Consider the following 45379-nt stretch of genomic DNA (forward strand, 5'->3'; position numbering starts at 1 on the left):
TGGCGCCAGCGGCCGCTCAGCTAAGGTTTGGGGACAGCGGACCGGCCGCCGTTCCCCGCAGAATTTACTGCTGACCCAGATGGCGCCCCAGTGCCTCCACCAGCGTGGCGCAATCCGCATCGGTACCGATGGTGATACGCAGGAACTGCTTGATGCGCTCGGTCTTGAAGTGACGCACGATGATGCCGTCGCTGCGCAGCGCCGCCGCCAGGGCGGCCGCATCGTGTTGCGGATGACGCGCGAAGACGAAGTTGGCCGCCGACGGCAGGACCTGGAAGCCCAGGCCTTCCAGTTGCGCCACCAGGGCGGTGCGGCTGGCGATGACCATGCCGCAGGTCTTCTGGAAGTAGTCCTCGTCCTCGATGGCGGCGGTGGCGCCGGCAATCGCCGGGCGATCCAGCGGATAGGAGTTGAAGCTGTTCTTGACCCGCTCCAGCGCATCGATCAGGTCGGCGTGGCCGATGGCAAAACCGACCCGCATGCCGGCCAGCGCGCGCGACTTGGAGAAGGTCTGCACCACCAGCAGGTTAGGATAACGCTGCACCAGCGGGATGGCGCTCTGGCCGCCGAAATCGATGTAGGCTTCATCGACCACCACCACCCGCTCCGGATTGCCCTGCAGGATGCGCTCGACCTGGTCCAGTCCCAGCAGACAGCCGGTGGGCGCGTTCGGGTTGGGGAAGATGATGCCGCCGATGGCCTCGCCCTGGCCGATGTAGTCGTCGGCGCGCAGCGTGAAATCCTCGGCCAGCGGCACGGCGCGATACTCGACCTGGTACAGGCCGGCATAGGTCGGATAGAAGCTGTAGGTGATGTCCGGGAACAGGATGGGCTTGCCATGCTGCAGCAGGGCCTGGAAGGCATGCGCCAGCACTTCGTCGGAGCCATTGCCCACGAACACCTCGCGCGCGCTGATGCCGTCGGCGGCATGGCGGCGGGCGATGGCCAGCTTGAGCGGCTCGGCATCCGGATTGGGATACAGGCGCAGGCTGTCGCTGACTTCACGGGCGATGGCCTGCAGCGCCAGCGGCGACGGGCCATACGGGCTCTCGTTGGTATTGAGCTTGACCAGGCGCGCGATCTTGGGTTGTTCGCCGGGGGTGTAGGGCGTCAGGCGGCTGACGATGGGGCTCCAGAACTTGCTCATGAGAAATCGGCCCGCAGCGGGCCACACAGAATTGAGGGAAAGCGCAGATGGTAGCAAACTTGCCGCCGGGCGGCGGACTGCACCTCGGAAATCTCAGAAATAGGGCCGGTAGCGCGGCTTGCGCGCCTCATCCTGGCGCGACGGTGCGACCTGCACGGGCGTGCTGCTGAGCAGCGAGATGGCGCGGCGGGCGATCTCCGGCGGTAGCCCGATGGCTTCCTGGCAAGCCCGCTGCAGCGCCGCCAGCGAGGCAAATCCGGCCGCCGCAGGCGCTGCGCCGGCATCTTCCATGCGCGCCAGCCCGGCCAGGACCCAGGCCACGCGCTGCTCGCGCACCAGGCTGCGCAGCGATTCCCCTTCGGCAAAGAGCAGCGCGCGCAGACGCGCCGGGCTCATCTGCCAGTCACGGGCAATGCCCTCGGCGCGCCAGTCGGCCGCAGGTTGCGCGAAGATCGCGGCGGCCAGGCGACGTGCATGGGGCTTGCTGGCATCGGCCGCGCTTTCCATGTCCGCCGGAGATTGCGTCTCCAGCGCCAGCGACCACACGGCCGGACGCATTCCCTGCGCCGCCATGCGCGGATGGGCCAGGCAGGAGAAGCGCACGAAGGACGGGACGGTGAAGCTCTCGCCCTCCCTCAGTTCGATGGTGACATTGCCGCTCCTGAGCGTGGCTGCGCCCTTCCACACCCGCACCCGCGCCGGCGCGGCGAAACGCAGTTCGCGCAATTGCAGGTGATGGTGGGTGACGATGGCCATGGCAATTCAGTTGCGGGAAGGTCGACCGATGGTATGCCAGGCCTGACCGCCAGACTGTCGTTGCGGTGACAGGCTGCGCCGCCTCATAGCGAAGCCATGCCGAAAGCGCGCAGACCATCGAGGTCGACCACGCGGATGCTCTGGTAGGAAATCTCCACCAGCCCCAGTTCGGCCAGGTGGCGCATGGCCTGGTTCACGCGCTGGCGTGACAGACCGGTCAGGAGGCCGATCTCTTCTTGCGACAGTTCCAGCACCTTGGAAGTACGCGGGTACAACATGGGATGGAAGAGTTGCGCAATCGCCTGCGCCACCCGGGCATCCACATCCAGCAGACGTTCGTTCTGCACTGTGGCGATGAACTGGCCCATGCGCTCGTTCAACTGGCCGATGACGAAGGCATTGAAGGGCAGGCTCTCGGCCATCAGGCGATGGAAGGTATCGGCCGGTACCAGCAGGATCTGCGAGGCGCGGATGGCGATGACATCATAGCGGCGCGGCTCGCGCTTGATCACGCTGCCCTCGCCGCACCACCCGCCCTCGGGCACGCCCGACAGCGTGCTGCTGCGGCCGTCGATGTTGTAGACCGCCAGCTTGATGAGGCCCTCATGCACGCCGATCCAGTAATCGGACCGCTCGCCCCGCCGGGCCACGAAGGCATCGGCGGCAAAGCGTGACAATTGCGTGGTCGCGGCCGCCAGCGCACGATGTTCGGCCGACAGGGCGGCGAACCAGTCGTATTGCTGCAGAAGCTGCGCCATCTTGCTGCTCATGAGGGGGCTTGGGGAAGGAGGAAAACGCCGGACATTGTCGCATGTCAGCCTTGTCGTCGTGATGACAAAGCGCAAGCCGGCTTCAGTGCTACCCTAGAGAACTGATCTGCGGCTGATAAAAAATGCACAAGGCCGCCGCCCCACCATCCCCGCCGCTAGGAGACAGACATGGCAGATTTCGACACCGGCCTCGGCCGCAACACCGCCAATTACGCGGCCCTCACCCCCATCGATTTCATCGCGCGTGCCGCCGCCGTCTATGGCAAGGGCACCGCCATCATCCACGGCGCACTGCGCCAGGACTGGGACCAGACCTACCGCCGCACGCGCCGACTGGCCAGCGCCCTGCAAGGCCTGGGCGTGGGCAAGAACGACACCGTGGCAGCCATGCTGCCCAATACCCCGGCGATGGTGGAGGCGCACTTCGGCGTACCGATGGCCGGCGCCGTCCTCAACGCGCTCAACATCCGGCTCGACGCCGAATCCATCGTCTTCATGCTGCGCCATGGTGAAGCCCGGGTGCTGCTGATCGACAGCGAATTCGCCGCACTGGCACAGCAGTTGCGCACGCAATTGCCGGCCCTGAAGATCGTCGAAGTCTTTGATGAACTGGGCCCGCCACCGGTAGCCGGCGAACGCTTCGGCCACCTCGAATACGAAGCCCTGCTGGCCAGCGGTGACGAACAGTTCGACTGGCAGATGCCGGCCGACGAATGGGATGCGATCGCCCTGAACTACACCTCCGGCACCACTGGCGACCCCAAGGGGGTGGTCTACCACCATCGTGGCGCGGCCTTGAATGCGGTGTCCAACATCCTCGAATGGGACCTGCCCAAGCACCCGGTCTATCTGTGGACGCTGCCGATGTTCCATTGCAATGGCTGGTGCTTCCCGTGGACGGTGGCCGCGCGCGCCGGTGTGAACGTCTGCCTGCGCAAGTTCGAGCCCAAGCTGGTGTTCGACCTGATCGCCGAGCACGGCATCACCCACTACTGCGCCGCGCCCATCGTCCATGCGGCGCTGGCCAATGCGCCCGAGGGCTGGCGCGTCGGCATCCGCGGTCCGGTCAAGGCGATGGTGGCAGGTGCACCGCCGCCAGCGGCCGTGCTGGCCAAGATGGAGGCCATGCAGTTCGAACTGACCCACGTCTATGGCCTGACCGAGGTCTACGGGCCGGCGGCGGTCTGCGCCGAGCAGGATGACTGGAGCGGCCTGTCGGTGGACCAGCGGGCGGTGTTGAAGTCGCGCCAGGGCGTGCGCTACCACCTGCAGAGTGGCGTGACGGTGCTCTCGCCGGACACCATGGAAGCGGTCGCCGCCGATGGCGAAGAGATCGGCGAGATCATGTTCCGCGGCAACATCTGCATGAAGGGCTATCTGAAGAATGACAAGGCCACGCAGGAAGCCTTCGCCGGCGGCTGGTTCCACACCGGCGACCTGGGCGTGATGAATGCCGACGGTTACATCAAGATCAAGGACCGCAGCAAGGACATCATCATCTCCGGGGGCGAGAACATCTCCAGCGTGGAAGTGGAAGACGTGCTCTACCGTCACCCGGCCGTACTGGCGGCTGCCGTGGTGGCACAGCCGGACGAGAAATGGGGCGAGACCCCCTGCGCCTTTGTCGAACTGAAGGAAGGTGCCGACATCGGCGCGGCCGAACTGGCCGAGTTCTGCCGTGGCCACCTGGCCGGCTTCAAGGTACCCAAGGCGATCTACTTCGGACCGTTGCCCAAGACCTCCACCGGCAAGATCCAGAAGTTCGAACTGCGCAAGCGGATGAAGTCGGACAGCGCCATCAACGTCTGAGGCGCCTCGGCACTTTCACCAACGCTTGGCATCAGGCCTTGCGCACGGCGATGTGGTACAGGCCCCACGGGCATTGGCCGAAGCGCTCCGGCAAGGGGCGCGCGGCCATCTCCGGGAAGCTGTCGGCCTCATAGACGGCCCACAGCGGACCGAGCCCGCCCAGCGGAATCGGCTTGCCATCCAGGTGGGTGGCGACGATGAAGCGGTACTTGGCAATATCGGCTGCGGACACCAGCACCGCATAGCCATCCACCGCGCGCAGGGCGCAGTTCTGCAGCGCGGCGGGGGCGCCACAGACGCGCAGCACCTCCGACAACAGGGGACCGCGCAGGCTATGGCGACGGCGGTCGTATTCCAGCGTGGGGTGGATTTCCACCGAAGGCAGGGCCGACAGGGCGGCAAAGTCGAAGGTATAGGCCTTGTCGAAACTCAGTTTCTGCTTGGCCATCATCTGGTCCAGCGCCGGATCAAGGGCGCCGCGATTGCTGTTGCCGATGTCGCCGGTGACGGTCAGCAACACCGGTCCGGACCCACCGGCCTTCTTGTCCGCAGCCAGCGCCGGCAGGACGGCCGGTGCGGCCAACAGGGTGGCGCCCAGGCGCATGAACTGGCGTTTTTGCATGATGGTCCCTTCCTTGGAGGATGAATGTGGCCGATTGTAGGCACATAACGGCCCATGAACAACGGCCCGCTTCCATACGGGAGCGGGCCGCGTCGTTTCAGGCGAATATCAGGCGAATACAGGGCTCAGTCACGCGGCGGGCGACCGCGCCAGTAACCGGCCAGCAGCGAACCCGACAGGTTGTGCCACACCGAGAACAGCGCGCCCGGCAAGGCCGCCACCGGGGTGAAGTAAAGCTTGCCCAGCGCAGCCGCCAGACCGGAATTCTGCATCCCCACCTCGATGGCCAAGGTGCGGCATACCGCTTCGTCGAAGCCGAGCAGGCGGCCACCCCAGTAGCCACCCAGCAAACCCAGGCCGTTGTGCAGGATCACGCCCACCAGTACCACCAGGCCCACCGAGGCGATGCTGGCCTGGCTGCCGGCGACCACCGCCGAGATGATCAGCAGGATCGCCACCATCGACACCAGCGAGAGGTAGGGTTCGATGCGGCGGATCAGGTTGCCGGCAAACAGGTTCAGCACCAGGCCCACGGCGATGGGCACCACCACGATCTGCACGATGGACATGAGCATGGCATGCGCGTCGAAGTGGATGGAAGCGTCCACATACAGCTCCGTCAGCAGCGGCGTGGCAAATACCGACACCAGCGCCGACAGCGTGGAAATGGTGACCGACAGCGCCACGTCGCCGCGCGAGAGATAGATCATCACGTTGGAGGCGGTACCGGAGGCAACGCTGCCCACCAGCACCATGCCGGCGGTCAGGTCAGGCGGCATGCGCAGCACCTTGGCGATGACCCAGGCGGCCAGCGGCATGACCAGATAGTGCAAGATGATGCCGGCAGCCACCGGCGCGGGGCGCTTGATGATGCGCTTGAAGTCATCCACCGTCAGCGTCACGCCCATGGTCAGCATGATCAGGGTGAGGAGCTGGGTGATGTACTTGCCCAGGGGCGTGAAGGTCGGTGGCGAAAAATAGGCGGCGGCGGAAAGCAGCAGCGCCCACACGGGGAAGAGGCGGGTAATCGTGGCGAGCATGTCAGGGCGGATGAATGATGGATACAGTCCTGGGACCCGATGGCAAACGTAGCCCGGGGAGCCAGGTGGCGCGAATTTTTTTATCGGGTGCGCGGATGACGCGAACGAGGAAGGAGAGATCATCGCGCCCGGGATAGGACGGCGGCCTCTTCTCGACCGGGCGCCTGGTGGGCGCGAGGGCGTGATTCTACCCGCGCAGGGCGTTTTCTGCCCGCTCCCGGGCCATGGGAACCGCTCCTATGGGGATGGATCACACTTGAAGGTCAACATCACCTTGGGCGGCATCACCCCGATCACGCCATCGGAGCGCTCACTGCCGGTCACGCGTGTGCGGCGCCCGCGCTGGCGACACCAGTCGTCGGCCTGCTGCAGGCCCTGGAGCGCCACGCCCTCGTTGCCGTGCCAGCGCGAACTGGCCACCAGCAGATAGGTGTCCTTGTCGATCTGCGTGACCGGTTGCGAACTGGCGCAAGCACCCAGCAGCAGACAAATGGCCAGCACCTGGCGCGTCTTCATCGACGTTCCCCCCGAGGATTCCTGTGATGCAGGGATGGTAGCCATCGGCACGGGCCCCGTCATGCATCCCTACAACTCTTTACACGCCATCCCCGCCGAAAAAAAACGCCGCTGACGTCAGCGACGTCCAGCGGCGTTTCCCGGGTACGGATCGATCAGGCGATCAGCGAGCGATCAACGAGCGATCAGCGCGTGACCGGCTTGTAGCGGATGCGCTTGGGCTTGGCGGCTTCTTCGCCCAGGCGCTTCTTCTTGTCGGCTTCGTATTCCTGATAGTTGCCGTCGAAGAAGGTGACCTGCGAATCACCCTCGAAGGCGATGATGTGGGTCGCGATACGGTCCAGGAACCAGCGATCGTGGGAGATCACCAGCACGGTGCCGGCGAATTCCAGCAGCGCATCTTCCAGGGCACGCAGGGTTTCCACGTCGAGGTCGTTGGACGGTTCATCCAGCAGCAGGACGTTGCCGCCCTGCAGCAGGGTCTTGGCCAGGTGCAGGCGGCCGCGCTCGCCACCGGAGAGGTTGCCGACCACCTTCTGCTGGTCGCCGCCCTTGAAGTTGAAGCGCCCCAGGTAGGCGCGCGACGGCATTTCGAAACGGCCCACGGTGAGGATGTCGGCACCGCCGGAAACGTCCTCGAAGACCGTCTTCTTGTTGCCCAGGTCTTCACGCGACTGGTCCACCAGCGACACCTTGACGGTGGGGCCCAGCACCAGTTCGCCGCTGTCCGGGGTCTCGCGACCGGCCAGCATGCGGAACAGGGTCGACTTACCGGCACCGTTGGGGCCGATGATACCGACGATGGCACCGGCCGGAATCTTGAAGTTCAGGTTGTCGATCAGCAGGCGGTCGCCATAGCCCTTGCTGACGTTCTTGAATTCGATGACTTCATTGCCCAGGCGCTCGGCCACGGGAATGAAGATTTCCTGGGTCTCGTTGCGCTTCTGGTATTCGTATTCGGACAGTTCATTGAAGCGGGCCAGGCGCGCCTTGCTCTTGGCCTGGCGGCCCTTGGGGTTCTGCCGTACCCATTCCAGTTCCTTGGCGATGGTCTTCTGACGCGCCGATTCGCTGGCTTCTTCCTGCTTCAGGCGGGCTTCCTTCTGTTCCAGCCAGGAGCTGTAGTTGCCCTTCCAGGGGATGCCGTGGCCACGGTCCAGTTCCAGGATCCATTCGGCGGCGTTGTCGAGGAAGTAGCGATCGTGGGTGATGGCCACCACGGTGCCGGGGAAGCGCTGCAGGAACTGCTCCAGCCAGTCCACCGATTCGGCGTCCAGGTGGTTGGTCGGCTCGTCCAGCAGCAGCATGTCGGGCTTGGAGAGCAGCAGCTTGCACAGTGCCACGCGGCGCTTTTCACCACCGGAGAGCACGCCGATCTTGGCGTCCCAGGGCGGCAGGCGCAGCGCGTCGGCGGCCATTTCGAGCTGCTGGTTGAGGCTGTTGCCGTCTGCGGCGGCGATGATCGCCTCCAGACGGGCCTGCTCGGTGGCCAGGGCGTCGAAGTCGGCGTCTTCCTCGGCATAGGCGGCGTAGACGGCGTCCAGCTTGGCCTGGGCTTCGAAGACTTCACCCAGGGCGCTTTCGACTTCCTGGCGCACGGTCTTCTCGGCATCGAGTTGCGGTTCCTGCGGCAGGTAGCCGATGTTCAGGTTGGGCATCGGGATGGCTTCACCCTCGATTTCCTTGTCGATGCCGGCCATGATCTTGAGCAGGGTGGACTTGCCCGAGCCGTTCAGGCCGAGCACGCCGATCTTGGCGCCGGGGAAGAAGGACAGCGAAATGTCCTTGAGGATCTGCCGCTTCGGCGGCACGATCTTGCCGACGCGGTTCATGGTAAAGACGTATTGGGCCATGGTATGAGTTGCCAGTAAGAGGGAAACGATGAGCCGGTGCTCAGGCGCTGCCGGCGCCGGGCTCGGTCGAGCTTTGTGCGCGGGAGCGCATGTAGCGCCACAAGCCTTCGGCGGAGTATACCGCGAGCGCCGCCCAGATCACGCAAAAGCCGATGGCGCGGGCGCCGGTGAAGGGTTCGCCGTAGATCAGCACCCCGCCCAGCAACTGGATGGTGGGCGAGATGTACTGCATCAGGCCCAGCATGGATAGCGGGATGCGGCGCGCGCCATGGGCAAACAGCAGCAGCGGTACCACCGTGATGGGGCCGGACAGCATCAGCAGGACCTGGGCGCTGGTAGAGGCATGGGTAAAGGCATTGCTGCCGCGCACGGCATCGATGCCCAGCAACAGCAGCACCAGCGGCAGCATCAGCAGGGTTTCCAGCGACAGGCCTTCCAGCGGGCCCAGGTGGGCGGTCTTGCGCAGCAGGCCATAGAAGGCGAAGGACAGCGCGATCAGCAGCGAAATCCAGGGCAGCTTGCCGTTGGCGAAGGTCAGCCACAGCACCGCACCCAGCGCCAGCAGGACCGAGAGCCATTGCAGCGGACGCATGCGTTCCTTGAGGATCAGGTAGCCCATGAAGACGCTCATCAGGGGGCTCATGAAGTAACCCAGGCTGGTATCGACGATGCGCCCGGCATTCACCGCCCAGACATACAGGGTCCAGTTGCCGCTCAGCAGCAGTGCCGACAGCAGGCAACCGGCCACCACCCTGGGCTGACGCGCCACCTCCCCCAGCCAGCGCCACTGTCGCCGCCAGGCCAGCACACCCGCCAGGAACACGCAGGACCAGAACAGGCGCTGCACCACGATATCGAAGGAAGCAACCTCCTTCAACAACTTGAAGTAAAGCGGGAACAGGCCCCACAGGACGGAGGCAGCGACTGCGTGCAGCATGACGGTGACAGGAAAAAAGGAAGGCAGCCGCGACCAGCGCACATGACTACCAGGCGCAAGACTGATCGGGGCTGTGACAATCCGTCATTATTGCAGGATTCGCCGGGGGCGGCTTGCCCAGGCCCAACATCAGCCGCATCAGCCGCATCAGCCCAACCGCACTTCCACGCGCGTGTCCATGGCCATGACCTGGCAATCCTCGCTGGCCGCCGCGCGCTCGATCACCAGCACGTCGGCTGCGCCCACCGTGATCAGGGGGTGATGCCAGACGCCGCGCCGCAGCGTCACGCCCTGGCCGGGTTCGATCAGGAAGGCAACGATGGCGGCCTCGTCGGGGGTGTCGCCACTGCCGGCCAACACCGCCAGGCAGCGACTGGCCCCCAGCGGGATGAAGCTCTGGCTGCCCAGGCGATGGCGCTCGAAGGCGCGCAGGGGATAGGGCGCCCGGTGGGTCTGCGCGTCGGTGCGGAACAGGGCCACGCAGGCGCGGCCGCCCTGCTCCTCTACATCCAGCCGGGCCACGTCATCGAAACGTTGGGTGGTGCCGAAGTTGATCTCGCGCCCGGCCTCGCCCGGCGCGAGCAGGTCACCGTAGGGCGCAAAGGCCGGTGCCGTCAGCGGTTGCGCCAGCACCACCCGTGGCGTGGGCTCAGGCGCACTCATGCATCAGTCTCGCGGCATAGCGGATCAGGGAACGGTCGCTGCCGACCGGTGCGATCAGCGAGAAGCCGAAGGGCGCGCCATCCAGGCGCATCAGCGGCAAGGAGATCTGCGGGCAACCCGACAGCCCGGCCAGGCAGAGCATGCGCACGGCCTGGTTGCGATAGTTTTCCAGGGACTGTTCGGAGTCGGTCAGCAGTGGCGCCACATCCGGCGCGCTGGGCAACAGCAGCACGCCATCCTGGCCCAGCAGGCGCTGGAAGACTTCGCGGAAGCCGGCGCGCACCGCACTATGCTGCTGCATCTGCTGCGGCGTGATGGTGGCCGACCAGGAGAAACGCTCGGCCACGCCCGGGCCGAGCTGGAAATCATGACGACGGATCTGCTCCCCATGGGCCTGCCAGGCTTCATAGCCCTGGATGTGGCGGAAGGCCCAGTACAGGGTATCGAAGGAAGGCGCGGCGGTCTTCACCGGTTGCGGGGTGCCGATCACTCCAGCCAGACGATCCAGCGTGTGCGAGAACACCTCCTGCACACGGGGCTCCAGCAGGGCCAGCACGGCTGCCGCCACCATGGTGCGTGGCTGCTCGGGCAGGGGCGCGCTATCAGGGCCCAGCAAGACCTCGCCGGCGCGGCTGAACACCCCCATGTCGCGGGCGAACCAGCCGCAGGTGTCGAAACTGCTGGCCAGGTCCATGACCCCGGCCAGCGATACGCGCCCATGCGTCGGACGCAAGCCGATCAGGCCGCAATGGCTGGCCGGCACGCGCACCGAACCGCCGGTATCGGTCCCCAGCGCCAGATCGGCCAGGTCGTTGGAGACCGCCGAGGCCGAACCGGAACTGGAGCCACCGGGAATGCGATCGGGTGCACCGCCATTGCGCGGCGTGCCGAAGTGGGCGTTCTTGCCATTCATGGAGAAGGCCAGTTCATCGGTATAGACCTTGCCCACGAAATGGGCGCCGGCCTGCAGCAGTGCCTGCACTGCCGGCGCCGAAGAAGACTTGATGCCGGACATGGCCAGCATGTGCGGATTGCCGCAACCGGTGGGGTAGCCGGCCACATCGAAGATATCCTTCACGGCCAGGCGGACCCCGGCCAGCGGGCCGGCAGCGGCGCTCTCCAGCGGCACGGGAGGATAGGGGACGAAACAGCGGGCGGAGACAGCAGCAGCGGCGTGGGCATCGGCGGTCATGCAAAGGTCCTTGTCAGGTCAGAGTGTTCGGGGTAGTCGGGATGCAGGGCAGGCAGTAGCCGGCACTCAGGCGGCGAACTGTAGTTCCTGCGCACGCAGACAGCGTACCGCATGCTGCGCATCCAGTTTCAGCTCGGGGGGTTGCTGGTTCAGGCAATCCGGTCGGGCATGGACGCAGCGTTCGGCGAAGGCACAGCCGGGCGGGAGATTGGCGAGATCCGGCGGCGCACCGGGAATGGTCTGCAGGCGCTGGCCCTTCTGCATGGCGCCATGGCTGCGGCTTTGCAGCAGCGACATGGTGTAGGGATGGCGCGGCTGGGTCAGCAGCCGGGCGGCAGGTCCCTGTTCGACAATGCGACCGGCGTACATCACGGCGATGCGGTCGGCCACCTCGACGGCGGCGCCGATATCGTGCGTGACGAAGATGATCGACAAACCCAGCTCGCGCTGCAGTTCACGCAGCAACAGCAGGATCTGGATCTGCACCGTGGCATCCAGTGCGGTGGTCGGTTCATCGGCCAGCAAGACCTTGGGCGAGCACGACAGGGCCAGTGCGATCATGGCGCGCTGGCGCATGCCGCCCGACATCTCGTGCGGATAGGCATCCAGGCGGCGCTCCGGGCTGGGGATGCGCACCTTTTCGAACAGCGCCAGCGCCTGGGCGCGGGCCTCGGTCGCCGAGACCTTGCGATGGCGGCGGATGGTCTCGACGATCTGGGCGCCCACGGTATAGACCGGGTCCAGCGCCAGCAGGGGCTCCTGGAAGATCATGGCGACCGCATCGCCGCGCAGGGCCGAGAGTTCGCGTCCGTTCATGGCCAGCACGTCGCGGCCATCGACTTCCAGCCGGCCCTCGATGCGGGTGCGCGCTTCGGGATGCAGACGCATGATGGAACGCAGCGTGACACTCTTGCCCGAACCGGATTCGCCGATCAGCGCCACCACCTCGCCCTCGGCCAGTTCCAGGTCCACGCCGCTGACGGCGCGGATGGTCTTGCCGGGCGCCTTGAAGCTCACGCGCAGATCCTGCAGGCGCACCATGGATTGCTTGCCTTGTTCAGCCATGTTGCGGCTCCTCGATGATCATGCCGGCCTCGAAGGCGGTGGCGTCGTAACCACTGCCCGCTTCATAGCGCAGGCAGGCCACGCCATGCCCGGGCGTCGCCTCGACGAAACTGGGGGCGCGCTGCTTGCAGACTTCCTGCGCGAACTGGCAGCGCGTATGGAAGCGGCAGCCGGAGGGCGGGTTGATGGGATTGGGTGGATCGCCCGCCAGCGGGGCTTCCTCGGTGCGGCGGGTGGGGTCCATGCTGGGCATGGACCGCAGCAGCGCCCGTGTGTAGGGATGGCGGGGCGCGTCGAACACCTGTTCGGCCGGACCGACCTCGACCACCTGGCCCAGGTACATGACCAGCACGCGGTCGGAGATGAAGCGCACCACGTTCAGGTCGTGGCTGATGAAGAGATAGGTCAGGCCGAACTCCTGCTTCAGGTCCAGCAACAGGTTCAGCACCTGGGCCTCGACCGACTTGTCCAGGGCCGACACGGCTTCGTCCAGGATCACCAGGCGCGGCTCCAGGGCCAGGGCGCGGGCGATATTGACGCGCTGACGCTGGCCACCGGAGAGTTCGTGCGGATAACGTCCGGCAAACCGCTCCGGCTGCAGGCCCACACGCGCCAGCAGGCTGCGGGCGCGGGCGATGGCCTGGCGTGCCGGCAGGCCGTGCACGGTGGGCGCGAAGGCAATCGAATCCTCGATGGTCATGCGCGGGTTGAGCGAGGAATAACTGTCCTGGAACACCATCTGCGCCTGGCGCCGGAACTGGCGCAGGGGCAAGGCGCGCGAACCGACGGTCTGGCCGTCGAACACCAGCTCGCCGCTGTCCTGCTGGATCAGCTGCATCAGCACGCGGGCGGTGGTGGACTTGCCGCAGCCGGACTCGCCGACCACACCCAGGGTTTCGCCCTTCATGATGTCGAAGCTCACGCCATCGACGGCGCGCACGGCATTGGCCGGCCCCCGCTGGAAGGGCAGGCCCTGCTGTTTGAGCGGGAAGTGCTTGAGCAGCGCACGCACGCCCAGCAGCGGCTGGCGCGGGCCGCCGATGTCGCGGATCTCTTGCGTGAGGAGATGGGCAGTCAGGCTCATTGTTTGACCTCCATGGCCGAACGCAGGCCGTCGGACAACAGGTTGAAGGAAATCGAAGTCACGAAGATGAAGGCACCCGGCAAGGCCGCCACCCAGGGCTGGGTATAGATGGCGGTGCGCAGGGTATTCAACATCAGGCCCCATTCGGGCTCGGGCGGCTTCACGCCCAGGCCGAGGAAGGACAGGCCCGAGGCCAGGATCATCGATACCGAGATCAGGCTGGTGGAATACACGAAGATCGGTCCCAGCACATTGCCCAGCACATGCGCCCGCACGATGGTGAAGGCGCCGGCCCCGGAGGCGCGTGCGGCATCGACATAGTCGCTGCGCCGTACCTGGGTGGTGACGCTCTCGGCGATGCGGGCGATCTGCGGCACGAAGACGATGGTCAGCGAGGTAAGCGCGTTGAAGATGCCCGCACCCAGGGCACCCGACAGCGCGATGGCCAGCAGCACGGAGGGAAAGGCGTAGAGGATGTCGATGCTGCGCATGATGGCGGTATTGGTGAAGCCGCCCGCATAACCGGCCAGGATGCCCAGTGCACTGCCGATCACGAAGGCCAGCAGCACCGGCGTGATCCCCATGAACAGCGACAGCCGCCCGCCCAGCAGCAGGCGCGAGAACAGGTCGCGTCCCAGTTCATCGGTCCCCAGCAGGTGACCGGCGGTGCCGATGGGTTTCAGGCGCGCAAACATCGAGGTGGCGAAGGGATCGCCGGGCATCACCCAGGGTGCGGCGACGGCGGCGAAGATCAGCAGCAGCAGGATGCCGGCGGCGATCATGGCACCGGGGTTGCGCACCAGACGTGCGGCGACGTTGGCCCAGTGGCCGCGCGAGCGCCGCAGGGTAGCGTCCTGCGCATCGGCAGTGTCGAGGGCGGAGACGGGGGTGGTGAGATTCATGTCAGGCTCGCTCGATACGGGGGTCGAAGATGGTTTGCAGGATATCCACCAGCAGGTTCAACGCGACGAAGAACAGGGCCAGCACCAGGATGCTTCCCTGCAGCAGCGGCAGGTCGCGCTGGAAGATCGCCTGGTTCAGCAGGAAGCCGGTGCCGGGCCAGGAAAACACGGTCTCGATCAGGATCGAGCCACCCAGCAGGTAACCCAGCTGCAGGCCCATCACGGCCAGCGCGGTGGGGGCGGCGTTCTTGACCACATGGCGCAGCACGCCGGCATCGGACAGGCCGCGCGCCTTCAGGCCGACCACGAACTCCTGCGACAGGATGTCGGCCACCAGCGCCCGCACGGTACGGGCAATGATGCCCATGGGGATGAAGGACATGGTGACGGCCGGCATGATCAGGTACTTCATGTGCTCCAGGTCCCACACCCACGCGCCCGAACCGTCGGGCCCGGCACCGGTGGCGGGCAGCCACATCAGCTTGGACGAGAACACGATCACCAGCACCATGCCCAGCCAGTAGTGCGGGACCGAGACACCCACCACCGAGATGAAGGAAGCCAGCCGGTCGATCCAGGAATTGCGGAAGTAGCCCGCCACGAAACCGAACAGCGAGCCGAAGACGAAACCGATCAGGGTGGCCACGGCGGCCAGCATGAAGGTATTGCCGACCGCCTTGAACACTTCGGCGGCCACCGGCCGGCCGGTGGCGATCGAACTGCCCAGGTCGCCATGCAGGGCGCGCCAGACCCAGCTCAGGAACTGCTCGGGATAGCTGCGGTTGAAGCCGTAGAGTTCCATCAACTGCTTTTGCAGGTCAGCCGAGGCATCCGGCGGCAGGATCGAGACCAGCGGATCACCCGGGGCGATATGGACCAGCATGAAACAGAGAAAGGCCACGCCCAGCATGATGGGCAGTGCGTAGAGGGTGCGTCGTATGAGGTAGGCAATCATGGCGGTTCCGGCGACGGGTCGGGATCAGCGGCACCAGCGCCGCAAACCAGGCAAGACAAGGGATGGTGCAGAAAACGTCAAAGTACGGGAAGCGTCAGCGGCGCCGGGTCGTGCAGGGTGGCGCCGCTGACGCGGTTCAGTCTCAGTCCATGCTCATGGTGGCGATATCGATGAACCAGCTTTGCGGCTGGACCACGCCCTTGACCTTGGCGGCGATGGCACGCGGACCGGTGTCGTGGGCCACCCAGACGAAGGGCGCCTCATCCACGATCTTGGCGTGCAACTGGGCCAGCAATGCATCACGTTGCTTGGGATCGAAGGTGGTGCGGGCCTTGGCGATCAGGGCATCGACCTCCGGGTTGCTGTAGAAGCCCCAGTTGTTGGAGGTCGGCGGCGCAGCCTTGGTATCGACGAAACGCACCATGGCGAAGAACGGGTCCATCGAGGCGAAGCTGACGTTGATCGCATTGGCACCGTGCGCGCTCGGGTCCTTGGCGCCGATGCGCCAGTTGGTATAGAGCGTGTTCCACTCGATGACGTCGAACTGCACATCGAAGAAGCAATCCTTCAGGTTCTGCTGCATGAACTCGTTCATCGGCAGCGGTTGCATCTGGCCAGAGCCGGAGGCCGAGATCTGCACCTTCACCGTCAGCGGCTTGGCCGCCGAGTAGCCGGCTTCGCTCATGAGTTTCTTGCCGGCGGCAGGGTCGTACTTGATCTGGAAGCTGGGGTTGCCACGCCACGGGTGGCCGGGTTCCACGGTACCGGTGGCCTCACCCATGAGACCGCCCAGCAGCTGCTTCATGGCCGGACGGTTCACGCACAGGTTGGCGGCATGGCGCACGCGCTTGTCCAGCCAGGGCGAACCGGGGACGAAGGAGAGTTGCCACGGCCACACGTGCGGCTGCGGATTGGAATAGATCTTGAAGCCGCGTGCCTTGATGGCGTCCAGCGCGTCAGGCGCCGGGGCCTCGATCCAGTCCACCTGGCCCGACATCAGGGCGGCGGTGCGCGAGTTGGCCTCGGGCAGGGGCAGCATCACCACGCGATCGATCTTGGGGCGGCGCGCCGGGTCCCAGTAGCCATCATTCTTGACCACTTCCAGGCGCTCGCGCGGGACGAACTTGGCCATGCGGAACGGGCCGGTGCCGGACGCATCAGCGGCAAAGGCGGCCCAGGCCTGCTTGGAGCGCTCGGCCTTGTCGGTCACCGATGCCGGCACGGCGGCCAGCTTCTTCTCCCATTGCGCGGGCGAGGCCATGAACAGGTTGGTCAGGTTGATCGGCAGGAAGGAGTCCGGCTCGGAGGTGGTCAGTTCCACCGTCATGTCATCGATCTTCTTTGCCGAGCGCAGGGTGGGCATGCGCGAGGCGGTCACGCCGACCTGGCTGGGGTCGAACTGCACGGCGTTCTTGTCCAGCACCTTGTTGACGTTCCAGACCACGGCATCGGCATTGAAGGCCGAGCCGTCATGGAATTTCACGCCGGGACGCAGCTTGAAGATCCACTTGGTCTTGTCCTTGGCATCGACCTGCCACGACAGGGCCAGGTCGGGAATCAGTTCGCTGGCCTTGTCGGCCTTGGACAGGTCCCATTGCGTCAGGCCGTCATACATGGGGATGCCGGTGAAACGGTTGCCCTCGAAGCCCTGGTCGGGCTGGCCCAGCGTGCGCGGGATGTCGCCGGCGGTCATGGCGATGCGCAACACCTTTTCGGCGTGGGCGGGCAAGGCAGCCAGACTGGCAAAGGTACCGAAGGCCAGGGTACAGGCCAGCGTCAGGGTAGCGGTCTTGGGAAATTTCATGGCAGTGCTTTCCTTGTTGAGGGACGACGATGGAAACGACAGATGAAACGCAAACGGCACGATGACAACGACAGCAAAGTTGGCGAAAACAGCCAGGCAGCCACGGGAGGCAAGGCGTCAGGGTGGTGAAAAACCGAGACCGACCCGCTCGGCAGCGTTGGCGATGTGTTCCTGCATCGCACGGCGCGCGCCCTCGATATCGCCTGCCGAGATGGCAGCGGCGATGGCGCGGTGCTCCACGGCGGGCGCCCAGATGCGTTCACGATCGGCAAATGGAACGCGCAGGCTGTGGCTGATGGGACGTTCGAACTGGCGCACCACCTGGACGAAGGCGGGATTGCCGGAGAGTTCGGCGACCAGTTGATGGAATTCCAGGTCTGCATGGGAAGCACTGACCAGGTCGAGATTCTTGAGCGCATCCTCGAAGCGGGCCTGGATGCCCCACAGGCGCGGCGTGGCATGGGCGGTGATGTGGCGCGCGGCCAGCGCGGCGGCCGCCGATTCGAGGACATGGCGCAGCTGGAACACGGCCGCCAGATCCAGCTCAGGGGCGCTGCTGTCTTCCTCGCCCAAGGAGGGTAACGGCGGTGCGATGCGACCATCCTGGCGCTCGGTGACCAGGGTGCCCTTGCCAGGCACGGAGCGGATGAAGCCCAGCGCTTCCAGCATCGACAGCGCCTCGCGCAGGGAGGCGCGGCTGATGCCCATCGATTCGGCCAGCTCGCGCTGGCTGGGCAGCATCTCGCCGGCGGCATAGTTGCCGCTGAGAATCTGGCGCTGCAAGGTCTGTGCTGCAATATTGGGCATGCTCATGGTGGCGTCCTCGGATTGGCCTGACTGGTCAGACCGCGACAAGAGCTACAGCAACGAGCGTGCCACCCGCTGCTGCACAGACCGCAGATCCTTGCCTGACAAGGCTTTGCCGGGCACCAGCGGAGGCGTCCATGGGGTCGCCTCGCGGGGCCGCATGAGCACTCTTGAGGCAATCACGCACCTCATGCGTGAGGCGCCATCCCGAAAAGTGGGCAAGCGCAGCAGTGCCGGCCGAAAAAAAACCCGGCGCATGCCGGGTTTCTGGATAGTCACGGGTAGAACGGCGCGTCAGTGCCCGGCCGGGGTCACAGGCTCATGCTTGGCCACGAAGTGATACAGCAGGAAGGCCGCGATACCGCAGATGGCCATCACCGAGACCAGCGGCAAGGCGGTGCCGTCATGCCACAGGCTCATCACCACGCCGGACAACACCCCCATGCCGAATTGCAGCGTCCCCATCAGAGCGGCCGCCGTGCCGGCCTGGCGCCCCTGGTGCTTGAGCGCGATGGCGGTCGCGTTGGGGCCGGTGAAGCCGTAGGCGGTGAGGAAACCGAAGAAGCCGAACAGCAGCAGCGGCAGGCTCTCCAGCCCGACCAGCACCAGCAGCGCCACCGCCAGGGAGAGCCCGGCCGGTACCCACAGCACCTTGCCCAGTACGCGCTCGGCTGAACGCCGCACCACCAGGCGCGCATTGATCTGCGAGGCGGCGATCAGGCCGATGGCATTGGAGGCGAAGACGAAGCCGAAGTACTGCGGCTTGATGCCGTGCAATTCGATCACCACGAACGGGCCGCCGGCGATGTAGGCGAACATGCCCGCCTGCACCAGCCCGCCGCAAAGGACATAGGACATGAACTGGCGATGACGCAGCAGGCCCCAGTACTGGCGCAGCGTGCGGCCCAGGTGCAGCGGTTCGGCGCGGGAGACATCCACGGTCTCGGTGAGGTACTTGCGCGTGCCCAGCATGCACAGCAGACCGAACAGGGTGAGCACCACGAAGATGCCGCGCCAGCTGGCGAAGACCAGCATCAGGCCGCCGATGAAAGGCGCCAGGATGGGCGCCAAGCCGAACACCAGCATGAGCATCGAGAAGGCCTTGGCCGAGCCCTCCGCGCCCATGCGGTCGCGCACCATGGCGCGCGGGATCACCATGCCGGCACTGCCCCCCAGGCCCTGGAACAGGCGCAGCACAATCAGGGTTTCGATGTTCTGGGCGAAGATGCACAACAGCGAACAGACGAAGTACAGCGCGATACCGAAGAACAGCGGCGGCTTGCGGCCGAAGCGGTCCGACAGGGGACCGTAGAACATCTGGCCGACCGCCAGCCCGATCAGGAAGGAAGCCAGGGTCAGCTGGACCAGGTTGGTGCCCACACCCAGGTCCTGGGCGATGGCGGTGAAGCTGGGCAGGTACATGTCGATGGCCAGCGCGCCCATGGCAGTGAGGGCGGCCAGGACAGCCAGCCATGGAGGGAATTTGCCCATCGAGAGCGAGTTATCTTTGTTGTGCATGTGGAATTGTCGAGGCGACCGCACTCCGCGCAAGGGCGGGATGCTGCCGGGTGAAGCGGTGTGGCCGGAGGGCGCGAGGCCCACATTATAAAGTGCCGGCGCACTTCCTTCAGGTAGCCCTCGCAGGCAATGCGAGCTTGCTGTCCGGCAAAAACTGAGCGACGACAAGAAAAGCGTACGGTGTTCGTGCAGGCCGGCGTAAAAGCTGGCACACTGAATTGCATGGTTCTCAAGTGACAAGATCACATGCACGGCGGGGCGGTGGGCGCAGTGCGAGCCACCCGCCCGGCAAAGGGTGCGGCAACGTGCTGCAGAACAAGAAATATTCGCCGCAGGGGAAATGAATGCGTGGCCGATCAACGCCATCGTCGACAAAGTTGACACAGGGGCCCGCCGCGTACCGCCATCCAGGGTGCCGGCCGGCAGGCAAATGGAGGCGCTTGCCCGGCCGCCTCGGGATGGCCATTGCATCGCTGGCCGCAGTGCTGCTGCTGGCCGGCTGCGGGCGCAGCGAGGACGCCACGGCAGTGCCGGCCAGCAGCGCCGGCACGTCTTCCGGCCCGCTGGTGCTCACGGCCCTGGTCTGGGCTCCGGACTGGTCGGAAGAAATGCACCGCGTGGCCGATGCCTTCATGCACGATCACCCCGACGTGCGCATCGACCTGCAATTCATGATCGGCAATTCGGTCGAGGAAAACCTCAAACCCCGTGCCGCCACCGACAGCCTGCCCGACATCATTTCCGTCAACGCCAGTCCCTATACGGCCGAGCTGGCCGACCAGGGCATGCTGGCCGACCTCGGGCAGACTCGCGCATGGAACCAGCTGCTGGACATCCTGCAACGCGAATGGACCGCGCCGGGCGGGCGCCGCTACGGTATCCCATCGGGCGTGGCGACCACCCTGATCTACTACAACCGCGACATGTTCGAGCGCGCCGGCATCACCGCGCCGCCCGCCGACTTCGATGCCTTCCTGGCCGCCGGCGCGGCCCTGCGCAGGGCCGGCTTCACACCGCTGGCCCTATCCGGCGCCTTTCCCAACATGCTGGGCAACGGCCCCTTCAGCTATGGCTTTGCCAATGGCATCGCCGCCCACGTGCCGGACTGGCGGGCGCGCATCACCAACGGCAGCCTGCAGCTGGACAATCCGCAGGGCATCGCCATCTTCAGCCGCCTGCGCGCGCTGGTGGAGCAGAAGATGGTCCAGGCCGACTGCCTGCGCGCCGGCTACGATGCCACCCTGAACCAGTTCGCCGAAGGCCGCGCGGCGATGACCTTCCAGGGGACCTGGGCGGCGGGTGTACTGATGCACGGACGCGGTATGCGGGTAGGCGTATTCGTGCCGCCCTGGAACGACCGGGGTCAGCCGATCCGGCCGGTGCTCGGCAGCGAGACCGGCTTTGCCGTGGCCCAGCGCAGCAGCGAGCGGCATCGGGCGGTGGCGGCACAGTTCCTGGATTTCCTGTATGGACCGGGCATGCCGCTGTGGCAGGGCAAGCGCCAGAACATTCCGCCCTTCCGCACCATCGCCGCCGACGTCAAGGGCGACCGCGCACTGTTCGCGCTGGTGGAAGACATGAAACGCGATGCCGCGCGCGACAATGCCCCGGGGCTGTACTACTCCCTGCTGCCGGTCAATACCATCGAGGTCTTGCACACGCAGCTGCAGGCGGTTCTGGCTGGTAGCACCACCCCGGCCCGGGCAGCCCGCACGCTGCAGGATTCGATCGCCGAGCAGGCCAGCCTGGCAGGCAAGTGAGACGGGGCGCCCTCCATGCATAGACGGCTAGACTTTCTTTCCCTGGGCTTCCTGCGCAAGATCCAGATCCGTTATCGGCTGATCAATTCCTTCATCCTGGTCTCGCTGGTGCCGCTGCTGATCTCCGGCCTGCTGGCCTACCGCGAGACCAGCCGCGCCACCCAGGACAAGGTGCGCGCGTATTCGGTGCAGGTGGCGCGGCAGATTTCGCAGAACCTGCTGCTGCGCATGGAAAAGATCGAGGACACCAGCGAGGAACTGGCCCTCTCCGACAAGCTGCAGCGCCTGCTGGGCGACTACTACAGCGGCCATGAAGCAGCCAGCGCGGCGGCCCGCAGCGGGGTGGCGCGGGTGCTGCTGGATACCTACGGGGCCTTGCCTGACGTCAACCAGAAATACCTGCTGGACCGGCGCCGCCAGGTGATCGATCCGCAGGTCTTCGCGCCGCTGGCCGGCAGCATCAGCCGCGTGGCCGAGGAAGCGCCGGACCTGGGCGGGCGTGCCTGGTGGACGCTCTACCACGCCGGCCACGGCCAGAAGAGCGTGGCGATGCTGCGCGAGATACGCTTGACCGGCAACAACCGTCCGGCCGGGTATCTGTTCGTGGGTGTGCGGCCCAGCTACTTCTTCAGCATCTTCGAAGGGGTGGAGTTGGGCTATGACTCCAGCATCTTCATCGTCGACGCCAGCGACGGCACGGTGGTGGTGCAGGGCCGCGACGGCAGCGCCAGCCATGGCGATCCGGCCTTGCTGGCCGGCATCACGGACAGCCTGTCGCAGCGGCGCACCAGCGACTTCATCGCCTATACCGGGATGGACAAGACACGCTACTACGCTGCCATCGCCAAGCTGCCGCATTCCTCCTGGTGGGTGGTCAGCACCACGCCCAGCGACAAGCTCAACGCCGATACGCGCTCGGTGCGCGACAAGATCATCGCCATCGGTCTGGTCTGCTTTGCGGTCTCGCTGCTGCTTTCGGCGCTGATCGCGCGCAGCATCAGCGTGCCGCTGCAGCGCCTGGTGAGTGCCATGAAGGAAGCCGGCAGCGGCGACACATCGGTGCGGGTGATCCAGGAGGGCAGCGACGAGATTGCCGTACTCTCCCGCAAGTTCAACGAAATGGCCGGCAAGCTGCAGCAGAACAGGGAAGAACTGGAACAGCAGGTGGCACTGCGCACGCGCGAACTGGAGCGCGCCAACCGCAAGCTGGAGGCGCTGTCGGCCACCGATGGCCTGACCGGCGTGGCCAACCGGCGCCGCTTCGACGAGGCGCTGGTCAATGAACTGCGGCGCTCGGTGCGCTCGGGCCAGCCGCTGGCGTTGCTGATGCTGGATGTGGATTACTTCAAGAAATACAACGACCGTTACGGCCACGTGGCCGGCGACGAATGCCTGCGCATCGTGGCGCGCGTCCTGCAAAAGAGTTCGCGCCGCGCCAGCGACCTGGTGGCGCGCTATGGCGGCGAGGAATTCAGCGTCATCATCGCCGAAAGCGATACCGCCCATGCCCTGCAGCAGGCCGAGAACATCTGTCAGGCCATCTTCGAACTGAAGTTGCCTCATGCCGATTCGCCGTTCGGCTACATCACCGCCAGCATCGGCGTAGCGGCCCTGCGGCCGGACGATCACACCAGCGCCGAACAGGTGGTGCGCGTGGCCGACCAGGCCCTGTATCACGCCAAATACCAGGGCCGTAACCGGGTGGTGCTGGGCAGCGATGCCACTCGCAACCTGTGAGTCCAGGGCCTTCCTGCTGACAAAGTGCTGACGATGGAAGTCCCCTTGTAAAGTTTGATAAAGCGCGGCCGTTCCGCCCTGAACCATTGACCGTGCGCTGCATCATATTGCTATGCCAACCCGTCACCCTAGAGAGAGGTATAGCAGATGAGCCCGAGTCGCCAAGAAAAAAAACACTGGACCGTCGATGACATCGATCTGAACCTTATCGATGTACAACGTGTACGCGCCAACGAAGACCTGTTCTACCTGGTCGCCTGCGCGTCCTTCGTCGAAAGCGGCTCGGATCTCTACACCCACAACCTGGTGGAATACTACAAGGGCGATGCCGAAGTGGAGAGCTGGCTGCGCGAGCAGTGGGAAAAGGAGGAGCTGCAGCACGGGGCCGCCCTGCGTGCCTATGTCGAGCATGTATGGCCCGAATTCGACTGGCAGCGCGCCTACCAGGGCTTCCTTGACGAATATTCCGGCTATTGCAAGGTCGAGCTGCTGGAACCAACCCGCGCCCAGGAGCTGGCCGCGCGCTGCGTGGTCGAGACCGGCACCTCGACCTACTATCGTGCTCTGGCGCGCGCCACCGACGAGCCGGTCCTGAAGCACCTGGCCGGGTTGATCGCCAATGACGAGGTCAACCACTACAAGCATTTCTACCAGTATTTCCGGCGCTATCGCCGTCAGGAAAACGTCGGTCGCTCGCGCGTCTTCGGCACCCTGAGCCGGCGTACCCTGGAACTCAAGAACGAGGATGCCGACTGCGCCATCCGCCACGTGGTCATGGTGCACAGGCCGGAGCTGGCGGCCGATCCGGCGCGGCTCAGGGAACTGGCGTCGCGCATGAGCCGCACGGTGCGCGTCAACCTCAAGCCCGAGACCACCATCAAGATGATCATGCGTCCGCTGGAGCTGCCAGTCACGCTTCAGAACCTGATCGAATTTCCCTTGCGACAATTCATGCAGCACGTCCTGCTGCGCTGAACACCCGCCCGTGGACACAGGGCAGCCCGCCATCCGGCCGCTGCCCTGTCACCAGCATTGTGGACAATCCGGGCGGCGCCGTGCGCAGAGCCGCGCCGGCGCCAAACCCGCGTCCGCTGGCGCCTGGAGCCACGCCCCAAGATCGGGCATGAGCAAGCGCCAGCTTGGTGAATATTGCCGCCGCGCCATGATGCTGTCGACAATTGCGCGCCTCTTTGGTGCGCAAAGCTGTTCTGCCTGACAACATTTCCGCCCCTTGCGCTCCCTCTCCGCCCCGCTTTGATGCAGGCCCGCGCCCCGCGCAGGCCATTGGCACACATTCTGCTAAAGCGACTGGGCAGTGAAAAAAATCTTCCAAAACTTTTCTCGAGGGAGCACCACATGTCACGTCGTACCGTACTGAAAGCCACCGCACTGGGCGCATTCGCACTGGCCGCATCCTCCTGGCTGCCCTCCGCCTTCGCGGCCGACACCATCAAGGTCGGTATCCTGCACTCGCTGTCGGGCACCATGGCCATCTCCGAAACGTCCCTGAAGGACGTGGCCCTGATGACCATCGACGAAATCAACGCCGCCGGCGGCGTGATGGGCAAGAAGCTGGAACCGGTGGTGGTGGACCCGGCCTCGAACTGGCCGCTGTTCGCCGAAAAGGCACGTCAGCTGATCTCCCAGGACAAGGTCTCGGTGGTGTTCGGCTGCTGGACCTCGGTGTCGCGCAAGTCGGTGCTGCCGGTCTTCAAGGAACTGAACAGCCTGCTGTTCTACCCGGTGCAGTACGAAGGTGAAGAACTGGAGAAGAACGTCTTCTACACTGGTGCTGCGCCCAACCAGCAGGCCATCCCTGCGGTCGAATACGTGATGTCCAAGGAAGGTGGCGGCGCCAAGCGCTTCGTGCTGCTGGGTACCGACTATGTCTATCCGCGTACCACCAACAAGATCCTGCGCGCCTTCCTGCACAGCAAGGGCGTGAAGGACTCCGACATCGACGAGGTCTACACCCCCTTCGGTCACTCCGACTACCAGACCATCGTGGCCAACATCAAGAAGTTCTCGGCCGGTGGCAAGACCGCTGTGATCTCGACCATCAACGGCGACTCCAACGTGCCCTTCTACAAGGAACTGGGCAACGCCGGCCTGAAGGCGACCGACGTGCCGGTGGTGGCATTCTCCGTGGGTGAAGAAGAACTGCGCGGCGTGGATACCAAGCCGCTGGTGGGCCACCTGGCTGCCTGGAACTACTTCGAGTCGGTGAAGAACCCGGTCAACGCCGCCTTCATCAAGAAGTGGAAGGAATACGCCAAGGCCAAGAACCTGCCCAACGCCGATACCGTCGTGACCAACGACCCGATGGAAGCCACCTATGTGGGCATCCACATGTGGGCACAGGCCGTGGAAAAGGCCAAGTCCACCGACACCGACAAGGTGATCGCCGCCATGGGTGGCCAGACCTACAAGGCACCGTCGGGCTACACCCTGGAAATGGACAAGACCAACCACCACCTGCACAAGCCCGTGATGATCGGCGAAATCAAGGCCGATGGTCAGTTCAACGTGGTCTACAAGACCAAGACCACCATCCGCGCGCAACCGTGGAGCCCGTACATCCCGGGTAACGAAGGCAAGCAGAAGAACTAAGCTTGTTGTAGTTGCAAGGCGTTCTTTCGGAGCGCCTTCGATACGCCGCGCACGCGGCTACTCAGGTCGAACGGTCCGTGGGTTGTGCAACAAAGACCCGTTCGGACTGAGTAGCCGCAACGCGGCGTATCGAAGGCGCTCCAACCGCCGCACGTTCCTCCCTCCACAAGAAGAACGCCCGACGATGCGCATCGGCCACGGCTTCGTGTCCGGCTCGCGCTTCGAGGCGCACACCATCATGACACCAGCCATCCAGTTCCTACGCGGGCTCCTCGCGACCTGGCTTTGCGTCCACGCCCTGACGGCGGGCGCGGCCATCGCACCGGACCTGCTCAAGCCCCTTGGCGGAGACGACCCCGACGCGCGCATCGCCGCCGTCAACCAGATTGCGGCGCTGGCCAACGACGACGCCCTCAAGATTCTCAATGCCCTCAACAGCGACGCGCTCTATGCCACCCCTGCCGGTGACGTGCTCATCGTCGATGATGCGGGCAAAGCCTTCAACCCGGCCACCGACCAGACCGGACCGGCGCCCGATGATGCCGAAGGCATCACCGTCAACAACCGCCTGCGCGGCGCCGTCGAAGGTGCGCTCTCGGGACTGAAGCTGCTCTCGCCGCAACGCGACCAGCGCCTGGCCGCCGCCAGCGAACTGCTGAAGAATGCCGATCCGGCGCAGATCCCGCTGATCGAAAAGGCGCTGGCCAAGGAAAGCGATCCGCAGATCAAGGAGGTGCTGCAACAGGTGCAGGCTACCGCCAACCTGCATGCGGCCGACCCGGCCGCGCGCCGTGCTGCGGTGAAGACGCTGGCCGAGACCACCAATGCCTCGCTGAAGCCGGCGCTGGAAAACATGCTGGCCAAGAATCCGGATGGCTCCTATGTCGAACCCGATGAAGGTGTGCGGGTGGAAGCCGTGCGCACCCTGGCCGCGCTGGATCGTCACCTGGCCATCGTGGACTTCGCCGGCAAGCTGTTCTATGGCGTCTCGCTGGGCAGCGTGCTGCTGCTGGCCGCGCTGGGTCTGGCCATCACCTTCGGCCTGATGGGCATCATCAACATGGCCCACGGTGAATTGCTGATGATCGGCGCCTACACCACCTATGTGTGCCAGCTGGTGTTCCGCAAGTTCTTCCCGGGCGCCATCGATGCCTATCTGGTGGTGGCCCTGCCGGCGGCCTTCATCGTCGCCGCGGCCGTCGGTATCGCGCTGGAACGGCTGGTGATCCGCTGGCTCTACGGCCGCCCGCTGGAAACCCTGCTGTGTACCTGGGGCATCAGCCTGATGCTCATGCAATGTGTGCGCTCCATCTTCGGTGCGCAGAACGTGGAAGTAGCCAACCCGAGCTGGATGTCGGGCGGGATGACCGTGCTGGGCTCGCTGGTGCTGTCCTATAACCGCATCGTGATCGTGTTCTTTGCGCTGTTCGTGGTGTTTGCGGTGTGGCTGATCCTGAACAAGACCCGCCTGGGCCTGTTCGTGCGCGCCGTCACGCAGAACCGCCGCATGGCCGATTGCGTGGGCGTGTCCACTGGCAAGATCGACATGATGACCTTCGGCCTGGGCTGCGGCATCGCCGGTCTCGGTGGCGTGGCGCTCTCGCAGCTGGGCAACGTCGGCCCCGACCTGGGCCAGGGCTATATCGTGGACTCCTTCATGGTGGTGGTGCTGGGCGGCGTGGGCCAGCTTGCCGGTACCGTGATTGCCGCCTTCGGTCTGGGCGAGGTCAACAAGTTCCTGGAGCCGATGGCCGGCGCCGTGCTGGCCAAGATCGCCATCCTGGTCTTCATCATCGTATTCATCCAGAAGCGTCCGCAAGGTCTCTTCGCACTCAAGGGAAGGAGCGTCGAATGAGCACCATGATCATGCGCCCCTCGCTGTTCAATCGCCCGACCTGGACCGGGATCGTCGTCTGCACCGTGGTGTTGGCGCTGCTGCCGATCTGCAATCTGCTGTTCCCGGCCGGCAGCAGCCTGCACGTGTCGTCCTATACCATCGCGCTGGTCGGCAAGTTCATGTGCTACGCCATGGCGGCGCTGGCGCTGGATCTGGTATGGGGTTACACCGGCATCCTGTCGCTGGGCCATGGCGTGTTCTTTGCGCTGGGTGGTTACGCACACGGCATGTATCTGATGCGCGCCATCGGCCGTGACGGGGTCTACCAGAGCGACCTGCCGGATTTCATGGTGTTCCTGAACTGGAAGGCCTATCCCTGGTACTGGTGGATGACCGACCACTTCTGGTTCTCCATGCTGCTGGTGGTGCTGGTGCCGGGCCTGCTGGCCTTCGTGTTCGGATACTTCGCCTTCCGTTCGCGCATCAAGGGCGTGTACTTCTCCATCATCACGCAGGCCATGACCTTCGCCTTCATGTTGCTGTTCTTCCGCAACGACACGGGCTTCGGCGGCAACAACGGCTTTACCGACTTCAAGCGCATCCTGGGCTTCACCATTACCGCGCCGTCCACCAAGGCGGTGCTGTACCTGGTGACGCTGGCGTTGCTGTTCGGTGCACTGGTGGTGTGCCGCATGATCGTCACCTCCAAGCTGGGCCGGGTGCTGCAGGGCGTGCGCGATTCCGAATCGCGCCTCATGTTCATCGGCTACAACCCGCTGTGGTTCAAGCTCTTCGTGTGGACGCTGTCGGCCGTGATCTGTGGTATCGCCGGTGCGCTGTACGTGCCGCAGGTGGGCATCATCAATCCGTCCGAGATGTCGCCGGCCAACTCCATCGAGATGGTGATCTGGGCCGCCGTCGGTGGTCGTGGCACGCTGATCGGCCCCATCATCGGCGCCTTCACCGTCAATGGCCTGAAGAGCTGGTTCACCGCCGCCTTCCCCGACCTCTGGCTGTATGCGCTGGGCCTGATCTTCATCCTGGTGACGCTGTTCCTGCCGCAGGGCATCCTGGGACTGGTACAGAAACTCAAGAAACGCGCTGCCTCGCCGGCTGAAGCGAGCGCATCCAAGGAGGTCGTATGAGCGCCATCGAACCTGGCAAGAGCCCCGTCGCCATCGGCGGCCTGGGCGGCAATGTCGATACGCCGCGCGCCGACCACGGCACGTCCTACGATCGCATCAAACCCGAGGGCGTCGATACCACCCACGGGGCCATTCTCTACCTGGAAAACATCACGGTGTCCTTTGACGGCTTCAAGGCCATCAACAACCTGAACCTGGATATCTCGGTGGGCGAGCTGCGCTGCATCATCGGGCCCAACGGGGCGGGCAAGACCACGATGATGGATGTCATCACCGGCAAGACCCGGCCCACCGCCGGCACCGCCTTCTTCGGCCAGACCATCGACCTGACCAAGATGACCGAATATGAAATCGCGCACGCCGGCATCGGCCGCAAGTTCCAGCGTCCTACCGTGTTCGAGCAGCACACCGTGTTCGAGAACCTGGAACTGGCGATGAAGATGGACAAGCGCGTCAAGACCACGCTCTTTGCGCGCCTGTCGTCGGAACAGATCGGCAAGATCGAGGAAATCCTCAAGCTGATCCGCCTGAACGGCCAGGAACATCGCATCGCCGGCCTGCTCTCGCACGGCCAGAAGCAGTGGCTGGAGATCGGCATGCTGCTGATGCAGGAGCCGCAATTGCTGTTGCTGGATGAACCGGTGGCCGGCATGTCCGATGCCGAGACAGCGCGCACGGCAGAGCTCCTGAACGAGCTGCGCGGCAAGCATTCCATCATGGTGGTGGAACACGACATGGGCTTCGTCGAAGAGATTGCCCAGGGTGGCAAGGTGACCGTGCTGCACGAGGGATCGGTACTGGCCGAGGGCAATATGCGCCAGGTGCAATCCAACGAGCGCGTCATCGAAGTCTACCTGGGACGATAAGAGCGGAGACCATCATCCATGCTGCAAGTCAATGAACTGAACCAGTACTACGGCGCGGCGCATACGCTGCGCGGTGTCTCGCTGGATGTGCAGAAGGGCCGCGTGCTCTCGCTGCTGGGCCGCAATGGCGTGGGCAAGACCACGCTGCTGAAATGCCTGATGGGGGTGCTGCCGGTGGCCCGTGGCAACGTCATGTTCGAGGGCCACGACATCACCAAACTGAAGCCCCACCAGCGCGCCCGGCTGGGCATCGCCTACGTGCCGCAGGGGCGCGAGATCTTCGCGCGCCTGACGGTGGAGGAGAACATGCTCATGGGCATGGCCACGCTGTCGGGTCGCCGTGCCTCCAGCATCAAGGGCGAGGTCTATGAACTCTTCCCGGTACTGAAGGAAATGCTGCACCGTCGCGGCGGTGATCTCTCCGGCGGTCAGCAGCAACAGCTGGCGATTGCCAGGGCGTTGCTGGCCGAGCCCAAGCTGATCATCCTGGATGAGCCGACCGAGGGCATCCAGCCCTCCATCATCAAGGATATCGGGCGCGTCATCAGCCTGCTGCGCCAGCGCGGCGATATCGGCATCCTGCTGTGCGAGCAGTACTTCGATTTCGCCCGTGAACTGGCCGATACCTTCGTGGTCATGTCGCGCGGCGAGGTGGTCGCGGCCGGTACGCAGGACCAGATGGATGGTGAGGATGTGAGGAAGCATCTGGCGGTCTGACAGGCGCTTGCCCACCAGAAACCGTTCGTCCTGAGTAGCCGCGCAGCGGCGTATCGAAGGCGCACCGACGTGCGCAACCGGCAGAGCGCCTTCGATACGACCCTGCGGGTCTACTCAGTCCGAACGGGGAGTGATGCAGAAGACGAAGCTGCGCAATTGCGGCGGGTCTGCTATAAAGTCGCATGTCCGCGGCCCGGTAATCCCGCAGTGCCGCTGCAGGCGCCGCCTTCCACGCAATGAAGAACCAGGTATGAAACGATTCCCCGGCCATCCGGAACCCGCCAGCATGCCGGCCCCTGCGACCCCGGGCGCGCCCCTGCGGCATGCGCCGGACCAGGCACACCTGACGCTGGGCTTTGCCGACGATGGCGGTACCACGCGCCTGCTGCGACGCCAGCACTTCGGCCCCTTGCGCGTGCAGAAACCGCTCTATCCCGAAGACCCTTCCATCTGCCATGCCATCATCGTCCATCCCCCGGGCGGGATCGTGGGCGGCGACCAGCTCTCCATCACGGCCGAGGTGGGCGAACGCGCCCATGCCCTGCTGACCACGCCGGGTGCGGGCAAGTGGTATCGCGCCAACGGCCAGCATTCGCGCCAGGTGGTGCGGCTGGACGCCGGCGCAGGTGCGAAGCTGGAATGGTTGCCGCAGGAAACCATTTTCTTCGATGGCGCCGATGTGCGCATGGAACACGAGGTGACGCTGGCGGCCGACGCCGCTTACCTGGGTGCGGAGATTCTCTGTTTTGGTCGCACCGCCTCCGGCGAAACCTTCACCACCGGTGCGGTGAGCCAGCGCACCAGCATCCGCCGTGGCGGCAAGCTGGTCTGGTTCGAGCAGGGCCGCCTGCAGGCCGAGGCGGGCGCCATGCAAGGGCCGCTGGCGCTGGATGGGCAGACCATCTGCGGTACGCTCATCGCCGTGGGCGAGGGCATGGATGCCGGCCTGCTGGGCCGCCTGCGCGAGACCATCGGCGCGCTGCAACTGGAAGGGCGCAGCGGCGCCACCCTGATGAAGCAGGTGCTGATCGCCCGCTACATGGGCCAATCCAGCCTGGTGGCGCGACAATGGCTGCATACGGCCTGGCAGGTGCTGCGGCCTGCGGTCACCGGCAGGGAAGCGGCGATCCCGCGTATCTGGAATACCTGAGCTGCATCGTAGAAACTGCATCAAGCAACGAGCAAAGTCATAGAAACTGAAGGCCGCCAGCCGGCCGGGAGCCAACATGGAACTGACACCAAGAGAAAAAGACAAGCTGTTGATCTTCACCGCCGCGCTGCTGGCCGAACGCCGCAAGGCGCGTGGCCTGAAGCTCAACTATCCGGAGGCTGTGGCGCTGATCACGGCCGCCATCATGGAGGGCGCGCGCGACGGCAAGACCGTGGCCGAGCTGATGTCCGAGGGCACCACCATCCTCACCCGCAACGATGTGATGGAAGGCGTGCCGGAGATGATCCCCGACATCCAGGTCGAAGCCACCTTCCCCGACGGTAGCAAGCTGGTCACCGTCCACCATCCGATTCCTTGAGGAGCGCGTCATGATTCCAGGCGAAATGCTGGTCGAACCCGGCGACATCGAACTCAATACCGGCCGTGCCACGGCCACCGTGACGGTGGCCAACAGCGGCGACCGGCCGATCCAGGTGGGTTCCCACTTCCATTTCTACGAAACCAATCCGGCGCTGCGCTTCGAGCGCTCCGTGGCCTATGGCATGCGCCTGAACATCGCCGCCGGCACGGCAGTGCGTTTCGAGCCGGGCCAGGAGCGCACGGTGGAACTGGTGGCGCTGGCGGGGGACCGCCGCGTCTATGGTTTCAATGCACTGGTGATGGGCAAGCTGAAAGCCAATGTCGGCACGGAGAAGAAGGGACAGACCAAATGAGCAAGATTTCCCGCTCGGCCTATGCCGAGATGTTCGGCCCCACCGTCGGCGACCGCGTGCGCCTGGCCGATACCGCGCTGTTCCTGGAGGTAGAGAAGGACTATACGATCTACGGCGAGGAAGTGAAATTCGGCGGCGGCAAGGTGATCCGCGATGGCATGGGCCAGTCGCAGCGCGCCCATGCCGACGTGATGGATACCGTCATCACCAATGCGCTCATCGTCGATCACTGGGGCATCGTCAAGGCTGACATCGGCATCAAGTCGGGCAAGATCGCCGGCATCGGCAAGGCCGGCAATCCGGACATCCAGCCCGGCGTGACCATGGCCATCGGCGGCGCGACCGAGATCATTGCGGGCGAAGGCATGATCGTCACCGCCGGCGGCATCGACAGCCACATCCACTTCATCTGCCCGCAGCAGATCGAGGAAGCGCTGATGAGCGGCGTGACCACCATGCTGGGTGGCGGCACCGGCCCGGCCGTGGGTACGGCGGCGACCACCTGCACGCCCGGCCCCTGGCACATCCATTCGATGCTGGCAGCGGCCGATGCCTTCCCGATGAACCTGGGCTTCCTGGGCAAGGGCAACGTCAGCCTGCCGCTGCCGCTGGAAGAACAGATCCGCGCCGGCGCCATCGGCCTGAAGCTGCACGAGGACTGGGGCTCGACGCCGGCCGCCATCGACAACTGCCTGACAGTGGCCGACCGCATGGACATCCAGGTGGCCATCCACACCGATACCCTGAACGAAGGTGGCTTCCTGGAGCACACCCTGGCGGCCTTCAAGGACCGTACCATCCACACCTTCCATACCGAAGGCGCTGGCGGTGGTCACGCACCGGATATCATTGCGGCCGTGGGCGAGGGCAACGTGCTACCGTCCTCCACCAACCCGACGCGCCCGTTCACGGTCAATACGCTGGACGAGCACCTGGACATGCTGATGGTCTGCCATCACCTGGACCCGGCCATTGCCGAGGATATCGCCTTCGCCGAATCGCGCATCCGCCGCGAGACGATTGCGGCCGAGGATATCCTGCATGACCTCGGCGCGATCTCGATGATGTCCTCCGACTCGCAGGCCATGGGCCGCGTGGGCGAGGTGATCCTGCGCACCTGGCAGACCGCGCACAAGATGAAGGTGCAGCGCGGTTCGCTGAAGGAAGATACCTCGCGCAACGACAACTTCCGCATCAAGCGCTACATCGCCAAGTACACCATCAACCCGGCCATCACCCACGGTATCTCGCACGTGGTGGGGTCGCTGGAGGTGGGCAAGATCGCCGACATCGTGCTGTGGAAGCCAGCCTTCTTCGGCGCCAAGCCCTCGATGATCCTGAAGAGCGGCATGATCGCGGCGGCCCAGATGGGTGACCCGAATGCCTCCATCCCGACGCCGCAGCCGGTGCATTACCGGATGATGTTCGGCGCCTATGGCGGTGGCTTGAAGACGTCCATGACCTTCGTTTCGCAGGCTGCCTTCGACGCCGGTATCGGCGAGCAACTGAAGCTCAACAAGCCGGTGGTGGCGGTGAAGAACATGCGCAATCTGCGCAAGCGCGACATGATCCACAACGGCGCCACACCGAAGATGGAAGTCGATTCCGAGACCTATGAAGTGCGCGCCGATGGCGAACTGCTGGTGTGCGAGCCGGCGGTGTCGCTGCCACTGGCGCAGCGTTATTTCCTGTTCTGATTTCCTTAGAATTTTTCATGCTGACTCTCAATACCAAGATAGACCAGGCCGCGCAGATCGACGGTGAACTGGAACTGCCCTACGACCAGCGCGAGAAGAGCCGCCTGCGCGCCACGCTGCGCTCGGGCGAGGATGTAGCGGTGTTCACCGTGCGCGGTACCGTCCTGCGCGATGGCGACCTGCTGCGCGGCGACGATGGCCGCGTAGTGAAGATCATCGCCAAGGCCGAGGCCACCTACCGGGTCGATGCGGCCGACGCGCACCTGCTGCTGCGCTGCGCCTTCCACCTCGGCAATCGTCACACCCAGGCGCATATCGGCCATGCGGGTGGCGTGGGCTTCCTGCGTATCCGCAAGGACCCGGTGCTCAAGGAAATGCTGGAAGGCCTGGGCGCACGCGTGTCGGAAGAAGAAGCCGCCTTCGAACCGGAAGCCGGGGCCTATGGCGGTGGTCATCACCATCACGGTGACGACCATCATCACAATCCGCTGGCGCCGATCCCGCTGCGCCAGAAGATCCACCGGCCCAGCGACAAGAAGGACGAGGGCTGATCCATGCACGCCAGCGCCTTGCTGCATCTGCTGCAACTGAGCAGCCCGTCCCTGCCGATCGGTGCCTACAGCTATTCGCAAGGGCTGGAGGCGGCCATCGAGAACGGGCGGGTCAACAGCGAAGCGGCGGCACGCGACTGGATCGGCCATGCGCTGCATGAGGTGGTGGCGCGCTTCGAGGCGCCTATCTTTGCGCGACTGGTGGCGGCCTTTGAATCTCGCGATGCCGAGGCGGTCACGCGCTGGACCGAGCGCTTCGTGGCGGCACGCGATACCTCGGAGTTTCGCGCCGAGACCATCCAGATGGGTTATTCGCTGGGCAAGCTGGTCGCCGACCTGAAGCTGGGCGACGCCGAGCTGCTGGCGCTGTTGCAGGCACAGCCGGAAGTGCCGCTGCCTACCGCACTGGCCTTTGCCACGGTGGCGCTGCAGGTGCCACGGGAGGCGGCAGTGCTGGGCATGCTCTTCGCCTGGGCCGAGAACCAGGTGCTGGCCTGCGTGAAGACGGTGCCGCTGGGGCAGGTGGCCGGGCAGCGCATCCTGCTGTCGTTGCAGCCGGAGCTGGAGCAGGCGGCTGCGACCGCGCTGACGCTGGAGGACGATGATCTGTGCAACTGGGCGCCGGGACTGTCGCTGCTGTCGATGCAGCATGAGGTGCAGTACAGCCGCATCTATCGCTCCTGATCATTTATATCATTAACGTAGCTACACGAACCAAGAGACAACCATGAGCAATTCCACTTCCAATCCGCTGCGCGTAGGCATCGGCGGCCCGGTCGGTTCCGGCAAGACGGCGCTGTGCGAAATGCTGTGCAAGCGCATGCGCGACCATTACGACATGGCCGTCATCACCAATGACATCTACACCAAGGAAGACATGGAGATCCTGCTGCGCGCCGATGCGCTGCCGGCCGATCGCCTGATGGGGGTGGAGACCGGTGGCTGCCCGCACACGGCCATCCGCGAGGACGCCTCGATCAACCTGGAGGCAATCGCCCGCATGAGCGCCGACTTCCCCGACCTGGACCTGATCCTGGTGGAGTCCGGTGGCGACAACCTGGCGGCCACCTTCAGCCCGGAGCTGTCGGACCTGACCATCTACGTGATCGACGTGGCCGGTGGCGAGAAGATCCCGCGCAAGGGCGGGCCCGGCATCACCCGCTCCGACCTGCTGATCATCAACAAGACCGACCTGGCCCCCTATGTGGGCGCAAATCTGGATATCATGGCGGCCGATGCCAAGCGCATGCGTGGCGAACGCCCCTTCGTGTTCACCAACCTGCGCAGTGGCGATGGGGTGGAGAAGGTGATCGAGTACATCCGCAAGCAGGGCTTGCTGGATCAGAAACCAGGTCAATGAACGCGGCTTGAATCAATGACTGCCGTTCGGACTGAGTAGGCCCGACAGGGCCGTATCGAAGACGTCACGACCGAGCGCCTTCGATACGCGGCAGAGCCGCTACTCAGTCCGAACGGAAAGCGCATCGTATCGACTGTCCGACGCTGCCCCTACAACTTAGACCCGCCTGTCATTTTTTGCAGAATCTGCCCAAGGAGAAATCATGTTTACTGTCTCGACCAAGACCCGCGCCCGCCTGGGCGTGCTGGCCATCACCGCACTGGCGGCCGGCTCCGCGCTGGCTCACCCGGGCCATCCCGGTTCGACCATGGATGCCACGGCCAGCATGGCCGCCGGCTTCGCCCACCCGTTCTCGGGCGTGGATCACCTGCTGGCCATGCTGGCGGTGGGCCTGTGGGCGGCACAAAGCAAGCAGCGCGCCCTGTGGGTGCTGCCGCTGGCCTTCCCGCTGATGATGGTGGTGGGTGCGCTGCTGGCCTTCACTGGCCTGCAGGTGCCGGCCGTGGAAACGGGGATCGCCGCGTCGGTGGCGGTGCTGGGTCTGCTGATCGCGTTTGCGGTGCGCATGCCGCTGTGGGGCAGCACGCTGGTGGTGTCGCTGTTCGCCATGTTCCATGGTTACGCGCACGGCGCCGAACTGCCGCACGGTAGCTCGGCCGCCCTGTATGGCGCCGGCTTCATTGCCGCAACCGCGCTGCTGCATGCGGCCGGTCTGGGTATCGGCCTGGTGGCCGGCCACAAGATGGCCGACCGCGTGGTGCGCATCGGCGGCGTGGGTATCGCCGCGGTGGGTGCCTACCTGCTGGCTGCCTGAAGCGCTGGTTCTACCTCCGGCTGGCCGCCGCGCGCGGCCAGCCAGGCGTCCAGCACGGCCTCGCTGCCCTTGGGGAAATGCAGGCCGAGCTTGGAACGCCGCCACAGGATGTCGGCCGCGCTGGTGGCCCATTCGTGGCGCAACAGATAGTCCACCTCGGCGGCGTACAGCCCGCCCAGAATCTCTTCTCCCATCTCTTCCAAGCTCTTCTTTCCTTCCAGCAGCCCATGCGTGCGGCTGCCGTAGGCGCGCGCGTATCGCTGCAACAGTGGTGCCGGCAGCCAGGGGTACTGCTGCTGCAGACTTGAAACGTATAGATCGAACTCGCGCACAGAACGGTTGGCCGGCTTCGTGCCGAACAGGTCGCCGCCCGGCAGGCAGCCGCCCTCGGTCCAGGCGCCGCGCTGGTTGCCGAGCACGGGGGCGATCATGTCCACCGCTTCTTCAGCCAGCTTGCGGAAGGTGGTGATCTTGCCGCCGAAGACGGAGAGCAGCGGGGCGCCCTGGGTGTTCAGGTCGAGCTGATAGTCGCGCGTGACGGCCGAGGCGTCGGCGGCGGCATCTTCCAGTAGTGGACGTACGCCGGAATAGGACCAGACCACGTCGGCCGGGGTGATGGGCTTGTCGAAATAGCGATTGGCGAGCTGGCACAGGTAGCCGATCTCGTCCTCGGAAATGGCGACGTTTTCCACCTTGCCCTTGTATTCGATGTCGGTGGTGCCGATCAGGGTGAAGTCGCGTTCGTAGGGGATGGCGAAAACGATGCGGCCATCCGGGTTCTGGAAGATGTAGGCATGGTCGTGGTCGAACAGGCGCTTGACCACGATGTGGCTGCCCTTGACCAGACGTACCGATTTGCTGGAGTGCACGTGGGCTGCATCACCCAGAAACTGGGCCACCCAGGGACCGGCGGCGTTGACCACGCAACGTGCGCGCACCTGCATGGCATGACCATCGGCGCGCCGCAGCACGGCTTGCCAGCCCTGGTCCTGGCGGCTCAGGGATTCACACCGGGTGCGGGTCATGATGTGGGCGCCTTTTTCGGCGGCGTCCATGGCGTTCAATACCACCAGGCGCGCGTCGTCCACCCAGCCATCGGAATAGACGAAGCCACGAGTGAACTGCGACTTCAGGGGCGTACCCGAGGGGTGACGGCGCAGGTCCAGCGCACGCGAGCCGGGCAGCAGTTCGCGCCCGGCCAGGTGGTCATAGAGGAACATGCCCAGGCGGATCAGCCAGGCCGGGCGCTGGCCCTGGTCGTGCGGCATGACGAAACGCAAGGGCCACATGATGTGGGGAGCGCTGCGCAGGAGCACTTCGCGTTCGATCAGGGCCTTGCGCACCAGGCCGAACTCGTAGTGCTCCAGGTAGCGCAGACCGCCGTGTATCAGCTTGCTGGAGGACGACGAGGTGTGCTGCGCCAGGTCGTGCTGCTCGCACAGCGCCACCGAGAGGCCGCGTCCGGCGGCGTCACGGGCGATACCGGCGCCGTTGATGCCGCCGCCGACCACCAGCAGGTCGTATTGCGGGGGATAGGTGATGCCTTCGGTGCCACGTGCTTTCATGCAGGCCTCGCTTCAGGATTAGAGAATGCGCTTGCGGATCTGGGTCACCACCACTTCGGTGACGATCACGATGGCGAAGATGGAGACCAGCACGGTGGCCACGCGCGGCCACTGGAACAGGTTCAGGGCGGTGTCCAGCACCATGCCCACGCCACCGGCGCCGACGATGCCGAGCACGGCCGATTCACGCACATTGATATCCCAGCGCAGCAGCACGATGGACATGAAGGCGGGCTTCAGCTGCGGCCAGTAGCCGTACCAGATTTCGGAGAACTTGCTGGCACCCGAGGCCTGCAGAGCTTCGATGGGACCACGCGGCATCTGCTCGATGGTTTCGCCGGCCATCTTGCCGACGAAGCCGATGGAGCGGAAGGCGATGGCCAGGGTACCCGCCAGCGGACCTGGTCCGAAGATGGCCAGGAACAGCAGCGCCCAGACCAGCGAATTGACCGAGCGGCTGGCCACCAGCACGATGCGGGCGAACAGGTTCAAGGCACGGTTGCGGGTCAGGTTGGGCGCGACCAGCAGACCGAAGGGAATGGCCAGGACGATGGAGAGCAGGGTGCCGAGGGTGGCGATGTGCAGAGTCTCGATCAGGCCGGCCTTCACGTCGGTGCCGAAGTATTCCCAGTCGACGGGCCACATGCGGGAGAGCATGTCGCTCATCTGTTCCGGTGCATCGTAGAGGAACTCGGGGATGATTTCGATATAGCGCAGCGACTGCACTACGGCCAGCGCGATGACCAGCCACACCGTGAAGCGCAGCACGCGCTGCAGCGGCGTGTGACGCTGCCATTCGCGCTCGGCCGGAGTGAGCGCGGCCGGGGGACGGGAGAGGACGGTATCAGACATTGAAGACCTTCTTGACCGAGTTCGCCAGCAGTTCGCCGACGACGATGATGGTGATGATGGTGACCAGGATGGTGAGCACGAAGTCGTAGTCGAAGCGCTGGAAGGCGGAGAACAACACGCCGCCCACGCCACCGGCGCCGACGATGCCGACCATGGTGGAGTTGCGCAGGTTGGAATCGAGCTGGTAGGTGGAGAAACCGACGAAGCGCGACATCACCTGGGGCAGTACGCCGAACAGGATCACGTTCATGAAGGACGCACCGGTGGCGCGGATGGCTTCAACCTGCTTGATGGAGATTTCCTCGATGGCTTCGGCGAAGAGCTTGCCGATGAAACCGATGGACGCGACGATCAGCGCCAGCACGCCGGCCAGGGCGCCAAAGCCGACCGCCTTGACGAACAGGATGGCCACGATCACCGGGTGCAGCGAACGGCAGACCGACACCAGTGCGCGTGCGGGCCAGGAGATCCATGCCGGCATCAGGTTGCGTGCCCCCATGAGGCCGATGGGTAGCGACAGCAGGATACCGAAGAGCGAGGCCAGCACGGCGATCTGCAGGGTTTCCTTGATGCCGCCCCAGAGGATGTCGCCCTTGGACAGGTCAGGCGGGAACATGCGGCCGAGGAACTTGGCGCCATTGCCCAGGCCGGACGAGAAGCGCTCCCAGGAGAATCCCAATTGGGTGGCGGCGTAGATCGCGTAGAGGGCGATCAGCCAGATCACCACGCGGGTGACCAGTTGCGGCTTGAAGGCCAGGCTCACGCGGGCGCCGGCGTTCTGTGGGGTGGGGGGAGTTGCGGTTGTCATGCCAGCCAGTCCTCGCCACCGTAGATCTGCTTGAGGAAGTCATCCGACAGGTTCTCGGCATTGCCGTCATAGATCACGTGGCCGCCGGACATGCCGATGATGCGGTCGGCGTAGCGCTTGGCCAGTTCGACATCATGGATGTTGACGATGACGGGGATCTTCTGGGCGCGACCTTGTTCCTTCAACAGCGAGATGATCTCGAAGGAGGTCTTGGGGTCCAGCGAGGAGGTCGGCTCGTCGGCCAGCAGCAGGCGCGGGCGCTGCATCAGGGCGCGGGCGATGCCCACGCGCTGGCGCTGGCCACCGGAAAGCGCATCGGCGCGCTGGTTGGCGAAATTGCCCAGGCCGACAGTGTCCAGCAGCTCGAAGGCGTGGGCGATGTCTTCTTTGCTGAAGTTGCGGCGCCAGGCGGTGAACGCGTTGACGTAGCCCAGGCGTCCGCACAGAAGGTTTTCCATCACGGACAGGCGCTCGACCAGGTTGTATTCCTGGAACACCATGCCGATGTGGCGGCGCTGCTCGCGCAGGGCGCGACCGCGCAGCTCGGCCAGGTTCACGCGCTTGCCTTCGCCTTCGAACCAGATCGCACCGCGGCTGGGGTCGACCAGGCGGTTGATGCAGCGGATCAGGGTCGACTTGCCGGTGCCGGAAGGGCCGATGATGGCGACCAGGCCGGCATCGCCGATCTTCAGGTCGATGCCCTTGAGGATGGGGTGGCCGGGCTTGTATTCCTTGACCAGGCCCTGGATTTCGATGGCGTGTGACATGGGAGGCGCTTTCTCTGGTGATGCGCGGCCATTCGCGGGATGCGAGGGGCCGCGGCCCGTGCGGTGGGCACGGGCCGTGTTGCTTGGTTCGGTGTAGGACGGGTACTGCAGCACCCGGGCCAGGACGGCCACGGGTGGGAGGCTCAGGCCACGTGCTTACTTCTTGCCGGCGTTCTGCTTGTCGTAGGCGGCGCGGTTGAAGGATTCACCGGCGGAATGGGCAACGAAGCGCACCATTTCGAAGTCCTTCTTGTAGTTGATCGGATAGAAGCGATCGGAACCGGCGAAGGCCTTCTTCAGCTCATCGGTGAAGCGGTAGTCGTAGAAGCACTTGAGCATCTTGTCGCGGAAGTTCGGCTCCAGGTCATGTGCATAGGCGAAGTCCTGGGTCGGGAATTTCTCGCTGTGCCAGATGACGCGGAAGTTCTCGGCCTTGATCACGCCGCGCTCGACCATGCGGTCGAAGACGTCGGAGGCGATGGCGGCGGCATCGTAGTCACCCGAGTTCACGCCCAGGATGGACTGGTCGTGCTTGCCGGAGAAGATGACCTTGTAGTCCTTGTCCGGGGTCACGCCCAGCTTGGGGAACAGGGCCATCGGCGCCATGTGGCCGGAGTTGGAGGAGGGTGCGGTGTGCGCGACCTTCTTGCCCTTCAGATCGGTCATCTTCTGGATGGGGCTGTCCTTGCGCACGATCACGTTCAGGGTATAGCCCTGGTAACCCTTGGCGTCGCCGATGACAGCGAACGGCACGGCGCCGGCGATGTTGACGGCGAAGTTGGTGGGGCCGGGCGAGAAGCCGCCGACGTGCAGGCGACCGGAGCGCATGGCTTCGATTTCAGCGGCATTGGACTGGACCTGGAAGAACACCACCTTCTTGGCGGTGCACTGCGACAGGTAGTCGGTGAAGGGCTTGAAGATCTTGTCGTAGACGGCCGGGTCTTCCACCGGGGTGAAGGTGAAGACCAGGGTATTGGGGTTCTTCAGCTTCTTGGGATCGGTGGGGGTGTCGGCCGTGAGGTCGTTGTTGGCGTCGCAGTATTGCTGGTCGAGGTCACCGCGGTTGGTGCAGGTGTCCTGGGCGAAGGCGATGGCCGGTGCGGCCAGGGCGAGTGCCAACAGGGTCTTGATCAGACGCTGGGTCATGCTGTCTCCTAGAGATGGTTTTGGTCTTGGTGCCGGTCGCGACGGCTGACAAATTCAGGTGCTGGCCGGCGATGTGCGGGAGTGTAGGCGAGGGGCGCGGCTTTTACTACTGCGGGACCTTGCCAAAGCGGGGGTTTCCTTGCAGCTGCCTTTCCGGTGGCTTTCAATCTGCTTTCAAAGCGCATCCGCACAGGGCTCGCGCTGGGGGAGGTTTGGCGGTATAAAGGCGGCTTACCAACGATAACGATATGGGACATCATGCATATCCTGCTGGTGGAGGACGACATTGACATGTCGCGTGCGCTGTTCAGGGCGCTAGAGCGACGGGGTTTTCAGGTCACGCATTGCGGTGACGGCATCAGTGCGCTGTCGCATATCAAGGACGGGGTCGGCGACCTGGTGGTACTGGACCTCAACATTCCCGGGCTGGATGGCCTGCACCTGCTGCAGCGGATCCGCTCGCAGGATATCGGCACACCGGTGATCGTGCTGACCGCACGCGGCGCGGTGGGAGATCGCGTGGTAGGTCTGAACGCAGGCGCTGATGACTACCTGGCCAAGCCCTTCGACCTCGATGAACTGGATGCGCGCATCCGCGCCCTGCTGCGGCGTCGTACCAATGCCGATGATGGCGTGCAGCGTTGTGGCGGGCTGCGCTTCGATCGCGGTTCCGGGGCCTTCTATCGTGGCGACGATCCGCTGGAGTTGACACCGCGCGAGCATACGCTGCTCAAGGCGCTGATTGCCAAGCCGGGACATGCGGTGACCAAGGAGAAGCTGTTCCGGCTGGTATTCCCGATGGAAGAGAATACGCAACTGGAGGCCATCGAAGTGGTGGTGCATCGGGTGCGCAAGAAGCTCATGGAGACCGGTGCGGAGATCATGACCTTGCGCGGTCTGGGTTATCTGTTGCGCGACAGGCAGCAGCAGGGCGGCGGGGACTGAGGACGTGGCACATCTGTTTTCGCGGCGCCGCTCGGTGCGCGCCTATCTGCTGGCATGGATCATCTCGCCGATTGCCCTGTTCATCATCATTGATTCCTTCTCGTTGTATCGCAATACGCTGGAGTCGGTGAACACGGCCTATGACCGCATGCTGATCGCCTCGGTACATTCCATCGGTGACCTGCTGCGTATCGAGAATGGCGAGCTGAAGGCCTCGCTACCGTATGCGGCGCTGGAAATCTACGAGGCGGATTATTCGAGCCGGATGATCTATCGCATCAATGACCTGGAAGGCAAGTTCTTCGACGGTGATGCCGACTTGCCATCCTATAAGGGCAAGGCGGACAAGGAGGCCATCTATCCGGCACTGGCGCATATCTACGAAGACAATTACAACGGCGTCCCGGTACGGGTGGCCGCACTGTTCCAGCCGGTGGTGACCAATGACCCGCGTGGCGCGGCGCTGGTGCAGGTGGCGGAGACCATGGAGAACCGCAGTGCATTGGCGCGCAAGATCTTCTGGGAAACACTGATCCGGCAGGCGGCCTTGCTGGTGGTGATCGTGTCGGTGACCCTGTATGTGGTGCGGCGTGCTTTGCAACCCGTTGACGCCTTGCGCCGCCAGCTGGATGAACGGCCTGCAGACGATCTGTCACCGGTGGCGCCGCCGATGGCGCCGCGTGAGTTGCAGCCGTTCATCAATGCACTGAACCAGTTGATGGCGCGCTTGCGGCGCCTGCTGGATCACCAACAGCGCTTTGTGGCGAATGCATCGCACCAGTTGCGTACTCCGCTGGCGGTATTGAAGACCCAGTTGCAGTCTGGCTTGCGCGGGGATGCACCGGCGCAGGAGATCCTGCAGGAGATGTCGGGAACGGTGGAGCGGGCGACCAACCTGGCCAACCAGTTGCTGTCACTAGCCAAGGTCGAGCAGATACGGGGACGGGGTGCGCAGGAGGTGTGTGATCTGGGCATGCTGGCGCGTGAGACGGCAGTGGACCTGTCACCGCTGATTGCGGAGAAGGACCTGGACTTTGAGCTGGAAGCCGAGAAGATACTGGTGATGGGACATCCGTGGATGATCGGCGAGCTGATCTCCAATCTCTTGCACAACGCCATACGGCATACGTCGGTGCGGGGACGGTTGGGGATTCGCATCAGCGCAAGGGACGAGCTGGCGGAGTTGCTGATCTGGGATAGCGGGGAGGGTATCGACGCACCGGCGATGGAAAATGTCTTCAAGGCGTTTTCCTCGAATGGATCTTCTTCAGGTGGACTGGGACTGACGATCTGCGGTGAGATCGTGGACTCGATGCAGGCGACCATCAGCTTGCGCAATCGGATGGGCGATGCTGGCCGGGTCGAGGGGCTGGATGCATTAGTGCATTTCAGGGCGGTGACTGGCTAAGTTTGAAGGGGCTGTGGAAAACTTAGATTTTTCCCCGCTCTGGGCTGCAAAGTGCTCCGGTTGCAGGTCGTTGTCGAAGATGCTGTGTATAAGTATTTCTCTTGCTTGGGTTCTTGTGCCTGTTGTGGACAACTTGGCTGGAATCCAAGCTGGAGGCAGACTTGTAGATAGATCAGCGTGATACTGTTGATCTGCTTATGCGTGTGAATTGTTAGAGATGCCGGCCATGCCGGCATTTTTATTGTCTCGCGAGATTACGGGCTTGATGGGCGGGTGTTAGTAATGTCGGTGCTGTGGTCGTATAGGAAGACTATACGAAGGCAATTTTATTTTTGCTTGTGCATAAGATGATCGAGCGGTTGTGCCGGATCGTTCTGGCTGTGGATAAGACATCGACGCAGGTGCGACGGACGAGATGCTCGTCATCAATCACTGTGTATAAGTCTGATCGATTGCGTTGGCTCTAGTTGTTGTGAACTGTGGAATAGTTCAGCAGGAAGTCGCGTCGGTGGGGTGATGCGACGGGAAGCAAGCTTGGCTGTATGCCGATAACGGTGAAAGCAGGCAGAACACCGAAAGGAGAGCGGACGGCGGAAGTGGGAAATGCCCGGGATTGGCGGCGTCGACGTTGACGATACAAAACGGCCAGCCAAAGCAAAAACCCTCGCTACTTTCGTAACGAGGGTTCTTGGGGATAACAAGCCTGACGATGACCTACTTTCACACTGGTTGCAGCACTATCATCGGCGCGAAGTCGTTTCACGGTCCTGTTCGGGATGGGAAGGGGTGGTACCAACTTGCTATAGTCATCAGGCATAACTTGTATAGTTCCTTGCTCTCGAACGGAGCAGCAAGCAACTCAAACTGGAAGAAGTAATTAGATTCTGGGGTGTGATGCACTAGGGCAAACACAATATATGCTCAACTTGTCTATAACAGAGCTAATGTTATAGGAACAAGCCGCACGGGCAATTAGTATCAGTTAGCTTAACGCATTACTGCGCTTCCACACCTGACCTATCAACGTCCTGGTCTCGAACGACCCTTTAGGGGAATCTAGTTCCCGGGAAGTCTCATCTCAAGGCGAGTTTCCCGCTTAGATGCTTTCAGCGGTTATCTCTTCCGAACTTAGCTACTCGGCAATGCCACTGGCGTGACAACCGATACACCAGAGGTTCGTCCACTCCGGTCCTCTCGTACTAGGAGCAGCCCCCTTCAAACTTCCAACGCCCACGGCAGATAGGGACCAAACTGTCTCACGACGTTTTAAACCCAGCTCACGTACCACTTTAAATGGCGAACAGCCATACCCTTGGGACCGGCTACAGCCCCAGGATGTGATGAGCCGACATCGAGGTGCCAAACTCCCCCGTCGATATGAACTCTTGGGAGGAATCAGCCTGTTATCCCCAGAGTACCTTTTATCCGTTGAGCGATGGCCCTTCCATACAGAACCACCGGATCACTATG

Annotated in this window: 41 protein-coding genes and 2 rRNA genes; 19 read left to right on the forward strand and 24 right to left on the reverse strand. The window is 64.3% G+C overall.

What is annotated here, in order from left to right:
- Positions 1-64 precede the first annotated feature (64 nt).
- The 3 genes from hisC to VE092_RS08165 form a co-directional block, all read right to left on the reverse strand.
- Positions 65-1147 carry a histidinol-phosphate transaminase gene (gene hisC / locus VE092_RS08155; protein WP_324875607.1) on the reverse strand — a complete coding sequence of 361 codons (1083 nt, stop codon included), beginning with the start codon at positions 1145-1147 and terminating at the stop codon, positions 65-67.
- A 93-nt stretch (positions 1148-1240) separates the two neighbouring features.
- Entirely contained in the window at positions 1241-1903 is a 663-nt protein-coding gene (locus VE092_RS08160; protein WP_324875609.1) for a hypothetical protein, read from the reverse strand.
- A gap of 83 nt (positions 1904-1986) precedes the next feature.
- The gene (locus tag VE092_RS08165) at positions 1987-2661 is read right to left on the reverse strand and encodes a Crp/Fnr family transcriptional regulator (protein WP_077237306.1); all 675 of its coding nucleotides are present in this window, start codon (positions 2659-2661) and stop codon (positions 1987-1989) included.
- Between the two features lie 180 nt (positions 2662-2841).
- Here VE092_RS08165 and VE092_RS08170 point away from each other — a divergent pair, with 180 nt between their 5' ends.
- Positions 2842-4482 (forward strand): acyl-CoA synthetase, encoded by a 1641-nt coding sequence (locus VE092_RS08170; RefSeq protein WP_324875612.1) that lies wholly within the window; start codon positions 2842-2844, stop codon positions 4480-4482.
- Between the two features lie 31 nt (positions 4483-4513).
- Here VE092_RS08170 and VE092_RS08175 read toward each other — a convergent pair whose 3' ends face one another.
- The 14 genes from VE092_RS08175 to VE092_RS08240 all read right to left on the reverse strand — a co-directional run bounded on the left by VE092_RS08175 (position 4514) and on the right by VE092_RS08240 (position 19440).
- Positions 4514-5104 carry a molybdopterin-dependent oxidoreductase gene (locus tag VE092_RS08175; RefSeq protein WP_324875614.1) on the reverse strand — a complete coding sequence of 197 codons (591 nt, stop codon included), beginning with the start codon at positions 5102-5104 and terminating at the stop codon, positions 4514-4516.
- Positions 5105-5229: 125 nt separating this feature from the next.
- Positions 5230-6144, reverse strand: coding sequence for a ketopantoate/pantoate/pantothenate transporter PanS (gene panS / locus VE092_RS08180; RefSeq protein WP_006464609.1), 915 nt, complete (start codon positions 6142-6144; stop codon positions 5230-5232).
- Between the two features lie 237 nt (positions 6145-6381).
- A complete protein-coding gene (locus VE092_RS08185) occupies positions 6382-6660 on the reverse strand; it encodes a hypothetical protein (RefSeq protein ID WP_102664148.1) in 279 nt (92 codons plus the stop codon).
- A 185-nt stretch (positions 6661-6845) separates the two neighbouring features.
- Entirely contained in the window at positions 6846-8513 is a 1668-nt protein-coding gene (ettA, locus tag VE092_RS08190) for an energy-dependent translational throttle protein EttA (protein ID WP_039790218.1), read from the reverse strand.
- Positions 8514-8553: 40 nt separating this feature from the next.
- On the reverse strand, positions 8554-9450 hold the full coding sequence (gene rarD, locus VE092_RS08195) for an EamA family transporter RarD (protein ID WP_077237305.1): 897 nt from the start codon (positions 9448-9450) through the stop codon (positions 8554-8556).
- A gap of 147 nt (positions 9451-9597) precedes the next feature.
- The gene (locus VE092_RS08200) at positions 9598-10113 is read right to left on the reverse strand and encodes an ureidoglycolate lyase (RefSeq protein WP_324875619.1); all 516 of its coding nucleotides are present in this window, start codon (positions 10111-10113) and stop codon (positions 9598-9600) included.
- Positions 10100-11305, reverse strand: coding sequence for an amidase (locus VE092_RS08205; protein WP_324875621.1), 1206 nt, complete (start codon positions 11303-11305; stop codon positions 10100-10102). Before VE092_RS08205 ends, VE092_RS08200 begins: the two co-directional genes overlap by 14 nt.
- 66 nt (positions 11306-11371) lie before the next feature.
- Positions 11372-12370, reverse strand: a complete 999-nt coding sequence (locus VE092_RS08210; RefSeq protein WP_324875623.1) for an ABC transporter ATP-binding protein — start codon at positions 12368-12370, stop codon at positions 11372-11374.
- Positions 12363-13454 (reverse strand): ABC transporter ATP-binding protein, encoded by a 1092-nt coding sequence (locus tag VE092_RS08215; RefSeq protein WP_324875625.1) that lies wholly within the window; start codon positions 13452-13454, stop codon positions 12363-12365. Before VE092_RS08215 ends, VE092_RS08210 begins: the two co-directional genes overlap by 8 nt.
- Entirely contained in the window at positions 13451-14356 is a 906-nt protein-coding gene (locus tag VE092_RS08220; protein WP_324875627.1) for an ABC transporter permease, read from the reverse strand. Before VE092_RS08220 ends, VE092_RS08215 begins: the two co-directional genes overlap by 4 nt.
- Before the next feature lies 1 nt (position 14357).
- Entirely contained in the window at positions 14358-15311 is a 954-nt protein-coding gene (locus VE092_RS08225; protein ID WP_006464618.1) for an ABC transporter permease, read from the reverse strand.
- Between the two features lie 142 nt (positions 15312-15453).
- The gene (locus tag VE092_RS08230; protein WP_324875630.1) at positions 15454-17115 is read right to left on the reverse strand and encodes an ABC transporter substrate-binding protein; all 1662 of its coding nucleotides are present in this window, start codon (positions 17113-17115) and stop codon (positions 15454-15456) included.
- A 117-nt stretch (positions 17116-17232) separates the two neighbouring features.
- Positions 17233-17928 carry a FadR/GntR family transcriptional regulator gene (locus VE092_RS08235; RefSeq protein ID WP_324875632.1) on the reverse strand — a complete coding sequence of 232 codons (696 nt, stop codon included), beginning with the start codon at positions 17926-17928 and terminating at the stop codon, positions 17233-17235.
- Positions 17929-18216: 288 nt separating this feature from the next.
- The gene (locus VE092_RS08240; RefSeq protein ID WP_324875634.1) at positions 18217-19440 is read right to left on the reverse strand and encodes a Bcr/CflA family multidrug efflux MFS transporter; all 1224 of its coding nucleotides are present in this window, start codon (positions 19438-19440) and stop codon (positions 18217-18219) included.
- 458 nt (positions 19441-19898) lie between these two features.
- On the opposite strand from VE092_RS08240, the gene VE092_RS08245 reads away from it, so the two are divergent.
- From VE092_RS08245 to VE092_RS08320, 16 genes are all read left to right on the forward strand, one after another.
- Positions 19899-21200 (forward strand): ABC transporter substrate-binding protein, encoded by a 1302-nt coding sequence (locus VE092_RS08245; protein ID WP_414653443.1) that lies wholly within the window; start codon positions 19899-19901, stop codon positions 21198-21200.
- A gap of 15 nt (positions 21201-21215) precedes the next feature.
- Positions 21216-22937, forward strand: a complete 1722-nt coding sequence (locus tag VE092_RS08250) for a diguanylate cyclase (RefSeq protein WP_324875638.1) — start codon at positions 21216-21218, stop codon at positions 22935-22937.
- Between the two features lie 147 nt (positions 22938-23084).
- Complete coding sequence (locus VE092_RS08255; protein ID WP_324875640.1) at positions 23085-23912, forward strand: ferritin-like domain-containing protein; 828 nt, start codon at positions 23085-23087, stop codon at positions 23910-23912.
- Between the two features lie 381 nt (positions 23913-24293).
- Positions 24294-25547: an urea ABC transporter substrate-binding protein gene (gene urtA / locus VE092_RS08260; RefSeq protein ID WP_075256312.1), complete on the forward strand. Its 1254-nt coding sequence runs from the start codon at positions 24294-24296 to the stop codon at positions 25545-25547.
- A gap of 238 nt (positions 25548-25785) precedes the next feature.
- A complete protein-coding gene (urtB, locus tag VE092_RS08265) occupies positions 25786-27402 on the forward strand; it encodes an urea ABC transporter permease subunit UrtB (protein WP_324875664.1) in 1617 nt (538 codons plus the stop codon).
- Complete coding sequence (gene urtC / locus VE092_RS08270; RefSeq protein WP_324875642.1) at positions 27399-28529, forward strand: urea ABC transporter permease subunit UrtC; 1131 nt, start codon at positions 27399-27401, stop codon at positions 28527-28529. Before urtB ends, urtC begins: the two co-directional genes overlap by 4 nt.
- Positions 28526-29395, forward strand: coding sequence for an urea ABC transporter ATP-binding protein UrtD (gene urtD / locus VE092_RS08275; RefSeq protein ID WP_324875645.1), 870 nt, complete (start codon positions 28526-28528; stop codon positions 29393-29395). The genes urtC and urtD overlap by 4 nt, the downstream gene beginning before the upstream one ends.
- An 18-nt stretch (positions 29396-29413) precedes the next feature.
- Positions 29414-30112 (forward strand): urea ABC transporter ATP-binding subunit UrtE, encoded by a 699-nt coding sequence (gene urtE, locus VE092_RS08280; protein WP_102664130.1) that lies wholly within the window; start codon positions 29414-29416, stop codon positions 30110-30112.
- A 250-nt stretch (positions 30113-30362) separates the two neighbouring features.
- The gene (locus VE092_RS08285) at positions 30363-31262 is read left to right on the forward strand and encodes an urease accessory protein UreD (RefSeq protein ID WP_414653442.1); all 900 of its coding nucleotides are present in this window, start codon (positions 30363-30365) and stop codon (positions 31260-31262) included.
- Between the two features lie 76 nt (positions 31263-31338).
- A complete protein-coding gene (locus VE092_RS08290; protein ID WP_017452803.1) occupies positions 31339-31641 on the forward strand; it encodes an urease subunit gamma in 303 nt (100 codons plus the stop codon).
- A 10-nt stretch (positions 31642-31651) separates the two neighbouring features.
- Entirely contained in the window at positions 31652-31996 is a 345-nt protein-coding gene (locus VE092_RS08295; protein WP_102664128.1) for an urease subunit beta, read from the forward strand.
- Complete coding sequence (gene ureC / locus VE092_RS08300; protein ID WP_102664127.1) at positions 31993-33693, forward strand: urease subunit alpha; 1701 nt, start codon at positions 31993-31995, stop codon at positions 33691-33693. The genes VE092_RS08295 and ureC overlap by 4 nt, the downstream gene beginning before the upstream one ends.
- Positions 33694-33710: 17 nt before the next feature.
- On the forward strand, positions 33711-34244 hold the full coding sequence (gene ureE / locus VE092_RS08305) for an urease accessory protein UreE (RefSeq protein WP_006464634.1): 534 nt from the start codon (positions 33711-33713) through the stop codon (positions 34242-34244).
- 3 nt (positions 34245-34247) lie between these two features.
- Entirely contained in the window at positions 34248-34928 is a 681-nt protein-coding gene (locus tag VE092_RS08310; RefSeq protein ID WP_077237278.1) for an urease accessory protein UreF, read from the forward strand.
- Between the two features lie 43 nt (positions 34929-34971).
- On the forward strand, positions 34972-35604 hold the full coding sequence (gene ureG / locus VE092_RS08315; RefSeq protein WP_324875651.1) for an urease accessory protein UreG: 633 nt from the start codon (positions 34972-34974) through the stop codon (positions 35602-35604).
- A 202-nt stretch (positions 35605-35806) separates the two neighbouring features.
- Positions 35807-36418, forward strand: a complete 612-nt coding sequence (locus VE092_RS08320; protein ID WP_324875653.1) for a HupE/UreJ family protein — start codon at positions 35807-35809, stop codon at positions 36416-36418.
- Here the strand turns inward: VE092_RS08320 and glpD are convergent.
- The 5 genes from glpD to phnD form a co-directional block, all read right to left on the reverse strand.
- Complete coding sequence (glpD, locus tag VE092_RS08325) at positions 36400-37983, reverse strand: glycerol-3-phosphate dehydrogenase (RefSeq protein ID WP_324875655.1); 1584 nt, start codon at positions 37981-37983, stop codon at positions 36400-36402. The two genes, VE092_RS08320 and glpD, sit on opposite strands and share 19 nt — an antisense overlap.
- Before the next feature lie 18 nt (positions 37984-38001).
- On the reverse strand, positions 38002-38835 hold the full coding sequence (phnE, locus tag VE092_RS08330; RefSeq protein ID WP_006464639.1) for a phosphonate ABC transporter, permease protein PhnE: 834 nt from the start codon (positions 38833-38835) through the stop codon (positions 38002-38004).
- Positions 38828-39643 carry a phosphonate ABC transporter, permease protein PhnE gene (gene phnE / locus VE092_RS08335; protein ID WP_006464640.1) on the reverse strand — a complete coding sequence of 272 codons (816 nt, stop codon included), beginning with the start codon at positions 39641-39643 and terminating at the stop codon, positions 38828-38830. The genes phnE (VE092_RS08330) and phnE (VE092_RS08335) overlap by 8 nt, the downstream gene beginning before the upstream one ends.
- Positions 39640-40410, reverse strand: coding sequence for a phosphonate ABC transporter ATP-binding protein (gene phnC, locus VE092_RS08340; protein WP_006464641.1), 771 nt, complete (start codon positions 40408-40410; stop codon positions 39640-39642). Before phnC ends, phnE (VE092_RS08335) begins: the two co-directional genes overlap by 4 nt.
- Positions 40411-40566: 156 nt before the next feature.
- Entirely contained in the window at positions 40567-41556 is a 990-nt protein-coding gene (gene phnD, locus VE092_RS08345) for a phosphate/phosphite/phosphonate ABC transporter substrate-binding protein (protein ID WP_006464642.1), read from the reverse strand.
- 258 nt (positions 41557-41814) lie between these two features.
- On the opposite strand from phnD, the gene VE092_RS08350 reads away from it, so the two are divergent.
- Entirely contained in the window at positions 41815-42501 is a 687-nt protein-coding gene (locus tag VE092_RS08350; protein WP_324875660.1) for a response regulator transcription factor, read from the forward strand.
- A 4-nt stretch (positions 42502-42505) separates the two neighbouring features.
- A complete protein-coding gene (locus tag VE092_RS08355) occupies positions 42506-43909 on the forward strand; it encodes a sensor histidine kinase (RefSeq protein ID WP_324875662.1) in 1404 nt (467 codons plus the stop codon).
- Between the two features lie 701 nt (positions 43910-44610).
- Here the strand turns inward: VE092_RS08355 and rrf are convergent.
- Positions 44611-44723 (reverse strand): 5S ribosomal RNA (gene rrf / locus VE092_RS08360).
- A 137-nt stretch (positions 44724-44860) separates the two neighbouring features.
- Positions 44861-45379, reverse strand: a 23S ribosomal RNA gene (locus tag VE092_RS08365); the annotation flags it as partial.

This window comes from Herbaspirillum sp. (assembly GCF_035644555.1).
In the GTDB taxonomy this organism is placed as follows: Bacteria; Pseudomonadota; Gammaproteobacteria; order Burkholderiales; family Burkholderiaceae_D; genus Herbaspirillum.

Bases quoted from the DNA above. Each gene is read 5' to 3' on its own strand.
- urtE (WP_102664130.1), top strand. From the start codon at position 29,414: ATGCTGCAAGTCAATGAACTGAACCAGTACTACGGCGCGGCGCATACG.
- panS (WP_006464609.1), bottom strand. From the start codon at position 6,144: ATGCTCGCCACGATTACCCGCCTCTTCCCCGTGTGGGCGCTGCTGCTT.
- urtA (WP_075256312.1), top strand. From the start codon at position 24,294: ATGTCACGTCGTACCGTACTGAAAGCCACCGCACTGGGCGCATTCGCA.
- ureC (WP_102664127.1), top strand. From the start codon at position 31,993: ATGAGCAAGATTTCCCGCTCGGCCTATGCCGAGATGTTCGGCCCCACC.
- VE092_RS08230 (WP_324875630.1), bottom strand. From the start codon at position 17,115: ATGAAATTTCCCAAGACCGCTACCCTGACGCTGGCCTGTACCCTGGCC.
- VE092_RS08160 (WP_324875609.1), bottom strand. From the start codon at position 1,903: ATGGCCATCGTCACCCACCATCACCTGCAATTGCGCGAACTGCGTTTC.
- VE092_RS08310 (WP_077237278.1), top strand. From the start codon at position 34,248: ATGCACGCCAGCGCCTTGCTGCATCTGCTGCAACTGAGCAGCCCGTCC.
- urtD (WP_324875645.1), top strand. From the start codon at position 28,526: ATGAGCGCCATCGAACCTGGCAAGAGCCCCGTCGCCATCGGCGGCCTG.
- VE092_RS08175 (WP_324875614.1), bottom strand. From the start codon at position 5,104: ATGCAAAAACGCCAGTTCATGCGCCTGGGCGCCACCCTGTTGGCCGCA.
- phnE (WP_006464639.1), bottom strand. From the start codon at position 38,835: ATGTCTGATACCGTCCTCTCCCGTCCCCCGGCCGCGCTCACTCCGGCC.
- VE092_RS08215 (WP_324875625.1), bottom strand. From the start codon at position 13,454: ATGAGCCTGACTGCCCATCTCCTCACGCAAGAGATCCGCGACATCGGC.
- VE092_RS08210 (WP_324875623.1), bottom strand. From the start codon at position 12,370: ATGGCTGAACAAGGCAAGCAATCCATGGTGCGCCTGCAGGATCTGCGC.
- VE092_RS08205 (WP_324875621.1), bottom strand. From the start codon at position 11,305: ATGACCGCCGATGCCCACGCCGCTGCTGCTGTCTCCGCCCGCTGTTTC.
- ureG (WP_324875651.1), top strand. From the start codon at position 34,972: ATGAGCAATTCCACTTCCAATCCGCTGCGCGTAGGCATCGGCGGCCCG.
- rarD (WP_077237305.1), bottom strand. From the start codon at position 9,450: ATGCTGCACGCAGTCGCTGCCTCCGTCCTGTGGGGCCTGTTCCCGCTT.
- urtC (WP_324875642.1), top strand. From the start codon at position 27,399: ATGAGCACCATGATCATGCGCCCCTCGCTGTTCAATCGCCCGACCTGG.
- ureE (WP_006464634.1), top strand. From the start codon at position 33,711: ATGCTGACTCTCAATACCAAGATAGACCAGGCCGCGCAGATCGACGGT.
- glpD (WP_324875655.1), bottom strand. From the start codon at position 37,983: ATGAAAGCACGTGGCACCGAAGGCATCACCTATCCCCCGCAATACGAC.
- VE092_RS08255 (WP_324875640.1), top strand. From the start codon at position 23,085: ATGAGCCCGAGTCGCCAAGAAAAAAAACACTGGACCGTCGATGACATC.
- VE092_RS08285 (WP_414653442.1), top strand. From the start codon at position 30,363: ATGAAACGATTCCCCGGCCATCCGGAACCCGCCAGCATGCCGGCCCCT.
- VE092_RS08200 (WP_324875619.1), bottom strand. From the start codon at position 10,113: ATGAGTGCGCCTGAGCCCACGCCACGGGTGGTGCTGGCGCAACCGCTG.
- VE092_RS08295 (WP_102664128.1), top strand. From the start codon at position 31,652: ATGATTCCAGGCGAAATGCTGGTCGAACCCGGCGACATCGAACTCAAT.
- VE092_RS08235 (WP_324875632.1), bottom strand. From the start codon at position 17,928: ATGAGCATGCCCAATATTGCAGCACAGACCTTGCAGCGCCAGATTCTC.
- hisC (WP_324875607.1), bottom strand. From the start codon at position 1,147: ATGAGCAAGTTCTGGAGCCCCATCGTCAGCCGCCTGACGCCCTACACC.
- VE092_RS08290 (WP_017452803.1), top strand. From the start codon at position 31,339: ATGGAACTGACACCAAGAGAAAAAGACAAGCTGTTGATCTTCACCGCC.
- VE092_RS08250 (WP_324875638.1), top strand. From the start codon at position 21,216: ATGCATAGACGGCTAGACTTTCTTTCCCTGGGCTTCCTGCGCAAGATC.
- phnC (WP_006464641.1), bottom strand. From the start codon at position 40,410: ATGTCACACGCCATCGAAATCCAGGGCCTGGTCAAGGAATACAAGCCC.
- VE092_RS08350 (WP_324875660.1), top strand. From the start codon at position 41,815: ATGCATATCCTGCTGGTGGAGGACGACATTGACATGTCGCGTGCGCTG.
- phnE (WP_006464640.1), bottom strand. From the start codon at position 39,643: ATGACAACCGCAACTCCCCCCACCCCACAGAACGCCGGCGCCCGCGTG.
- phnD (WP_006464642.1), bottom strand. From the start codon at position 41,556: ATGACCCAGCGTCTGATCAAGACCCTGTTGGCACTCGCCCTGGCCGCA.
- VE092_RS08220 (WP_324875627.1), bottom strand. From the start codon at position 14,356: ATGAATCTCACCACCCCCGTCTCCGCCCTCGACACTGCCGATGCGCAG.
- ettA (WP_039790218.1), bottom strand. From the start codon at position 8,513: ATGGCCCAATACGTCTTTACCATGAACCGCGTCGGCAAGATCGTGCCG.
- VE092_RS08185 (WP_102664148.1), bottom strand. From the start codon at position 6,660: ATGAAGACGCGCCAGGTGCTGGCCATTTGTCTGCTGCTGGGTGCTTGC.
- VE092_RS08320 (WP_324875653.1), top strand. From the start codon at position 35,807: ATGTTTACTGTCTCGACCAAGACCCGCGCCCGCCTGGGCGTGCTGGCC.
- VE092_RS08225 (WP_006464618.1), bottom strand. From the start codon at position 15,311: ATGATTGCCTACCTCATACGACGCACCCTCTACGCACTGCCCATCATG.
- VE092_RS08240 (WP_324875634.1), bottom strand. From the start codon at position 19,440: ATGCACAACAAAGATAACTCGCTCTCGATGGGCAAATTCCCTCCATGG.
- urtB (WP_324875664.1), top strand. From the start codon at position 25,786: ATGACACCAGCCATCCAGTTCCTACGCGGGCTCCTCGCGACCTGGCTT.
- VE092_RS08170 (WP_324875612.1), top strand. From the start codon at position 2,842: ATGGCAGATTTCGACACCGGCCTCGGCCGCAACACCGCCAATTACGCG.
- VE092_RS08165 (WP_077237306.1), bottom strand. From the start codon at position 2,661: ATGGCGCAGCTTCTGCAGCAATACGACTGGTTCGCCGCCCTGTCGGCC.
- VE092_RS08245 (WP_414653443.1), top strand. From the start codon at position 19,899: ATGGCCATTGCATCGCTGGCCGCAGTGCTGCTGCTGGCCGGCTGCGGG.